Source organism: Agromyces sp. NPDC056965, assembly GCF_042673425.1.
GTDB lineage: Bacteria > Actinomycetota > Actinomycetes > Actinomycetales > Microbacteriaceae > Agromyces.
The window spans coordinates 1-55,976 of record NZ_JBHURI010000014.1 but is presented as its reverse complement, the minus strand read 5'-3'; the positions used below and the strand labels follow the sequence as shown (position 1 = coordinate 55,976).

55 protein-coding genes and 1 tRNA gene (1 of these 56 running past the window's edge) are annotated in these 55,976 nt (G+C 69.6%); 21 read left to right on the top strand and 35 right to left on the bottom strand.

The window, feature by feature from the left end; genetic code table 11:
- Positions 1-5,145, bottom strand: the 5' portion of a protein-coding gene (locus tag ACFTQE_RS05520; protein WP_376924117.1) for a GH92 family glycosyl hydrolase. 705 nt of this gene lie to the left of the window's left edge; only the first 5,145 of its 5,850 coding nucleotides appear in the window; its start codon is at positions 5,143-5,145; its stop codon lies beyond the left edge, outside the window.
- A gap of 249 nt (positions 5,146-5,394) precedes the next feature.
- Here ACFTQE_RS05520 and ACFTQE_RS05515 point away from each other — a divergent pair, with 249 nt between their 5' ends.
- Complete coding sequence (locus tag ACFTQE_RS05515; protein ID WP_376924116.1) at positions 5,395-6,438, top strand: LacI family DNA-binding transcriptional regulator; 1,044 nt, start codon at positions 5,395-5,397, stop codon at positions 6,436-6,438.
- Between the two features lie 15 nt (positions 6,439-6,453).
- Here the strand turns inward: ACFTQE_RS05515 and ACFTQE_RS05510 are convergent, their stop codons facing one another.
- From ACFTQE_RS05510 to ACFTQE_RS05500, 3 genes are all read right to left on the bottom strand, one after another.
- Positions 6,454-7,269, bottom strand: a complete 816-nt coding sequence (locus tag ACFTQE_RS05510) for a YidC/Oxa1 family membrane protein insertase (RefSeq protein WP_376924115.1) — start codon at positions 7,267-7,269, stop codon at positions 6,454-6,456.
- A 123-nt stretch (positions 7,270-7,392) separates the two neighbouring features.
- Positions 7,393-7,686, bottom strand: coding sequence for a DUF6412 domain-containing protein (locus ACFTQE_RS05505; protein ID WP_376924114.1), 294 nt, complete (start codon positions 7,684-7,686; stop codon positions 7,393-7,395).
- 104 nt (positions 7,687-7,790) lie between these two features.
- Positions 7,791-8,330, bottom strand: a complete 540-nt coding sequence (locus ACFTQE_RS05500) for a GNAT family N-acetyltransferase (protein ID WP_376924113.1) — start codon at positions 8,328-8,330, stop codon at positions 7,791-7,793.
- Between the two features lie 105 nt (positions 8,331-8,435).
- On the opposite strand from ACFTQE_RS05500, the gene ACFTQE_RS05495 reads away from it, so the two are divergent.
- The 7 genes from ACFTQE_RS05495 (at position 8,436) to ACFTQE_RS05465 (ending at position 12,531) form a co-directional block, all read left to right on the top strand.
- Positions 8,436-9,491 carry a DNA polymerase IV gene (locus ACFTQE_RS05495; RefSeq protein WP_376924127.1) on the top strand — a complete coding sequence of 352 codons (1,056 nt, stop codon included), beginning with the start codon at positions 8,436-8,438 and terminating at the stop codon, positions 9,489-9,491.
- A gap of 63 nt (positions 9,492-9,554) precedes the next feature.
- Positions 9,555-9,911 (top strand): three-helix bundle dimerization domain-containing protein, encoded by a 357-nt coding sequence (locus ACFTQE_RS05490; RefSeq protein WP_376924112.1) that lies wholly within the window; start codon positions 9,555-9,557, stop codon positions 9,909-9,911.
- Positions 9,912-9,942: 31 nt separating this feature from the next.
- Entirely contained in the window at positions 9,943-10,263 is a 321-nt protein-coding gene (locus ACFTQE_RS05485) for a DMT family transporter (protein WP_375835276.1), read from the top strand.
- A gap of 1 nt (position 10,264) precedes the next feature.
- A complete protein-coding gene (locus tag ACFTQE_RS05480) occupies positions 10,265-10,633 on the top strand; it encodes a DMT family transporter (protein WP_376924111.1) in 369 nt (122 codons plus the stop codon).
- 109 nt (positions 10,634-10,742) lie between these two features.
- Entirely contained in the window at positions 10,743-11,009 is a 267-nt protein-coding gene (locus ACFTQE_RS05475; RefSeq protein WP_376924110.1) for an SHOCT domain-containing protein, read from the top strand.
- A gap of 299 nt (positions 11,010-11,308) precedes the next feature.
- Entirely contained in the window at positions 11,309-12,079 is a 771-nt protein-coding gene (locus ACFTQE_RS05470; RefSeq protein WP_376924126.1) for an RNHCP domain-containing protein, read from the top strand.
- 71 nt (positions 12,080-12,150) lie between these two features.
- A complete protein-coding gene (locus tag ACFTQE_RS05465) occupies positions 12,151-12,531 on the top strand; it encodes an RNHCP domain-containing protein (protein WP_376924109.1) in 381 nt (126 codons plus the stop codon).
- 152 nt (positions 12,532-12,683) lie between these two features.
- Here the strand turns inward: ACFTQE_RS05465 and ACFTQE_RS05460 are convergent, their stop codons facing one another.
- The gene (locus ACFTQE_RS05460) at positions 12,684-13,301 is read right to left on the bottom strand and encodes a TetR/AcrR family transcriptional regulator (protein WP_376924108.1); all 618 of its coding nucleotides are present in this window, start codon (positions 13,299-13,301) and stop codon (positions 12,684-12,686) included.
- Positions 13,302-13,428: 127 nt separating this feature from the next.
- On the opposite strand from ACFTQE_RS05460, the gene ACFTQE_RS05455 reads away from it, so the two are divergent.
- The 4 genes from ACFTQE_RS05455 (at position 13,429) to ACFTQE_RS05440 (ending at position 17,614) form a co-directional block, all read left to right on the top strand.
- Positions 13,429-14,349, top strand: a complete 921-nt coding sequence (locus ACFTQE_RS05455) for an ABC transporter ATP-binding protein (RefSeq protein ID WP_376924107.1) — start codon at positions 13,429-13,431, stop codon at positions 14,347-14,349.
- Positions 14,349-15,089: an ABC transporter permease gene (locus ACFTQE_RS05450; RefSeq protein WP_376924106.1), complete on the top strand. Its 741-nt coding sequence runs from the start codon at positions 14,349-14,351 to the stop codon at positions 15,087-15,089. Before ACFTQE_RS05455 ends, ACFTQE_RS05450 begins: the two co-directional genes overlap by 1 nt.
- 139 nt (positions 15,090-15,228) lie before the next feature.
- A complete protein-coding gene (locus ACFTQE_RS05445; protein WP_376924105.1) occupies positions 15,229-16,725 on the top strand; it encodes a serine hydrolase domain-containing protein in 1,497 nt (498 codons plus the stop codon).
- A gap of 13 nt (positions 16,726-16,738) precedes the next feature.
- Positions 16,739-17,614 carry an NAD(P)H-binding protein gene (locus ACFTQE_RS05440; protein ID WP_376924104.1) on the top strand — a complete coding sequence of 292 codons (876 nt, stop codon included), beginning with the start codon at positions 16,739-16,741 and terminating at the stop codon, positions 17,612-17,614.
- Between the two features lie 200 nt (positions 17,615-17,814).
- Here the strand turns inward: ACFTQE_RS05440 and ACFTQE_RS05435 are convergent.
- A tRNA-Ser gene (locus tag ACFTQE_RS05435) sits at positions 17,815-17,904 on the bottom strand.
- Between the two features lie 109 nt (positions 17,905-18,013).
- Here ACFTQE_RS05435 and ACFTQE_RS05430 point away from each other — a divergent pair.
- The gene (locus ACFTQE_RS05430; RefSeq protein ID WP_376924103.1) at positions 18,014-18,835 is read left to right on the top strand and encodes an SGNH/GDSL hydrolase family protein; all 822 of its coding nucleotides are present in this window, start codon (positions 18,014-18,016) and stop codon (positions 18,833-18,835) included.
- On the opposite strand, the gene ACFTQE_RS05425 is transcribed toward ACFTQE_RS05430, so the two are convergent.
- Together ACFTQE_RS05425 and ACFTQE_RS05420 are read right to left on the bottom strand one after the other, a co-directional pair.
- Positions 18,813-20,021, bottom strand: coding sequence for an NAD(P)-binding domain-containing protein (locus ACFTQE_RS05425; protein WP_376924102.1), 1,209 nt, complete (start codon positions 20,019-20,021; stop codon positions 18,813-18,815). The genes ACFTQE_RS05430 and ACFTQE_RS05425 overlap by 23 nt on opposite strands.
- A gap of 108 nt (positions 20,022-20,129) precedes the next feature.
- Complete coding sequence (locus ACFTQE_RS05420; protein WP_376924101.1) at positions 20,130-20,561, bottom strand: hypothetical protein; 432 nt, start codon at positions 20,559-20,561, stop codon at positions 20,130-20,132.
- Positions 20,562-20,573: 12 nt separating this feature from the next.
- Between ACFTQE_RS05420 and ACFTQE_RS05415 the strand changes: the two genes are divergently transcribed.
- Together ACFTQE_RS05415 and radA are read left to right on the top strand one after the other, a co-directional pair.
- Positions 20,574-20,804 carry a hypothetical protein gene (locus tag ACFTQE_RS05415; protein ID WP_376924100.1) on the top strand — a complete coding sequence of 77 codons (231 nt, stop codon included), beginning with the start codon at positions 20,574-20,576 and terminating at the stop codon, positions 20,802-20,804.
- 55 nt (positions 20,805-20,859) lie between these two features.
- Positions 20,860-22,224 (top strand): DNA repair protein RadA, encoded by a 1,365-nt coding sequence (gene radA, locus ACFTQE_RS05410; protein WP_376924099.1) that lies wholly within the window; start codon positions 20,860-20,862, stop codon positions 22,222-22,224.
- An 80-nt stretch (positions 22,225-22,304) separates the two neighbouring features.
- Here radA and ACFTQE_RS05405 read toward each other — a convergent pair whose 3' ends face one another.
- The 3 genes from ACFTQE_RS05405 to ACFTQE_RS05395 form a co-directional block, all read right to left on the bottom strand.
- Entirely contained in the window at positions 22,305-22,730 is a 426-nt protein-coding gene (locus ACFTQE_RS05405; protein WP_376924098.1) for a heavy metal-responsive transcriptional regulator, read from the bottom strand.
- Positions 22,682-23,134: a hypothetical protein gene (locus ACFTQE_RS05400; protein ID WP_376924097.1), complete on the bottom strand. Its 453-nt coding sequence runs from the start codon at positions 23,132-23,134 to the stop codon at positions 22,682-22,684. The genes ACFTQE_RS05405 and ACFTQE_RS05400 overlap by 49 nt, the downstream gene beginning before the upstream one ends.
- Before the next feature lie 66 nt (positions 23,135-23,200).
- Complete coding sequence (locus ACFTQE_RS05395) at positions 23,201-23,611, bottom strand: dehydrogenase (RefSeq protein ID WP_376924096.1); 411 nt, start codon at positions 23,609-23,611, stop codon at positions 23,201-23,203.
- Between the two features lie 348 nt (positions 23,612-23,959).
- Between ACFTQE_RS05395 and ACFTQE_RS05390 the strand changes: the two genes are divergently transcribed.
- Complete coding sequence (locus ACFTQE_RS05390) at positions 23,960-24,259, top strand: hypothetical protein (RefSeq protein ID WP_376924095.1); 300 nt, start codon at positions 23,960-23,962, stop codon at positions 24,257-24,259.
- A gap of 542 nt (positions 24,260-24,801) precedes the next feature.
- Here ACFTQE_RS05390 and ACFTQE_RS05385 read toward each other — a convergent pair.
- The 3 genes from ACFTQE_RS05385 to ACFTQE_RS05375 all read right to left on the bottom strand — a co-directional run bounded on the left by ACFTQE_RS05385 (position 24,802) and on the right by ACFTQE_RS05375 (position 28,690).
- Positions 24,802-25,428, bottom strand: coding sequence for a hypothetical protein (locus ACFTQE_RS05385; RefSeq protein ID WP_376924094.1), 627 nt, complete (start codon positions 25,426-25,428; stop codon positions 24,802-24,804).
- Between the two features lie 132 nt (positions 25,429-25,560).
- The gene (locus ACFTQE_RS05380; protein ID WP_376924093.1) at positions 25,561-26,064 is read right to left on the bottom strand and encodes an amino-acid N-acetyltransferase; all 504 of its coding nucleotides are present in this window, start codon (positions 26,062-26,064) and stop codon (positions 25,561-25,563) included.
- A gap of 97 nt (positions 26,065-26,161) precedes the next feature.
- Positions 26,162-28,690 (bottom strand): ATP-dependent Clp protease ATP-binding subunit, encoded by a 2,529-nt coding sequence (locus ACFTQE_RS05375; protein WP_375835293.1) that lies wholly within the window; start codon positions 28,688-28,690, stop codon positions 26,162-26,164.
- Between the two features lie 173 nt (positions 28,691-28,863).
- Between ACFTQE_RS05375 and ACFTQE_RS05370 the strand changes: the two genes are divergently transcribed.
- Together ACFTQE_RS05370 and ACFTQE_RS05365 are read left to right on the top strand one after the other, a co-directional pair.
- Positions 28,864-29,481 carry a hypothetical protein gene (locus tag ACFTQE_RS05370; protein WP_376924092.1) on the top strand — a complete coding sequence of 206 codons (618 nt, stop codon included), beginning with the start codon at positions 28,864-28,866 and terminating at the stop codon, positions 29,479-29,481.
- Positions 29,481-29,726, top strand: coding sequence for a helix-turn-helix domain-containing protein (locus ACFTQE_RS05365; protein ID WP_375835297.1), 246 nt, complete (start codon positions 29,481-29,483; stop codon positions 29,724-29,726). The genes ACFTQE_RS05370 and ACFTQE_RS05365 overlap by 1 nt, the downstream gene beginning before the upstream one ends.
- Here the strand turns inward: ACFTQE_RS05365 and ACFTQE_RS05360 are convergent.
- Both ACFTQE_RS05360 and ACFTQE_RS05355 read right to left on the bottom strand, forming a co-directional pair.
- Positions 29,717-30,238: a DUF6609 family protein gene (locus ACFTQE_RS05360; protein WP_376924091.1), complete on the bottom strand. Its 522-nt coding sequence runs from the start codon at positions 30,236-30,238 to the stop codon at positions 29,717-29,719. The genes ACFTQE_RS05365 and ACFTQE_RS05360 overlap by 10 nt on opposite strands.
- Positions 30,239-30,280: 42 nt before the next feature.
- A complete protein-coding gene (locus tag ACFTQE_RS05355; RefSeq protein ID WP_376924090.1) occupies positions 30,281-30,763 on the bottom strand; it encodes a hypothetical protein in 483 nt (160 codons plus the stop codon).
- Positions 30,764-30,823: 60 nt separating this feature from the next.
- On the opposite strand from ACFTQE_RS05355, the gene ACFTQE_RS05350 reads away from it, so the two are divergent.
- Together ACFTQE_RS05350 and ACFTQE_RS05345 are read left to right on the top strand one after the other, a co-directional pair.
- The gene (locus tag ACFTQE_RS05350) at positions 30,824-31,873 is read left to right on the top strand and encodes a pirin family protein (RefSeq protein ID WP_376924089.1); all 1,050 of its coding nucleotides are present in this window, start codon (positions 30,824-30,826) and stop codon (positions 31,871-31,873) included.
- A 123-nt stretch (positions 31,874-31,996) separates the two neighbouring features.
- Positions 31,997-37,597, top strand: a complete 5,601-nt coding sequence (locus ACFTQE_RS05345; RefSeq protein ID WP_376924088.1) for an LPXTG cell wall anchor domain-containing protein — start codon at positions 31,997-31,999, stop codon at positions 37,595-37,597.
- Positions 37,598-37,602: 5 nt separating this feature from the next.
- Here ACFTQE_RS05345 and cls read toward each other — a convergent pair whose 3' ends face one another.
- The 19 genes from cls to tilS all read right to left on the bottom strand — a co-directional run bounded on the left by cls (position 37,603) and on the right by tilS (position 55,329).
- Positions 37,603-39,069 carry a cardiolipin synthase gene (gene cls / locus ACFTQE_RS05340; protein ID WP_376924087.1) on the bottom strand — a complete coding sequence of 489 codons (1,467 nt, stop codon included), beginning with the start codon at positions 39,067-39,069 and terminating at the stop codon, positions 37,603-37,605.
- Positions 39,070-39,073: 4 nt separating this feature from the next.
- On the bottom strand, positions 39,074-39,250 hold the full coding sequence (locus ACFTQE_RS05335) for a hypothetical protein (RefSeq protein WP_375835304.1): 177 nt from the start codon (positions 39,248-39,250) through the stop codon (positions 39,074-39,076).
- Between the two features lie 130 nt (positions 39,251-39,380).
- Positions 39,381-40,226 (bottom strand): endonuclease domain-containing protein, encoded by an 846-nt coding sequence (locus ACFTQE_RS05330; protein WP_376924086.1) that lies wholly within the window; start codon positions 40,224-40,226, stop codon positions 39,381-39,383.
- 197 nt (positions 40,227-40,423) lie between these two features.
- Complete coding sequence (locus ACFTQE_RS05325; RefSeq protein WP_376924085.1) at positions 40,424-40,582, bottom strand: hypothetical protein; 159 nt, start codon at positions 40,580-40,582, stop codon at positions 40,424-40,426.
- A 34-nt stretch (positions 40,583-40,616) separates the two neighbouring features.
- Complete coding sequence (lysS, locus tag ACFTQE_RS05320; RefSeq protein ID WP_375835316.1) at positions 40,617-42,134, bottom strand: lysine--tRNA ligase; 1,518 nt, start codon at positions 42,132-42,134, stop codon at positions 40,617-40,619.
- 79 nt (positions 42,135-42,213) lie between these two features.
- Positions 42,214-43,080, bottom strand: coding sequence for a pantoate--beta-alanine ligase (gene panC, locus ACFTQE_RS05315; RefSeq protein ID WP_376924084.1), 867 nt, complete (start codon positions 43,078-43,080; stop codon positions 42,214-42,216).
- Positions 43,077-43,835, bottom strand: coding sequence for a Rossmann-like and DUF2520 domain-containing protein (locus tag ACFTQE_RS05310; RefSeq protein WP_376924083.1), 759 nt, complete (start codon positions 43,833-43,835; stop codon positions 43,077-43,079). The genes panC and ACFTQE_RS05310 overlap by 4 nt, the downstream gene beginning before the upstream one ends.
- Positions 43,825-45,681, bottom strand: a complete 1,857-nt coding sequence (locus ACFTQE_RS05305) for a PH domain-containing protein (RefSeq protein ID WP_376924082.1) — start codon at positions 45,679-45,681, stop codon at positions 43,825-43,827. Before ACFTQE_RS05305 ends, ACFTQE_RS05310 begins: the two co-directional genes overlap by 11 nt.
- Positions 45,678-46,208 carry a PH domain-containing protein gene (locus tag ACFTQE_RS05300; RefSeq protein WP_376924081.1) on the bottom strand — a complete coding sequence of 177 codons (531 nt, stop codon included), beginning with the start codon at positions 46,206-46,208 and terminating at the stop codon, positions 45,678-45,680. Before ACFTQE_RS05300 ends, ACFTQE_RS05305 begins: the two co-directional genes overlap by 4 nt.
- Complete coding sequence (locus ACFTQE_RS05295; protein ID WP_376924080.1) at positions 46,201-46,674, bottom strand: DUF3180 domain-containing protein; 474 nt, start codon at positions 46,672-46,674, stop codon at positions 46,201-46,203. The genes ACFTQE_RS05300 and ACFTQE_RS05295 overlap by 8 nt, the downstream gene beginning before the upstream one ends.
- Positions 46,671-47,156, bottom strand: a complete 486-nt coding sequence (gene folK, locus ACFTQE_RS05290; protein ID WP_376924079.1) for a 2-amino-4-hydroxy-6-hydroxymethyldihydropteridine diphosphokinase — start codon at positions 47,154-47,156, stop codon at positions 46,671-46,673. Before folK ends, ACFTQE_RS05295 begins: the two co-directional genes overlap by 4 nt.
- The gene (folB, locus tag ACFTQE_RS05285; protein WP_376924078.1) at positions 47,153-47,539 is read right to left on the bottom strand and encodes a dihydroneopterin aldolase; all 387 of its coding nucleotides are present in this window, start codon (positions 47,537-47,539) and stop codon (positions 47,153-47,155) included. The genes folK and folB overlap by 4 nt, the downstream gene beginning before the upstream one ends.
- A complete protein-coding gene (folP, locus tag ACFTQE_RS05280; protein WP_376924077.1) occupies positions 47,532-48,344 on the bottom strand; it encodes a dihydropteroate synthase in 813 nt (270 codons plus the stop codon). Before folP ends, folB begins: the two co-directional genes overlap by 8 nt.
- Positions 48,337-48,933, bottom strand: coding sequence for a GTP cyclohydrolase I (folE, locus tag ACFTQE_RS05275; protein ID WP_375835329.1), 597 nt, complete (start codon positions 48,931-48,933; stop codon positions 48,337-48,339). The genes folP and folE overlap by 8 nt, the downstream gene beginning before the upstream one ends.
- Before the next feature lie 41 nt (positions 48,934-48,974).
- Complete coding sequence (gene ftsH / locus ACFTQE_RS05270) at positions 48,975-50,993, bottom strand: ATP-dependent zinc metalloprotease FtsH (protein ID WP_376924076.1); 2,019 nt, start codon at positions 50,991-50,993, stop codon at positions 48,975-48,977.
- A gap of 95 nt (positions 50,994-51,088) precedes the next feature.
- A complete protein-coding gene (locus ACFTQE_RS05265) occupies positions 51,089-51,805 on the bottom strand; it encodes a DUF2652 domain-containing protein (protein ID WP_376924075.1) in 717 nt (238 codons plus the stop codon).
- A 43-nt stretch (positions 51,806-51,848) separates the two neighbouring features.
- Positions 51,849-53,534, bottom strand: coding sequence for an MFS transporter (locus tag ACFTQE_RS05260; protein WP_376924074.1), 1,686 nt, complete (start codon positions 53,532-53,534; stop codon positions 51,849-51,851).
- 42 nt (positions 53,535-53,576) lie between these two features.
- Positions 53,577-54,128, bottom strand: a complete 552-nt coding sequence (gene hpt / locus ACFTQE_RS05255; RefSeq protein WP_376924073.1) for a hypoxanthine phosphoribosyltransferase — start codon at positions 54,126-54,128, stop codon at positions 53,577-53,579.
- A gap of 145 nt (positions 54,129-54,273) precedes the next feature.
- Entirely contained in the window at positions 54,274-55,329 is a 1,056-nt protein-coding gene (gene tilS, locus ACFTQE_RS05250; RefSeq protein ID WP_376924072.1) for a tRNA lysidine(34) synthetase TilS, read from the bottom strand.
- Between the two features lie 94 nt (positions 55,330-55,423).
- On the opposite strand from tilS, the gene ppa reads away from it, so the two are divergent.
- On the top strand, positions 55,424-55,909 hold the full coding sequence (ppa, locus tag ACFTQE_RS05245) for an inorganic diphosphatase (RefSeq protein WP_375835337.1): 486 nt from the start codon (positions 55,424-55,426) through the stop codon (positions 55,907-55,909).
- Positions 55,910-55,976: the final 67 nt, after the last annotated feature.

The following is a 55,976-nucleotide window of genomic DNA, read 5'->3' as shown; positions in this document are numbered from 1 at the left end:
GCCTTCGGGCGTCGCCGACAGGCGCGTCTCGTAGACGGGCTCGGGCTCGTCGACGGTCGCCGTGAGCTCGAGGTGCTCGGTGCGTGCACCGGTCGCGACCGTGACCGACACGGTGTACGTGCCCGCCGTCTCGTAGACGTGGCTGCCGGATGCCAGCACCTCGTCGCCGTCGCCGTCGGCGAGGGCCGCGTCCTCGGTCGTCGAGGCGTCACCCCACTGCACTCGCACGATCGGGGCGGCAGCGGCGGCATCGGCCGGGACGATCGAGGCGAGGTCGACCGCGAGCTCCTCGCCCGCGATGCCCGTCACGTCCGCTCCGACCGTCGCCTCGAAGTCGAGGCTCGGCGGGGTGGCGCCGTCGCTCGCGATCGCGAACACGTGCACGCGGCCCTCGACGCCGGGTTCACCGGGCTGCACGGGCATCGTGATGCTCTCGATCGACTTGCCCTCGGGGATCGTGTACGGCACGGTCGAGAAGAAGAACGACGCCGTGTTGCTCGGCGACGCGCCCACGAGCCGGTAGCTCGACTTCACGACCTCGATGTTGCCGTACAGCGGAGTGGCGTTCGCGTTGCCGCCCTTCGTCCAGTCCGAGAACTGCAGCGGCGTGGTCGCGGTGCTGCCGTCGGTGAAGTTCACGGTGACGCTCGTGTCCTGGTTCCGCTCGGTCGCGGCGCCGATGAACGAGAGCTGCGTGGCGTCGTCGCCGAGGTCGAGCGCGATCGTCTGGCCGCGGCCGGTGGCGTTGTCGGGCTGGCCCGCCGGGATCACCGGCAGCGTGAAGCGCAGCTCGGTGCCGGGCACGCCGTGCTCGACGCCGGCCTCGAGCCCGCCGGCCTTCAGGCCGGCGCGGGGGAACGAGATGCCCTTGGCATCGCAGTCGCCGCCGACGCCGTCGTCGGCGATGCAGGTGCTGTCGAAGGCGGCCCGGAGGCTCAGCGGCTCGATGTAGGCGACCGTGAAGACCACGGGCGCCGTCGAGATCGCGTCGCCGTCGGTGACGGTCACCGCACCGCGGTAGACACCGGGCTTCGCGAAGGCGTGCGTCGCCGAGACCGGGAAGTTCCCGACCTTCGGTGCGCCGATCGCGGCGGGGCCGGGCTCGCTGCCATCGCCCCAGTCGATCGTCGCCGCGTACGCTTCCGCCGATCCGCCCGACAGGATGCCGAGCGCGAAGTCGCGCTCGACGCCCGAGTCGGCGGCCAGGCCTGCGGCCGGGCTGAACGTGAGGTCGGATGCCTCGGCGCCCGTGCCGTCGGTGAGCAGCTCGAGCTCGCTCAGCGAGATCGTCGGAGCGCCCGCCGTGACCGAGAGCCGGAACTGCCGGTACGAGCCGGGGTTCGCCACCTTGAAGGGCGTCGTCTGGCCTCGGCCCGCGAACACGACATCTGTTCGGGTGTCGACGGTGGCCCAGGTCACTCCGTCGTCGCTGCCCTCGAGCGTCCACGCCGACGGGTCGCCCGCCGCGGCGCCCGTGGTGAGCGTGTAGAACGTCGGCCGCTGCGTGGCACCCGCGTACGAGAAGGTCAGCTGCGGTGTCGGCGTGGCGAAGGTGACGACGGAGGACGAGGTGTTGTCGACGAGCGCGGCGACGTTCTCTCCGCCCGAGCTCGAAGCGGCCGCGATCACCGGGTCGGTCGTGTCGACGAGCGGCTGCGCGATTCCGGTGCCGGTCGTGAGCGACGGCGGTGCGTCGTCCGCGTCCGTCCCCCAGGCGGAGGGCTCCGCCCCCATCACGAAGTCGAGGGTCGCGCCGTCGGTGAGCACGTTCGAGTCGATCGAGGTGCTCGTCCAGGGCTCGCCGTCGATCGTCAGCGACTGCACGTAGACGTTCTCGGAACTGTTGTTCTGCGCGTTGATCACGAGGTCGGCGCCGCCGTCGAGGTGCACGGTCGCCTTGTCGAAGAGGGGCGAGCCGATCACGAGATCGGTCGACCCGACCTGGAGCGGGTAGAGCCCGAGCGAGTTCAGGATGTACCAGGCGCTCATCTCGCCGTTGTCCTCATCGCCCGCGTATCCCTGACCGATCGAGGAGCCCGCGTACGAACGCTGCAGTGCCTCGCGCACGATCTGCTGCGCCTTCGCCGGGGCGCCCGCCGCGTTGTACATGAACGGGATGTGGTGGCTCACCTGGTTGCTGACGCCCCACTGGCCGTAGCGCCCGTCGCGCGCCTCGGCCTCCTCGTGGATCGAGCCGAGCGAGGTCTCGGGCGTCGCGAAGAACTCGTCGAGCTTCTGCTCGAGGCCGTCGGTGCCGCCGTAGAGGTTCGCGAGGCCGTTCGGGTCCTGCGGCGCGTGGAACGCGAAGTTCCAGCCGTTCGTCTCCGTGTAGGGGCCCCACCACGCCTTCGGGTTGTACTGGTCGGCCGGCGTCGCGAACGAGCCGTCGGTGTTGCGGGCCTGGAAGAAGCCGATCGCGGGGTCGAACATGTTGACGTAGTTCGTGGCCCGGTCGAGGTAGTACTCGGCCTCTTCACGGAGGGTGGCGCGGCGGGCCTCGGGGGTCTCCGGCGCCTCGGCGAGCGCGGCGGCCATGTTGCCGATGCCGTAGTCGTTGATGTATCCCTCGGTGGCCCAGGAGACGCTCTCGCCCTGCGTGGCCGGCGTGTAGCCGAGGAAGGTCGACGTCCGCAGGCTCTTGCGCCCGACGTTGTCGTTGCTCGACGGGGTCGACGCGTTCTTCACCGCGGCGTCGTAGGTCGCGAGCGCGTCGGTGAGGTCGACGTCTCGGAGGAACGCATCGGCGAACGAGACATCCGAACTCGTGCCGGTCATGATGTTGGCGTACCCGGGCGAGGACCAGCGTGCGATCCAGCCGCCCTCGCGGTACTGCTCCGTGAATCCGTCGATGAGCTCGGCGGCCACGTCGGGGTAGAGGAGCGAGTAGGCGGGCCACGTCGTGCGGTAGGTGTCCCAGAAGCCGTTGTTGACGTACATCTTGCCCGCGACGATCTTCGCGGCCGTCGTCGTCGGGGTGTCGGTTCCGGTCTCGGCGGAGACGGGGCTCGCGTACTTGTAGACGGGCGACTCGAGCGTGCCCGTGTTCTCGAACTGGGCGTTCGGGTACACGTTCAGGCGGTAGAGGTTGCTGTAGAGGGATCGGAGTTCGGTCTCCGACGCGCCCTCGACCTCGATGACGTCGAGACGGTCGTTCCAGAGGTCTCGCGCCTCGGCGCGGACGGCGTCGAACGATCGGTCTCCGACCTCCTGGTCGAAGTTCTTCCCGGCCTGGTCGAGGCTGATGAGCGACGTCGCGAGACGCAGGGTGACGGTCTTGTCGTCGCCGAGGGCGAAGCGCGCGTACTCGGTGAGCGAGCGTCCGCCCGCGGCGGTGCCCGTCGCGGCGGGGGTCTCATCGAAGCGACCCGACACGAACATCCGGCTCTGGCCGGCGAGGAAGCCCGACCCCTTGTCGATCCAGCCGGAGACCCGGCCCGTCGCGGCGTCGATCGTGAAGTCGCCGTCGCCCGTGGGCGAATCGAGCACCACGCTGCCCGCGGCATCCGAGTCGCGGAAGGTGAAGCGCATGACCATGCCGCGGTTCGTCGGGGTCATCTCGGCCCGCACCCCGCTGTCGGTCGTCACGCCGTAGTAGTCGGGCTGCGCGGTCTCGTTGTCGTGGCTGAAGGTCAGGGCACGCGTGTGCGGATTGCCGCTCGGAGCGCCGGACCCCGCGACCGGCATGGCCGAGAACTGGTTGCGGTCACCCATCCATGGGCTCGGCTGGTGCGAGATGCCGAGGCCTTCGAAGCGCGTGCGGTTCTGCGCGTCGTTGTCCTGCTGGTAGGAGTACTCGCGAGAGGTCGCGAGGGCGTTCGTCACCGGGACGAGGAAGTTGAAGCCGTTCGGCACGGAGGTGATGGCCTCGTTCGAGCCGCGCGAGAATGCGCTCGACGAGTTCGTGCCGCGTCGCGTGTCGACGAAGTTCGTGAGGCTGGAGTCGTCGATCCGCGCGGGCTGGGCGACCACGGAGACGTCGTCGAGCCAGCCCTGGAACGCCGTCGCGTCGGCGCCGCCGGGGTTGTCGTAGGAGACGAGGATGCCCTCGATCGTCTTGCCGGCGGCCACGGGGCCGAGGTCGATCTCGACGTGGTTCCACTGGTTCGGGTAGAGGATCTTGCCGGCGCCCTGGCCCTCGGCCGTCGCGGAGATGTCGTAGACGTCGCGCGGTGCCAGGTCGGAGAGGAAGCTGCCGTCGGTGAATCGGAGGTCGACGGCCGAATACGTCGACGGGTACTGCAGGTCGTTCGCCGTGAGCTCGGGGAAGAGCAGGTACGAGAGGCGCGTGTCGGCGCCGACCGGGATGTCGACGTCGAACAGTCGGTTGGTGGCGAAGGCCTCGCCGTCGGCGGAGTGCTCGCCGCCGAATCGGAGCGAGTGGGTTCCCGTGAACCCGACCCTGGCCTTCATGTTGTAGCCGCGGGAGGGGCCCGAGCCGACGAGCGAGGTCATCGGCGCGTCCCCGGCCTCGGGGTCGACCGCCTTCAGCAGGTCGAAGTCCGCGAGCTGGATGATGCCGCCGGAGTGGTTCGCCTGGATCTCGAGCCGGTAGCGCGAGTAGGAGGCCGCGCCGGCCAGCTCGAAGGTCTTCTTCGTGCCCCGCTCGGCCGCCGTCCAGTCCTGGTTCGAGCGCGTGTCGATCGTCGTCCACGTGGTGCCGTCGTTGGAGCCCTGCACGATCCAGTTCTTCGGGTCGCGCTCGGGGGCGTCGTCGCCCGAGCTGATGGTGTACGACGCGAGCTGCACCGACTGCGAGAGGTCGTAGCGGAGCCATGCCGTCGACGAGAAGACCAGCCACTTGGTGCCCGAGTCGCCGTCGGCGGCGCGGATGGCCGCTTCTCCGGGGGCGTTCTCGCCGCTCGCGGTCACGGTCGTGACCGAGGGGAGCACGCTGCCGCCCGACGGCCCTTCCACGTTCTGCTGGATGGCGGCGCCGTCGCGCTCCTCCACGAGGTCGGCGTAGGGCTTCACCGTCTCGTCGGACTCGAACGACGTCGTGAAGTCGGTCGCCTCGGCGGCGTTCGCGGCCGAGGCGATGCCGAGCGGCAGCAGGCTGCCGGCGACGAGCGCGACCCCGGCGAGCGCGGCGACCGGGCGGCTGCGTCGCGCAGTGCTGGAGGGACGGTGGGAGGGGTGCACGGACATGCGGGCCTTTCGACGGTGAACGGCGAGAGCGACACAGCTCTGCATCGGCGACGACCGATGCCGAACGCGACGCTACTGGGCTGCGTCGCGTATGTCAACGATGACATATCGCACTCCGACACACGATGGCCGGAATCACAGCGAATCAGACCCGAGCGCTGCCCCGCAGTGCCGCGAAGTGGGTGAGAATTCAGACAACGCTGACATACCGGCATCCCATGCCCTGATTCGCCCGCTATCGTGTGAGCCATGACCACCCGCACCGCGCACCGCGCCCGCCCGACGATGCACGACGTCGCCCTGGCGGCGGGCGTCAGCGTCAAGACGGTGTCACGCGTCGTCAACGGCGTCGACTACGTGAGCGCCGAGACGCTGCAGGTCGTGAACGCCGCGATCGACGAGCTCGGCTTCCGCCGCAACGAGTTCGCCCGCCAGTTGCGCCAGGGCACGACGGCGACGATCGGCCTGGTCATCGAGGACATCGGCGACCCGTTCTACTCGGTGCTCATCCGCGCGGTCGAAGACGTCGCCCTCGCCCGCGGGTACACGCTGCTCGCGGCCTCCTCCGCCGAGAGCGCCGAGCGGTCGCGCCGGCTCATCGAGTCGTTCACCTCGCGCGGCGTCGACGGCCTCATCGTCGTGCCGGCGAGCGGCACCGATGTCGGCCTGCTCCGCTCCGAGATCGAGACCGGGTGCACCATGGTGTTCGTCGACCGCCCGGCTCCCGGCCTGCCCGCCGACACCGTGCTCGTCGACAACCGCGGGGGCGCGATGCAGGGCGCCGCGCACCTCATCGCCCACGGCCATCACCGCATCGCCTACTTCGGCGACGACGCCGCCCTGTTCACCGCGGCCGAGCGTCGCGACGGGTTCCTCGACGCCTTCGCCGCTGCCGGTCTCGACGTCGATCCCGCGCTGACGATCATGACGAATCCGCACCCCGAGTCGTCGCAGGACGAGGTCGATCGCGTGCTCGACGCGGCCGAGCCGCCGACCGCCGTGATGACCGGCAACAACCGCTGGAGCGTGCGAGCCCTCCGTACGCTCCGCGCCCGCGGGCTCTCCGCCGACATGGCGTTCCTCGGATTCGACGACTTCGAGCTCGGCGACCTGCTGACGCCCGGCGCGACGGTCATCGCCCAGGACCCGGCCGCGATGGGCCGCACCGCCGCAGAGCTGCTGCTGCGCCGCATCGAGGGCCTCGACGACGGACCCCACCAGCACATCCGCTTGGCCACCTCGCTCATCGAGCGCGGGTCGGGCGAGCTGCCGGGTCCGTTCGCGACGCGCTGATCGCGTGCACCAGCGTCACGCGGTCAGGGGCGCCTGCAACGGGTACCGCCGTCGCAGCAGCATGCGCTGCACGAGCGTCCACGCGACCGTGACGAACAGGTAGAGCGCCGCGGCGAGCGGCACGAAGATCGCGATCACGGCGGTGATGAACTGCAGGGCACCGAGAGCGCGGGCCATGCCCGGCCCGGCGAGCAGTGCAGCGGATGCCGCGGCGGCATCGCCCGGCGCCGAGGCATCCGCTCGGCCCGTGGCGACGGCCCCGCCGGCGGGCGGCTTCGGCTGGAAGACGCGGCGCGTGAGCTCGCCGACGACGGCGATGCCCGCGATCACGACGCCGAAGACGGCGAGCGCGCTCGGGGTCAGCGTGCCGGTGGCGATCTGGCCGGCGAGGCTCGACCCGAGCGGCACACCGAAGAACGTCTGCTCGAGCAGGGCGTTCGGATGCCCGGCGATCGTCGGCAGGATGAAGAGCGCGTAGATCACGCCGACGATCGGAGCCTGCACGAGCATCGGCAGGCAGCCGGCGAAGGGCGTCGTCCCCTCGTCGCCGTAGAGCTTCATCGTCTCGCGCTGCAGGCGTTCGGGATTGTTCTTGTGCTGCTTCTGCAGCGCTGCGAGTTTCGGGGCGAGGCGGGAGCGGGTCTGCTCGGCCTTGGCCTGCGAGAAGCCGACGGGAATCAGCGCTGCGCGCACGAGCAGCGTCACGAGCACGACGGCCGCGGCGGCGCTCGCGATGCCGATGACGGGTTCGAGCAGGGCGGCGAGGGCCATGAGCACGGCATGCGCGCCGTCGAGGAGGCCCGCGATGGGCGGGAAGGCGTAGAGGTCCATGAGGTGTTCCTTGCGGTCGAGAGGGATGGCTGGATCCGTCTGGCCGCGAGGAGTCTCCGAAGGCGCGCCCCAGTGGGCGGTGCACGGGCCCGGATGGGCGCCGTGCGGATCGGTCGAGTGTCGCTACGCGGCCGCGAGGCCGCGTGTCGGCGCCCGGGGGCGCGCACGCCCGGGGGCGTCGGGGTCGCTCTGGGCGAGGAGCCGCCACGGGTCGGCCGTCTGCCGGAACCGGGTGGCGGCCCCGCTCGCGTCTGCGGCGACCATCGCGGGCAGCGACTGCCAGGCGACGACCACCACGGCGACGGCGGCAGCGCCCACGACGCCGACGAGCACGACCGACATCTGCGCGTTCGAGGCGAGGGCGATCTCGAGCGAGGCCTGCGCGACCCGGAAGAGCGCGACGAGGAGATCGATCATGTCGGCGGCTCCTCCCTGCGTCTCAGCCGTCGCGGCCCACGGCGTCTCGCGAGGTGCTCGTGCACCGCCGCGCCGTGTGCGTCAACGCTAACACCCGTGCTCGGCTACTCGTCGAGCAGCCGTTCGAAGAGCACGTGGTCCTGCCACTCCCCCGCGATGCGCAGGTAGCGACGGGCGAGGCCGAATCGTTCGAAGCCGTTGTGGGCCAGCACCGCCTGCGACGCGGCATTGTGCACGAGCGTGCCGGCCTGCACCCGGTGCAGGCCGATGCCCTTCGCGGCGTGCACGGCGAGGCCGACCGCCATCGTGGCGAGCCCGCGCCCGTTGTACCGTGCGTCGATCCAGTAGCCGAGGTGGGCGTTCTGGAACGCCCCGCGGACGATGTCCGAGAGGTTCATGCGCCCCACGATCTCGTCGCCGTCGACGATGACGAAGGGCACCGCGAGGCCCGCCTCGAAGCGGAGGATCGTGGCCTCGACATCGCGGCGGTGCGTCTCGACGTCGAAGAACTCCTCGCTGCGAGCCGGCTCCCACGGCGCCAGGTGCTCGCGATTGCGCGAGTACGCCGCGGCGAGCGCCGGACCGTCGCCGGGCGCGAGTTCCCGGAACACGAGGCCGTCGCCGAGTTCGACCGGTTGCTGCACGGGAGCTCGCTTTCGTTCCTGCCGGGCTCGGATGCCGCGGACCGGTCAACCACGCTAACACCGTGCCATCCGGTGCAGACTGGTGGGGTGACCCGCACGTCATGGGTGCTGCACGTCGACCTCGACCAGTTCGTCGCGGCCGTCGAGGTGCTGCGCCGTCCCGAGCTCGCGGGCAGGCCGGTCATCGTCGGCGGTCGCGGTGATCCGAGCGAACGGGCGGTGGTGTCGACCGCGTCCTACGAGGCGCGCGAGTTCGGCGTCGGCTCAGGGATGCCGCTGCGGATCGCCGCCCGCAAGGCGCCCGACGCCGTGATCCTGCCGGTCGACGCCGAGGCGTACACCGAGGCATCCGCCGCCGTGATGGCCACCCTGCGCCTGCAGCCGGGCGCGATCGTGCAGGTGCTCGGCTGGGACGAGGCGTTCGTCGGCGTGGAGACCGACGACCCCGAGGCGTACGCCCGGCGGATCCAACGGGCGGTGCTCGACCGCACCCGCCTGCACTGCAGCGTCGGCATCGGCGACACGCTCGTCCGCGCCAAGGTCGCGACGGGGTTCGGCAAGCCGCGCGGGATGTACCGGCTCACGGCGGGCAACTGGCTCGACGTGATGGGCGATCGTCCGACCATCGACCTCTGGGGCGTCGGCACGAAGATCTCCCGGCGGCTGGCGGGGCTCGGCATCACGACGGTCGCCGAACTCGCCGCGGCCGATCTCGATGCGCTGGCCGCCGAGTTCGGCCCGCGCATGGGCCCGTGGTACGCGGAGCTCGGCCGCGGCGACGGCTCCGACGTCGTCGACGACACACCGTGGGTCGCGCGTGGCCATAGCCGGGAGACGACCTACCAGCAGGACCTCACGGAGCCCGCCCAGGTCGAGGACGCCGTGCGCGAACTCGTCGCCCATGTGCTCGACGACGTCGCCGCCGAGGGCCGGCCGGTGATCGGCCTGACGCTCAAGGTGCGGTACGCGCCGTTCATCACCAAGGTGTTCACCAAGAAGATCCCGTCGACGAGCGACCGCGCGATGGTGCTCGCACGTGCGCTCGACCTCGTCGCCCGCATCGAACCCGACCGGCCGATCCGCCTGCTCGGGCTTCGCGCCGAGATGCGGATGCCCGATGACGCGCGCGACGGCCACACGCCGACCCGCAGCGGGTGGTGACTCGGCGCATCGGGTCCGCAACTGGGTCTTGCTGCACCGCGCTGCGGAAGTGAGACTTGCGACATGGACCACACGGAGGAAGCACGCGCCGTCGGCGAGGTGATCGATCGGCTCGCCGGGCGATTCCCCGACCTGCCCCGCGACCACGTCGCCGCGGTCGTCGAGGCCGCCCACCTCGAACTCGAGGGCAACCCCGTGCGCGACTTCGTGCCCGTGCTCGTCGAGCGCACCGCGAAGCAGCGCCTGAAGCAGGAGGCGACGGCCGTGCCGGTGCTCGCCGACGCGCCGTCGTCGGGGTCGGGGTCGACCGCCGGCGACGACGCCGACGTCGTCGAGCTCGACCCGATGGAGATCGAGCGCCGAGCGCGCGAGCGCGAGTCGGGGTTCCTCTTCGGCGACCTCGGCGGCGGGGCGAATTGACCTCGCCGGCGGAGCAGACGGGGGCGCCCGGATGGACTGGGTGATCCTCATCGCGTCGGGCGTGCTCGAAGCCGTGTGGGCGACGGCGCTCGGTGCGTCGAAGAACTTCCGGCGCCCCTGGCCGACGGCGCTCTTCGTCGTCGCACTCGTGCTCAGCATGGCCGGGCTCGCATTCGCGATGACGACCATCCCCGTCGGCACCGCCTACGCCGTCTGGGTCGGCATCGGCGCCGTGCTCACCGTCGCCTACGCGATGATCTTCGGCGGCGAGCGCGCGAGCGTCGTGAAGGTGCTGCTCCTGCTCGGCATCATCGGATGCGTCATCGGGCTGAAGCTCGTCGGGGAGGCCTGACATGTACTGGCCGATCCTCATCGTGAGCGCCGTGCTCGAAGCCGTCTGGGCGACCGCGCTCGGCTACTCCGACGGATTCTCGAAGCTCGTTCCGACCATCGTGTTCTTCATCGCCCTCGTCGGCAGCATGGCCGGGCTCGCCTTCGCGATGCGCGGCATCCCGATCGGCACGGCCTACGCCGTCTGGACCGGGCTCGGGGCGGCGCTCACCGTGACCTATGCGATCACCTTCGGCGGCGAGTCCGCGAGCGTGCTGAAGGTCCTCTTCCTCGCCGGCATCATCGCGTGCGTGATCGGGCTGAAGCTCGTGCACTCGCGTGAGGAGCGCGAGGTCGAGGAATCGGGTGCGCCGCCGGTTGCCGAGTCGTGACGCCGACGACGGCGATCGATCGAGTCGACTGACCTCACGGACAACCGAAACAGCCCGGCGCGCCATCGCGCGCCGCCCCTCCGCACCTCGTCGCGCTATGCTCGCGCCCATGTGGCAGGGATTCACGGGATGGCACGCACTCATCCTCCTCGTCGTCGCCGTGGTCATCCCGGTGGGCGTCGTCATCGTGATCGTGATGCTGGTGCGCAGGGGAACGGCGCCGCGGGTCGATGCGCCTCCGTTCGGCACGCCCAGCGTGACGGCGGTCACCGACGTCGGCGAACGCCTGGCGCAGCTCGACGCGCTGCGCGCCGCCAGCAGCATCACCGAGGGCGAATACGAAGCGAAACGAGCGCAGATCATCGGCGAGCTCTAGCTCCGGGCGATCCGCCGCATTCCGCATCACCCCGTCACTCGCCGATGGGGAACCGACGTACTGGCTCGAGTTCCGCGGCGAGCCCCTGGCCGTCAACGCAGAAAAATGCTCCCTCACCCCGCCAGAAGGGGTGAGGGAGCGTAGCCGAAGGCCGCCGGGCAGGCTTGGGTGGAGCCGGACAACGCCCGTCGCTCTCGGCCGAAGATGCGCGGCGACGAGGGGGCGTCGAGCGCATTCCTACGAACCTATTGGTGTCGCTTGCGCCTGCGCGTCCCCTCTTCGGGGGTCAACTTCTGCAGATGCGCGCATGCCCGAGTACGACACCGAAGGGTGTCAAGGTCGCTCATCGTGCGTGGTTCAGGTCAACCGTTCGCGAACAATGCGATACCGATGAACACGGCAGCGACACCAGCGACAACGAGCACGGGCTCCCCCCAATCGGCCTCCAAGCACCTCGATCAGGATCGCGTCGCCGCCGCTTTCGAGAACGCAAAACTCATCGCCGACACGAAGCCTGTCTGATAACGTTGGCGGTTGCTGTCGAGAATTCGTCTCGGCGGCCCACTTTTCCCAGAGGTTTTGATGTTCCGGATTGCGCCGAGTGCGCATCAAAGTGTGGCCTAGATAGGCCGGCCCCTCACCGTAGGGGCGTTTTGACGACGCTCGGCCTGCTCTCGTTGTTCATCTCCAACGACCCATTCGGGAGCAACACGGTGTCAAATATTCATGACCCAACTGGTTTTCTATTTTCATGCGCATGGTGCGGGCACACAGCCCCAGAAGCGACGGCCACAAGCCCCGTGCGAAATCATTGTCCGGCGTGCCTGTTGTCACGGCACACCGTAGACCAAGCCACGCAGACGGAGAGCGAGTGCTTGGGCAAGATGGTGCTCATCGCAATTGCGCCGTTCAGGCAGGGCGGATGGTCGCTGATACATCGCTGCATCAGGTGCGACGAGCTCAGCGCTCATCCCGTCGACCCTGAAGACAACCAGCTGGTACTCATCCAAGCGGCTGTTGGTCCAATCTCGAATCCTCCGTTCCCTCTCGCAATGCTGTCGGGCATCTAGGGGGGTGCTTCGTGTCTCGTAAGAACCAACAGAGGCGCTCGCGAGGCGTACCTCAGAGGAGGAGGCCGTCGATGAAGCTCATCGCTCTCCAGGAGGGGAGGGCGTTTCGGTGCTTGGGATGCAAGCTCGACATTTCGTGGGACGCTCCTGGCACGACAAACAGAAACCACTGCCCGACCTGTCTTACAAGCAAGCATGTTGACGACCGCATGCCTGGGGACCGGGCCTCAGCCTGCCTCGGGCGAATGGACGCGATTGCGATTGCTTCACGGGACGATGGTGAATGGCTTGTGGTGCACGAGTGTCGCGCCTGTTTGCACCTCAGTACGAATCGAGTAGCGGGTGACGACAACCCGCTGGCTCTGCTCCGAATCGCGGTTTCCGGGCTGCCGACGGCGAGTATTGCCGCTTCCCTTGTGGGAGGCGCGTACACAGAGAAAGACAAGCGGTAGTCGGCCCCACGGCATCGACAAGGAACCCTCGATCAATTCGGTCGGGGGTTCCCTTGTGAATGCCCGCAGGCCACCGTGTGAGTGCCGGCGATGAAACGAACACTGCGGCGCACTGGTGGATGAACGACTCCATGTTCATCCACGCTCACCATTCAGGCCTCGTCGGTCCCGGCGGAAGCCATGGCTTCGGGATTCGGTGATGCGCCGATGGTACGGAGGAGGAGCCCGACGCCCTCGTCGATGAACTGCTGATCATCCATTTCCGGATGATCAGGCCGGTAGTACGCAGCAGCGTCGATGAGAGCACGGATCGCGTGCGCCATGTAGTCGGCATCGAACCGCCCGAAGTTCCCGTCCTGCTGGCCAGCTTCGAGCATGGCCCGCAGTGGCGGGATGGCGCCATCCAACTCGATGGCTCCGGTGTTCTGAACAATTCGCTGCGTCGCGACGACGTGCTCGACATGCTCGACGATGAAGCGCAGGTTTGACTCGAAGTACGCCTCGATCCGGCTCCGAGGAGTGTCAGGTGCGGCGAGGATGCGCTCGGCCATGTACACCTGACCGGCCTCGAACAGGGAGTTCATGACGCTCTCATACAGCTCCTCCTTGTTGGCGAAGTGGTACAGAGCTGTGCCCTTGCTCGTTCCTGCTTCCGCCGCAATCCGCTCAAGCGACGCAGCTTGGATGCCGTCGCGGAAGATCACGCGGATCGTCGCCGCAATCAAATCGTCGCGACGGGCTTGTCGGGTGCGGGTCACGGGGTTGGGCATGTGAAGAGAATACCGGACTTGACCAACGGGTTTAGGTTTTGACCGCGCGGTCAAAGTAGTATCGAACGCGAGGATGACCGCTGAATCCGCGATTCGTAATTCCGGCTTCAAGAGAGGGGCAGCGTCCATGACGATCATCGAGGTGGAGAATCTCGTCAAGCAGTACGGCGATCGCGCTGCGGTCGACGGGGTGAGCTTCACCGTCGAACAGGGCGAGATCTTCGGCATCCTGGGCCGGAACGGGGCAGGCAAGACCACACTCGTCGAGTGCATCGAAGGATTGCGCACTCCCGACAGCGGCAAGGTCCGGGTGTGCGGACTCGACCCACGTCGCGACGAGGCCGAGTTGCGCCAACTTCTCGGCGCACAGTTGCAGGAGAGTCAGCTTCCCGGCAAGCTCACCGTCGGAGAAGCGATGCGCCTGTACAGCTCCTTCTACCGCGCCCCGTCGGGTTGGCGTGGACTCCTCGAAACGCTGAACCTGACTGAGAAGGTCGGCACTCAATACCGACGGCTCTCAGGAGGCCAGAAGCAGCGCTTGGCGATCGCGCTCGCACTGCTCGGCGACCCGCAGGTCGTTGTGCTCGACGAACTCACGACCGGACTCGATCCCCAGGCGCGCCGTGACACGTGGGGTCTGATTGAAGACGTCCGCGACCGCGGGGTGACGATCGTCCTGGTCACGCACTTCATGGAGGAAGCCGAGCGGCTGTGCGACCGGATCGCCGTCGTCGACGCTGGACGCATCGTCGCGAACGATTCCCCGAGCGGTCTCGTCACCGGCGTTGACGACACCCACCGGCTTCGTTTCCGCCCATCCGAACCACTCGACCGGACCTTGCTGTTGGAACTGCCGGAAGTGGTGTCGGCAGAACAGTCCGGGCGATATCTCGTGGTGACTGGAACAGGGAATCTGCTGCTGGCGGTCAACAGCTTGCTGGCACGCGAACAGGTCATCGCCGAGAACCTGCGGATCGAACAGTTCTCGCTCGAGGATGCGTTCCTCGAGCTCACCGGTCATCGCATCGACACGAAGGAGAATTCCTGATGTCAGCACTGCTTCGCCTCACGGCGTCGGAGGCCCGCCTGTTCTCCCGCGAGCCGATGGAGTGGGGCTTCGCGATCGTCCTGCCACCGCTCCTGTTCGTCGCCCTCGGGGTGATCCCCGCTTTCCGAGTGCACGAAGAGGGTCTCGGCGGTCTCAGGGTCATCGACCTGTATTCGCCGATCATCGTCGCGGTCGCGATCACGGTGCTGGCTTTGCTCACGCTGCCGCAGCGGTTCGCCGCCTACCGCGACAAGAAGGTGTTGCGGCGCATGCGCATCACCCCGGCCAGGCCGATGCTCCTGCTCTCAGCGCAGTTGATGCTCTGCCTGCTCGTGTCCTTCGTCACGATGGTCGCCATCCTCGCCATCGGGCGTCTTGCCTTCGCGGTGAGCCTCCCGCACAACCTCCTCGCGTACCTCGCCTCGTTCGCATTGACGGCGGTGACGATGCTCTCAATCGGGCTTCTCGTCGCCTCCGTCGCTCCAACCGGACCTGCTGCCGGCGCGATCGGGACCGTGCTGTTCTTCCCGCTGCTCTTCCTCGCGGGCCTGTGGATCCCACGAGCCTCGATGCCCGACATCCTCCTCACGATCAGCGACTTCTCACCCCTGGGCGCGGCCGCGCAGGCACTGCAAGATGCCTCAGCAGGCTCCTGGCCGCAGCCGTTGCATACCGCCGTACTCATCGGTTGGTCCATCGCCTGCGGGGCCTTGGCCGCACGATGCTTCCGGTGGGAGTAGCCATGACCACATTCGTTCCGGAGCGCCCGCCACCGCCTGCGAACGGCGAGATGCTTCTGCGCAGCGCCACTGAACCCCAATGATCGACCTGGCCCGGTGGAAGTGCTGATATACCGCACGCCGCGCTGAAGAAAGCAGGATGATGACAATACGCAGCAATTCAGCGAGGACGGGGCTCGCCGTCCTGGTCGCTTGCCTGATGTTCCCCGCACCTGTCTCGGCGACGGCAGAGACAGCACAGAACGGCTCCGCCATCGACGATTTCGTCGGGGACTACATCACCACCCATCGCCTTCCCGGCGCGACTGTCGCCCTGGTGCGCGACAGTGAGGTGGTCCACGAAGCGGGGTATGGGGAGACTTCCACCGGCGCGACTCTCTCCGAGCACAGCCCGATGCGGATCGAGTCGGTGTCCAAACCGTTCGCTGCCTTCGCGGTCCTGCAGCTCGTCGAGGCCGACCGAATAGACCTGGACGATCCGATCATCGAGCACCTGCCTGAATTTGCCATCGATGGTGAAGGCGCCGCCGATGTCACGGTTCGCCATCTGCTCAGCCACACCTCTGGCTTGGCGACTCCGACGATCATCCCTCCAGCGGACACTCTCGCCGACGGCGCAGCACGCACCCGCAACTGGTCGCTGTCGGCCGAGCCCGGCTCGACCTATCGATACAGCAACGCCAACTACTGGATCGCTGCCCGACTTGTGGAGGTCGTCTCTGGGCAGCCGTTCAACGACTACCTGACTGAGCACATCTTCACCCCGGCAGGCATGACAGACACCGTCAACGTCACGACCACTGACACCCCTGTCCGAGGGCTGGAACTCGGCCATGTGATGTCCTACGGCCTGGCGCTTCCCGCGCCAGAGGTGACCGCCATGACCAGTGGAGCCGGCGGCATCGTCAGCACGGCTCACGACATGGCCCGCTGGCTAGCAATCCAGCAGAGCGACGGACGCGCACCGAGCGGTGCGCAGCTCTTGTCGGCGGAGCTGATCGCAGAATCCCATCGTGTTCAACCGAGTACCGAACGGGCGGGACTCGGCTGGATGCGCAGCAGCCTGGGAGACGAACCGCTGGTCCAGGTCAGCGGTGTCGGCACCGCCTACAACGGTCAGGTGATGTTCGACCCCTCCACCGGCAACGGTGCAGTGGTGCTGCTCAACAGCTTCACCCCGACACAGGAACACGCCTACGAGATCGCCTCGGGGATCTTGGAGCTCCCCGCCGGCGGTCAACCCGAGGTCGGGTGGCCAGTCGCGACCTGGATCGACCTCGTGCTCGCTACCCTCACCCTGCTCGCGCTATTGGGAGGCGTTCGCGGCGTGCGCCGCGCAAGCCACTGGGCGGCACGTCGACGCCTCTGGAGTGGGTGGCGCTTCGGACTTCGACTCCTGCCTCAACTGGTCGCGCCCGCTGCCGCTGTCTTCTTGTTCCTCGTCGCCACCTCCTTGCAGGGAAACTCGTTCACCCCCATCAGCGTGTTCTGGCTTTATCCCGCGTTCATGGTGCTCCTCTTGGCGTTGTCCGTCGTCGGCCTCGTCGTGACCGCTGCGCGGGTGGGGTACCGGCTTCGCGAACGGCCTCCGTCTGCACAGTCTGCTGATCCCGCTGAGCTCCAGGCTCCCAAGTGAAAGGAAATCGACGATGACCATAGGAGTTGCGACACCAAGAGGTAACGTCGGGGCGCACGTGCTGCGGTTGCTCGTACAAGCCGGTGAACGTCCCCGGGCCCTCGTCCGGGACCCGAGCACCATCGATGCGGAAGTCGCCGAGCACGTCGAGGTCGCCGTCCTCGATGCGTGGCAGCGGGACTCCGTCATCGAGGCCACCCGAGGTCTGAGCACGCTGTACTGGGTCAGTCCGACTGCAACCGACCGCGATCCGCTCGAGGCTCACTCGATGGCCGCCAGGAACATCCGTGCTGCCGTGGAGGAAAACAGGATCGCCCGCGTGGTGTTCCAATCCAGTGGCGGCGCGGAAAAGCGACACGGTGTCGGAGAGATCGACGGACTGGCGGCGGTCGAGGTCGCGCTCGATGCCACCGATGCAGCGGTCACGCATCTGCGGTGCGGCTACTTCTTCACCAACCTTCTGATGGACATCGACCCCATCAGGGAAGGCGTGCTTGCCACGGCCATGGACCTCGACCGGCCATTGCCGTGGGTAGCGCCAGCAGACATCGCCGCCGTTGCAGTCGCCCGCTTGCTCTCACTGACGTGGGCGGGACGAAACGTCCAAGCCGTGCACGGCCCTGAGGACCTCACCTTCCGCCAGATCGCGCTCCAGTTGAGTACCGTCGTGGGCCGTCCCGTCGAAGCTCGGCGGCTCACTGACGACGATGTTCGGACGCAGCTCGCCGGGCTCGGCCTGTCAGCGAACCATGTCGAGGCGATTGTGATGATGACTGTCGGCATCAGAGACGATTACAGCCCCGAGAGCCCGAGGTCCTACATGACCACGACGCCCACCCATCTCCTCAGTTGGGCGGCCTCGGCCTTCTCCGACGGGGCATCTTCGTAAATCAACATGGAACACAGTGGACCGTCAACCGATCCGATACGACGCAGACATGTTTGACGAGGATCTGCACGCGGTCGCCGACTGTCTGGACGCGGCGTATCGCGAAGCCAATGTGTCCAGGATGCGGCCAGAGCCGATCCCGGATTGACGCAGAAACGCCCCGGACCCTTGCTGTTGCTCGGATCACGGGGCGTTTCTCGTGGCGGTACCGGTGGGATTTGAACCCACGGTGGGCTTTCACCCACACAACTTTTCGAGAGTTGCACCTTCGGCCGCTCGGACACGGTACCGAGAGCAATCGTAGACGACGAAGTCGCAAGAACAAAAACGAGCGGATGCCTCAGCCGACGCTCAGCCGGCATGCAGCTCACGTGAAGCGTTCAGGAATACGTTCTGCTCGTGACCGTCTCCCCCATCTCCCGTGCCGACGCCCCGCGTCAGAGCCTCACCGCCGGCGCCCGGCTCGCGGCGTCGACCGTGCTCGGCAGCTTCGGCGTGCGGCCGTTCCGTGAGCGGGTGCGCGAGAACCGGTCGACCCTGAACGAGACCCTGCCGATCCACTCGAAGTGGTGGCGCGACCACGCGAAGGCCGAGGGCGAGCTGCTCTACGTCGCGATCGGCGACAGCGCCGCCCAGGGCATCGGAGCATCTCGCCCCGACCGCAGCTACGTCGGCCAGATCGCCGACGAGCTGCGCGAGACGACGGGGCGGAGCGTGCGCGTCGTGAACCTCAGCGTGTCGGGCGCGACGACGTCGCTCGCGGTGCGCGACCAGCTGCCGCGGTTCCGCGACCTCCGCACCCTTCGGCCCGACGTCGTCACGGTCTCGATCGGCGCGAACGACATCGCCGACTGGGATCCGGCGCGATTCGACCGCAACATCCGCTCGATCTTCGCCGAGCTGCCGATGGATGCCGTCGTGGCCGACCTGCCGTGCTTCTACTTCCCGCAGAACGAGCGCAAGGTCGCCGAGGCGAACCGGATGCTGCGCGCCGCCGCCCGCGAGCACGGCCTCGTCGTGGCGCCGTTGCACGAGGCCACTCGGCGCCAGGGCCTCCGCGGCATCCTGACGCAGTTCGCGCGCGACATGTTCCACCCGAACGATCACGGCTACGCGGTGTGGGCCGAGGCCTTCCGCCCGGCACTCTCGGCGGTGCTGCGGTCGCGTCACCGCGCGGCGATGAGCTCGCTCAGCGGCATCACCGAGCAGCGAGCCGCCTGACGACGAGGTCGGCGTCCTCGCCGACGCCGAGCAGCAGGGGCGACCGGCGCGTCCGCATCCACGGCACGCCGACGAAGAACAGTCCCTGCGCGCGAGTGCTCTCTCCGTCCGCCTGCAGCGGAAATCCCATGTCGTCGACGATCCCCTGCATCGCGATCCAGCCGTAGTCGGGTCGGAACCCCACGGCGTTGACGACGACCCCGAGATCGTCGAGGAACGGCGGCGTCGCGGCGGCGATCTCGGTCGTCGGCAGCTCCGGCAGCTCGGGCACCGGCACGCCGCGCGAGTCGCACAGGCGCCCGATCGCCGCGCAGACCTCGGTGAACGCACCGTCGCCGACGGCGACCGATTCGGCGAGGTCGTCGGCCGCGCGCACGCGTGCGCCGTCGATGCCGATGACGTGGCCGATCAACCCGACCCCGATCGCAGCGAGCGCCCGGAGGTTGACCTCGTGCCCGCCGTTCGCCCCCGAGATGAGCGGGTTCGATGCCAGCCGCACCGCCGGCGACGGCATGTCCGCGAGCGTCTGCTCGAAGAAGCCGAGGTCGCCGAGCCAGTCGATGATGTCGCGGCCGTCGACGCGACGCGGCATCGCCGGTGCCCGGCTCCCGGCGAGCACGACCTCGCGACCGGACTGCGCGAGTTCGTGTGCAATCTGGCAGCCCGACTGACCGCCGCCGATGACGAGCACCGTTCCGCCGGGCAGCGAGTCGGGCGCGCGGTACTCGGTGGCCCCGACGACGGGCACCTCGCGCCCGATCTCCTCGATGAACCCCGGGCGATGCTCGCGCTGGTAGGCCCCGGTGCACACCACGACGCTCCGGGCCCGGATGCCGCCCGCCGACGTCTCGGCGACGAAGGCGCCGCCCTCGCCGCGAAGCGACGTGACGTCGGTCCCCTCGACGAGCGGGGCGGCGAACGAGCGCGCGTAGTCGCGAAGATGCACGCCGATCTCCTCACGATCGAGGTAACCGTCGAGGTCCCCTCCGCGGTACTCGCCCCCCGGCAGGCTGATGACGTGATTGGGTGTGACGAGGCGGAAGCTGTCCCACCGCGCGGCCCATGCTGCGCCGGCGCGCTCCCGCTCGAGCACGACGTGGTCGACGCCCGAGCCCGTGAGCCCGTGGCTGACCGCGAGCCCGGCCTGCCCGGCTCCGATGACGAGCACGTCGACATCCGCTCGCATGCCGCTCAGGCTACGCCGACGGCCATCGGGCGGCCAGCGCTTCGATCCCGGTCACCGCGCCGGGCGCCCGCTGTCGACGGCCTCGTCGCGGCGCCGCGGCACGAGGTCTCAGCCGCCCTCGACACGAACCTCGACATCGAGCACCGAGGTTGCTGCCGCCCCGCGCAGCACTTCGAGCGACACCTCGGTCGACGCCAGCAGATCGACGTCGGGCAGGAATTGCACCGTGGTTCCGGTCGCACCGTTGCCGGGTACCGGTTCAAGGTCGGTGACCGGAAGCCCGTGCTCGTACCGCTGGCTCCAGGAGCCGTTCACACGCCTGTTGGTGTGCACGAGCCAGGTGCTGAGTGCGGCGACGACGGACATCCCCCGACGGGGCTGTCCATCGCCGAGGGTCTCGGCATCGGGCGTGTCGAAGAAGCGCAGGTCTTTCGTGGCCATCACCGGCTTCTTGATGCGATTCCCGGCGGCATCGACCCGGGTGTCCGTACCGCGGCCCTCGTCAGCGATCGAGATCGAGCCATCGATGTGCAGCGTCACGACCGCACGACCGTGACCGGCGTCGGATGCCTCGTCGGCGGCGTACGCCAACACCTCGAGGACCAGGTGCTCGACACCGCCGGGAACGAGTACCGCAGCATCACGACGCACGTGATCGAGGTGCTCGACATCAACACCCTTCTGCCAGTCGTGGGTGGTGTTGGTCCAAGCTGCGGCATCGGTCATCCCGGTATTCTTCCGTCAGCCGACGACATCGAGTGCCCCGACGGACTCGACGCGTGAGCCCTGGTCGCCGCGTCGATCGCCCACTGTCGGCGGCCGCAGCTAGTCTCGGGGCATGGCCCGCTCCACCTCCACGTTCCGTTGCTCAGAATGCGGCTGGAGCACCCTCAAGTGGGCGGGGCGATGCGGCGAGTGCCAGCAGTGGGGCACCGTCGTCGACGTGGCCGAGGCCACCGGCATCGTGCGCGCCGTGCAGGCCGTGCAGCTCGGCGAAGCCCGCACCGCGAAGTCGATCGTCGACGTGCAGACCGAAGACGCCGCGCACCGCCCGAGCGGCATCGGCGAGTTCGACCGGGTGCTCGGCGGCGGCATCGTCGCCGGTGCGGCGATCCTGCTCTCGGGCGAGCCCGGCGTGGGCAAGTCGACGCTCCTCCTCGAAGTGGCGGCGCGCGTCGCCGGCACCGGTCGCCGCGTGCTCTACGTCACGGCCGAGGAGTCGGTCGCGCAGGTGCGACTCCGCGCCGGGCGCACCGGAGCACTGCACGACGAGCTCTACCTCGCCGCAGAGACCGACCTCGCGACGATCCTCGGCCAGGTCGACGCCGTCTCCCCCGCGCTCCTCATCGTCGACTCGGTGCAGACCGTCTCGTCGTCGCTCTCCGACGGCCTGCCCGGGCAGCCGAGCCAGGTGCGCGAGGTCGCATCGACGCTCATCCGGGTCGCGAAGGAGCGGCAGCTGCCCGTGCTGCTCGTCGGTCACGTCACGAAAGACGGCTCGATCGCGGGCCCTCGCCTGCTCGAGCACCTCGTCGACGTCGTATGCCAGTTCGAGGGCGACCGGCAGACGTCGCTGCGCTTCGTGCGGGCCCTCAAGAACCGGTTCGGCCCCACCGACGAGGTCGGCTGCTTCGAGATGACCGGTGACGGCATCGCCGAGGTGCCCGACCCATCGGGCCTCTTCCTCTCGAGCGGTCGCAGCGCCGTGAGCGGCACGTGCGTCACCGTCGCCCTCGAGGGGCGGCGGGCGCTCCCGGTCGAGGTGCAGGCGCTCGTGGTCTCGACGAAGGCCCCGCAGCCGCGCCGCGTCGTCAACGGGGTCGACCCCTCGCGCGTCGCCATGATCATCGCCGTGCTCGAGCGCCGTGCGGGGCTCAAGTCGCTCGGCGAACACGACGTCTACGTCTCGACCGTCGGCGGTGTGCGACTTGCAGAGCCCGGCGCCGACCTGGCCATCGCCGTGGCCATCGCCTCCGCCATGCGCGACCGCGCGGTGCCGCACGAGCTCGCGGCCTTCGGCGAGATCAGCCTGGCCGGCGAAGTGCGACCGGTCACCGCGGCCAAGCAGCGCGGCGCCGAGGCCAAGCGACTCGGGTACACGACGATCCTCGACGTCGAGGCGGGCAGCGTGCACGCGGCCGTGCAGCGGGCCATGATGGCCGCCACCGGCCCGCGGGAGCGCGAGCTCGACGCCGCCTTCTAGGCTGCGACCCGGCGCACCGGGCCGCACCAGCACACCGGCTCACGGGCTCACGGGCTCACGGGCTCGCCGAATCATCCCCCTCAGACGATGGCGTCGATCACCGGGCACGTCGGATGCACCGGCCCCGTCTCCACCAGCACTGCGAGCGCCGCCCGCACACCGCGCAGGTCGGCGATGCGCTGGTCGAGTTCTGCGAGCTTGTCGGCGACCTGTTCCGCGACGTCGTCCAGCACGATGCGCTCGGGCTCGTCCGAGAGCGCCAGCACCTCGCGCACCTCACGCAGGGTGAAGCCGAGCTCCTGGGCCCGCCGGATGAACCGCACCCGCCGTACCGAGTCCGGCGAGTACTGCCGGTAGCCGCCGCTGGAGCGCCCCTCGGGCGCGAGCAGCCCCTGCCGTTCGTAGAACCGCAGCGTGCTCACCGCGACGCCCGATGCACCGGCGAGCGGGCCGGTCGTCAGCGGCGACGCAGTCGGAGCAGTCCGCTGAGCTGCAGGATCAGCCATGTCACCTCCCCGATCAGGAACGCGACGACCGTCGCGCTCTGCCCATTCAACAGCGCCCAGATCATCCAGAGCGAGAACAGCACTCGCCCGGCCGTGTCGATCGCGATGAATCGCCACTCGGGGCGGAGGATCCGGGCGATCGCCCACATGGTCACCGCGGTGCCGAACATGCTCGTGAACATGAGCGCGGTGGGGTCGAGCTCGGGCAGCTGCGCACCCGGCAGGTGCAGGGCGTCGTGGAGCGATCGGGTCAGGGCGAGCAGGAGCGACGCGGTGAGGGGCGTGGCGAACCCGACGGTCACGATGAGGTCGTAGACGGCGCCGGCGCGCCCCCATCGAACGCGTGGGAAGGAGTCGTCGGAAGCCGAGCGGAGCCGAGCAGTGGACGTTGCGGTTGCAGTCATGCCGCCAGTGTCGACCGTGAACCACGGTGCAGGGTCAAGCGGAACGCGAGCCCGCTCGCCGCCGACTCAGGCTTCGAGGGCCTTCAGCAGCTCAGCGGGCGGCGCCTGCATCGGGTGCGGCCCCGCGATATCGAGGAACACCGTGGTGATCGTCGACTCGTGCCGCTTCAGGAAGGTGCGCAGCCACGCCGGGCTCTGCAGCCCCACCGCGGGCGGCAGGTTCTCGGGCTTGTTCGCGGCATCGCTGAAGAGCAGCAGCGCGACATCGCCGGTCTTCGGGTCGCGGTAGGTCCACACCTCGCCGCCGTCGAGCGGCTTGTCGCGCGGCCCCGGCTTCACGAGCGGCACCACGGTGTTGCCGTGGCGCAGCGCCAGTGCGACCGCCGCGACGTCTTGCCGTTCGAGTGCCTCTGCGAGCGCCTGCGAACGGAACTCCACGGGTTCAGCCGCCTGTTTCCGTCGTGCCTTTCCTGCCATTCCACAAGGGTACCGAGCGGATGCCGCGGGGCCCGCCTCCGTCCGCCGACGGCGCACTCCGAGGCATCCGATCGCCGGCTTCCGGGCATCGCCGGAATCGGATGTGGACTTCCGAGGAAAGCGACCTAAGATGTCTGTGCCGGACCGTGAGGGTCCGAGGTGTCGACGAAGACGACGGCGTTCTCGTAGACCCCACGGCGCCGGCGCATTCACCGATTCCTGCCCGCGACCTTGTCGCCGGGCGCTCGTACCATCGAAGCAACATCGCCCTGTGATCGTGTCGCGGGGCACTCGTACCATCGAAGCAACATCGCGCGGGCCGGCGCGCTCCTCTTCAGAAGGAGCCCAGTGCCCAGCAGCCTCCCGAAACCGATCCGATTCGACGGTGACACCTGGTTGTGCGTACGCAACGACCCGGCCCTGCCGAAGGCGATCATCCGTCGTTATCGCGACGTGAAGCGCGGCGACGTCTACCTCGTCGTCAAGTGGGCGCTCGACCCGGCCGAGCAGCGGCTCATGTCGTCGGCACCGTCACTCGAGGCGGCCAACGCCCTCGTGCACTTCGACCCTCCGGCGGGGTCCACCCCGGCGTTCGCGGGTTACCCGCACGGTACGCAGGGCCGAAGCCCGAAGAGCTCTGCTCGGTAGCGCTCACACCGCAAGGGCAGGGGTCGGTGTTTTCGACCCCGGCGAGGACTGACGCACCTACCGCTTTCTGCGCGACGGAGGCAACGGCACCGGCCACTGATGCCCGTTCATGCAAACGAACATCGGAGGTGCCGACAGATCACGAATGTTGTCGATGATCCTCACGTCAACGAGACCGCACTCGGGACATACGGGCATCCCCACACCATCCCACCAGACACCCCCCGCGGCTACCCCCCAACGGGGCTGCATCAGCTCGGCAGAGAGGCCTCCGCAGCCGACCCGATGAGCACCCAGACGCGATCGCATTCCAGGCATCGGGCACGCACCCTCGGTTCAGACAGTCGGTGATCGTTCGGCCCCCGCACATCTCGTGCGATATCGGTTGACCCGCAGTCGGGGCACGACGTCATTGCCACCCATCTACGGTCACACGTCCGGATGGCCGCCGAAAGCACCCAACCGGGGTACGAAACGGACCCCGCCCTCCACTCTCGACGCCGGCACACTGGCAAGAGGCGATCCCGTGGCTGCGGGTTCCGCTAGTAGAGCAGGAACTGCTTCTGCTCGGCCGATGCGAAGCCGTCGACCGTCACCGCGAGGTGGTACGACGCACCGCCCGCCGGCACCGTCTCGCGGGCGCCGGTGCAGGTCTCGGGCGTCGAGTACGTGCGGTCCCAGATGATCGGCACGCTCGAGCTGACCGGAGTGCCCGGGGTCAACGAGACCTCGGCGTCGATGGCGTCGACCTGGCAGTCGGTCGACGTCCAGTACTGCTCGGAGCCGCTCGTGACGGTGAAGACCTGCGCGTTCGTGCCGGCGTTCAGCACGCAGACGTTCTTGCCCGTGTTGGTGATCGTGACCGACAGCTGCGGCTGCTCCCCCGGCTCGTACGAGGACTTGTCGGTGACCGCCTCGACCAGGATCTTCTCGGGAGCGCACGGGTCCCCGTCGGCTGCCGTGGGCTCCGTCGGGATCGAGGTCGTCTCGGGCACCGCCGACGGCTCCGCGCTCGGCGAGGCGACGGGCTCCTCGCCCTGGCTCGCTCCCGGACGCACGATGACGAGCACGATCGCGATGATCACCGCGAGCAGGCCGATCAGCACGACGATGCGGCGACGACGGTACACCTGCGGTGACTGCCGCCCGGTCGGTGTGTTCGTCGACATGCACACAGGGTACGGCCGGGATGCGCGCGCCCGCGGCATCCGCTCGGCGTGCCGTTTCTCGTCTCAGCGAGGTCTCAGCGGCATCTCAGCGCCCGCGAGCGGCCGAGTACGCGCGTCAGGGGGCACTGAACGTCAGAGCAGCTTCAGCATGCGCGTGTTGCCGAGCGTGTTCTGCTTCACCCGCGCGAGGTCGAGGAACTCGGCGACGCCCTCGTCGTTCGAGCGCACGAGTTCGGCGTACACCGTGGGATCCACGGTCTCGGCCCCCATGTCGACGAAGCCGTGGCGGCCGAAGAACCCGGTCTCGAAGGTCAGGCAGAAGAGCCGCGAGAGACCGAGCTCGCGGGCCTCCTCCTCGAGCGCGGCGAGCAGCGCGTGGCCGACGCCGTGGCCGAGCCACGCGTCGTCGACGGCGAGGGTGCGGACCTCGCCGAGGTCCTCCCACATGACGTGCAGCGCGCCGGCGCCGACCAGGCTGCCTTCGTCGGTCTCGGCGACGCGGAACTCCTGCACCGCACCGTAGAGGTCGACGCGCTCCTTGCCGAGCAGGATGCGTCGCTGCACGAGTGGCTCCACCAGCTCGATGATCTTCGGCACATCGCTCGTGCGCGCCCGGCGCACGTGGAACTCGGTCATCCTGCCATCGTATTCCCGCACGACGTCGATCCCGTGCGACGGCATGAACGACGAAGGGGCGGATGCCGCAGCATCCGCCCCTTCGTGTCGTGCTCGGCTACTCGCCCGACGCTGCCGCCAGGTCGGGCGTCGCCGGACCGGTGCCGATCGCGGCGGCGGTGTTCACGCCGACCGCGACGGGCAGCTCACGCTGCGTCGTGGTGAAGAGGAACTCGCCGTCCTTGAAGTCGACGTGCACGTGGTCGCCCGCGTTGAGCTCGCCGTGCAGGATCTTCTCGGAGAGGCGATCCTCGACCTCGTGCTGCACCGCGCGGCGCAGCGGACGGGCGCCGAGCGACGGATCGAAGCCGACCTCGATGAGCCGCTCCTTGGCGGACTGCGTGAGCTCGATCGTCATGTCGCGGTCGAGCATGCGCTCGCTGAGGCGCTTGATGAACAGGTCGACGATCTGCAGCAGCTCGGGCTTGGAGAGCTGCGGGAAGACGATGATCTCGTCGACGCGGTTCAGGAACTCGGGCTTGAAGTGCTTCTTCAGCTCCTCCTTCACCTTGCCGCTCATGAGGTCGTAGCCCGTGCGCGAGTCGCCCTCGAGCTGGAAGCCGACGGGGCCGCCCGAGATGTCCTTCGTGCCGAGGTTGGTCGTCATGATGATGACCGTGTTCTTGAAGTCGACGACGCGACCCTGGCCATCGGTCAACCGGCCCTCTTCGAGGATCTGGAGGAGCGAGTTGAAGATGTCGGGGTGCGCCTTCTCGATCTCGTCGAAGAGCACGACGCTGAACGGCTTGCGGCGCACCTTCTCGGTGAGCTGGCCGCCCTCTTCGAAGCCGACGAATCCGGGAGGGGCGCCGAAGAGGCGCGAGACCGTGTGCTTCTCGCCGTACTCCGACATGTCGAGCGAGATCATCGCCGCCTCGTCGTCGAAGAGGAACTCGGCGAGGGCCTTGGCGAGCTCGGTCTTTCCGACGCCCGTGGGGCCGGCGAAGATGAACGAGCCCGACGGGCGCTTCGGGTCCTTGAGACCTGCGCGGGTGCGGCGGATGGTCTTGGCGAGGGCCGAGATGGCCTCCTCCTGGCCGATGACGCGCTCGTGCAGCGCCTTCTCCATGAAGACGAGTCGCGAGGACTCCTCTTCGGTGAGCTTGAAGACGGGGATGCCGGTGGCCTGCGCGAGCACCTCGGCGATCAGGCCCTCGTCGACGACCGCGGTGGTCTTGACGTCGCCCGACTTCCACTGCTTCTCGAGGCGCAGACGCTCGCCGAGGAGGTTCTTCTCCTCGTCGCGGAGCGAGGCGGCCTTCTCGAAGTCCTGCTCCTCGATCGCCGTCTCCTTCGCGGCGCGAACGACGGCGATCTTCTCGTCGAATTCGCGCAGCTCGGGCGGGCTCGAGAGGATCGAGAGGCGGAGGCGAGCGCCGGCCTCGTCGATCAGGTCGATCGCCTTGTCGGGGAGGAACCGGTCGGAGATGTAGCGGTCGGCGAGGTTCGCCGCGGCCACGATGGCACCGTCGGTGATCGAGACCTTGTGGTGGGCCTCGTAGCGGTCGCGCAGCCCCTTGAGGATGTTGATCGCGTGGGGCAGCGAGGGCTCGGCGACCTGGATCGGCTGGAAGCGGCGCTCGAGCGCGGCATCCTTCTCGAAGTGCTTGCGGTACTCGTCGAGCGTCGTCGCGCCGATGGTCTGCAGTTCACCGCGGGCGAGCAGCGGCTTCAGGATGGAAGCGGCGTCTATTGCGCCCTCGGCGGCACCGGCCCCGACGAGCGTGTGGATCTCGTCGATGAAGACGATGATGTCGCCGCGCGTGCGGATCTCCTTCGTGACCTTCTTCAGGCGCTCCTCGAAGTCACCGCGGTAGCGGGAACCGGCGATGAGCGAACCGAGGTCGAGCGAGTAGAGCTGCTTGTCCTTCAGCGTCTCGGGCACCTCGCCCTTGACGATGGCCTGCGCGAGGCCCTCGACGACGGCGGTCTTGCCGACGCCGGGCTCGCCGATGAGCACGGGGTTGTTCTTCGAGCGACGCGAGAGGATCTGCATGACCCGCTCGATCTCCTTCTCGCGACCGATCACGGGGTCGAGCTTCGACTCGCGAGCGGCCTGCGTGAGGTTGCGGCCGAACTGGTCGAGGATCTGCGAGCCGCCCTGCGGGGTCTGCTGCTCGTTCGCGCCGACCTGCACCTGCTCCTTGCCCTGGTAGCCCGAGAGCAGCTGGATGACCTGCTGGCGCACGCGGTTGAGGTCGGCGCCCAGCTTCACGAGGACCTGGGCGGCGACGCCCTCGCCCTCGCGGATGAGCCCGAGCAGGATGTGCTCGGTGCCGATGTAGTTGTGGCCGAGCTGCAGCGCCTCGCGGAGCGAGAGCTCGAGCACCTTCTTGGCGCGCGGCGTGAACGGGATGTGCCCCGTCGGCTGCTGCTGGCCCTGGCCGATGATGTCCTGGACCTGCTCGCGCACCGCGTCGAGCGAGATGCCGAGCGACTCGAGCGCCTTGGCTGCGACGCCCTCACCCTCGTGGATGAGGCCGAGCAGGATGTGCTCGGTGCCGATGTAGTTGTGGTTGAGCATCTTGGCCTCTTCTTGGGCCAGGACGACGACACGACGGGCTCGGTCGGTGAATCTCTCGAACATCTCTACTCCTCACGACCCCGCTGGGTAGGGGCGCCGATACAACGAGCGTAAACAAGGCGGATGCCCCGTGGGGCCCTGTTCGCCGTGGGCGCATCACGTTCGAGCATTGACGAGAGCGCGCGATCGCCCTACCATAACGTTTATCGTTAGTATCGATAAACGTTAGGAACACGATGCAATCAACTGCTGCCCCCTCGATCAGTCGCTCCGACACGGTCGCCCTCTGGCTGTTCATGGTCGCGGGCGCGGTCATCGCGGTGTGGGGTATCGCGGCAGCGGTGCTGCGCATCCTCGAGGTCGCGCCGAACCGAGACGTCGCAGTGGCCGCCGAGTTCGCTGGAACGACCGCCGAAGCGCCGATCGGGCCCGATGGCGCCCTGGTGACGGTCGAGCTCGACCGGGCGATCGTGACCGTGCCCGCGCTCCCCGGCGCATCGTGGGCATCGCTCATCATCCAGCAGGTGATCGCCGCGGCGACGATCGGGATCGTCGTCGCCTGCCTCCTGCTCCTCTGCTGGTCGGTCATGCGGAACCAGGTCTTCAGCCGCCGCAACACCGCGCTGGTGGCCGTGGCCGGCATCACCGGGACCATCGGCTTCGCCGCCGTGCCGTTCTTCGGCAACATGGCCGCCAACGGCGCCTTCGCCCGCCTCAGCGACGGCGACTTCGACAACGTCGTGATGTCGGTCGACGTGATGCCCCTCTTCTTCCTCGCCTTCGTCGCGGCCATGGCCGCGACCGTCTTCACCGTCGGCGATCGGCTGCGCCGCGATACCGAGGGGCTCGTCTGATGGCGCCGGCGGAGCCCGACGAGGCATCCGATGTGCACTGCCGGCTCGACGAGCTGCTCGCCGCCCGGGGCATGACGCTCGCTCGCCTCGCCGAACTCGTCGGCGTGAGCGTCGTGAACCTCAGCGTGCTGAAGAACGACCGCGCCCGAGCCATCCGCTTCTCGACGCTGCAGGCCGTCTGCGAGGTGCTCGACTGCGAGATCGGAGAACTGCTCGTGCTCCGGCGCTCGGTCGATCAGGCGTAGCTGACGGCGATCATCGCGGCCCCCGCCGCGATCTTCAGCACACCGTCGATCGCCCAGAAGACCCGGAAGTCGACCGAACGCATGCGCAGGCCGACGAGGGCGTTCGCCACGCAGACGAGCGCCAGCAGCGCGCAGATCGGCCCATGCGAGAAGCCGAGGATGAGGAAGTGGGCCCCGACGATGACGAGCATCCACATCCAGAACTCGCGGGAGTCGAGGTCGGGGAACCTGCGCACGACGACGCTGACGAGGTAGCCCTCGACGAGGAAGGCGATGCCGAGCACGACCCACTGCCAGATCGCGGGCGACGGGAGCCCGGCGAAGATGAGCTTCGTGGCCCCGCCGACGGCCATGATCACGACGCCGGTCGCGGCGCCCGCGATCAGCCAGACGATGCGCCATCGGCGCGAGCCGAATGCCCCGATCAGGATGCCGAGTCCGATCGCAGCCAGGAAGGCGCCGCCGCCTCGCATCAGCGGGAACGCCTCGGCCATGCCGTCGAGAAGGATCACGCCGACCGGCCCGTCAGCGGCCTGCGGTCGACGTCGCGGTCGTCACTTGACGGGAATCGTGATCTCGGTGTCGGCGACCTCGACGACGAGCGGCTCGGTCGTCGTGACGGTCACCGGGGTCCAGAAGAGCGTCGTGTGCGGCACGAAGTCCATCGTGCAGACCTCGTCTTCAGGCCGTTCGACGAGGTCGATCGCGACGCGGTTGCCCTCGCCGGCCTCCTCGAGCACGCGGATCTGCTCACCCACGACGGGGCACGTCGAACTCCCGGAGACGATGAGGGCGATCTGGCCGCCGTCGGCCCACCACACGGCCACGGGACCCTCTTCGGACGAGGGGATCTCGTGGGTGTCGCCCGCCGGGTCGGTGCCCGAATCGACGTCGACCGTGTCGGCGTCGGCCTCGGTCGGAACGCCGGGGAAGTTCTCGGCGGCTCCGGACGGCGGGTTGCACGCCGACAGCAGGAACACCGACGAGAGCGCCAGGGTGAGGAGACCAGCACGACGAAGACGCAGCGAAGGAGCCATACCGCCATGCTAACGGGCGGCCCCACCCCGCGCGCGGGTGCCCCGCGTAGTATTTTCGCCATGAGCAACCTCGAGCGGAACCCTGCTGAACTGCTCTGTCCGCCCGAGGCCGGAGCCGATCCCGCGATCGCCGTGCTGCAGCCGCGAGACGTGCCCCTCGGCGGCCCGCGGGCGATGAACGTGCGCCGCACGCTCCCCCAGCGCGGCCGCACGACGATCGGCGCGTGGTGCTTCGCCGACCACTACGGCCCCGACGACGTCGCGACCTCCGGCGGCATGGTCGTGCCGCCGCACCCGCACACGGGCCTCCAGACCGTCAGCTGGCTCTTCGAGGGCGAGATCGAGCACCGCGACAGCACCGGCAGCCATGAGATGGTGCGCCCCGGCGCGGTGAACCTGATGACCGCCGGTCGCGGGATCTCGCACTCCGAGGTCTCGACCCCGCAGACGACCCGGCTGCACGGAGTGCAGCTGTGGGTGGCGCTGCCCGACGACTCCCGCCATGTGGCGCCGTTCTTCGAGCATGCCGAGATCGACGAGGTGCCGGTCGACGACGCGGTCGTGCGCGTCTTCGCCGGGTCGCTGCCCGGCGTCGACGCCGAGGCATCCGTCTCGCTGTTCTCGCCGCTCGTCGGCGCCCAGATCGAGCTGCCGGCCGGCGGTGAGGCCTGGATCGAGCTCGACCCCTCGTTCGAGCACGGGCTGCTCGTCGACCTCGGCCCGGTCGGCGTGACGATCGCGGCGCTCGACGGCGAGGCCGACGACCCCGATCAGCTCGTGCCGCTCGCCGAGACCGGCCGCACCGCCACGCTCGCGCGGAGCGAACTCGGCTACCTGCCGGTCGGCCACGAGGGCGTACGACTGCGGGCAGCGGATGCCCCGGTGCGCGTGATCCTCCTCGGCGGCGTGCCGTTCGACGAAGCGCTCGTGATGTGGTGGAACTTCATCGGTCGCGATCACGACGAGATCGTGGAGTTCCGTCGGCAGTGGCAGGCCGACGTGGTCGGCCGCGACAACCCCGACGGACGGTTCGGCGACGTCACCGGCTACGACGGCGCCCCGCTGCCCGCCCCCGAGCTGCCGACCGTGCACCTGAAGCCGCGGCGCTGAAGCCGCGCCTCACCGGCCGAGGGGTCCCGGTTTTCGGAGGAACCGATCGCCGGCCGACATCGCCGATGCCGATGCCGAAAATGAAGCAGGATCATCGCGCAACCCTGCTGTTACGATGACCGGGTGACGGACGCGGGGGGTCGCGAACGAACGCGATCGGCCACGGTCGCGCTCGCCGTCCTGCTGCTCCTCGCATCGATCCTGGTCGTGGTCCTGCCGACCAGCGCCGCACCGATCGTGCCCTTCTCGGCGCGCTTCTCGGCCGATGACAACGGCACCGTGGCGATCTTCGGCAACAACCTGCTGTCGTGCCCGACCAGCGACAGCCGATGCGCCGGTGCGCGAGCGGGAACCACGTCGTTGAACAACAACGGCTTCGCGATGCAGCACCTCGATGTCGACGCCGATGCCTCGACCTTCAACTCCTCGAGCACGCAGGTGAGCGCTCCGCCGTCAGGCGAAGTGCTCTGGGCGGGGCTGTACTGGGGCGCACGCCTCAGCCGCGCCAACGGAGGCGTCGCAGGCGTGGGCGATCGCAAGGTCATGCAGCTTCGCGCCCCCGGGGCATCCTCGTACTCGCCCGTGACCTCGCAGGCCGGATTCGGGCCGACCGCCGGCGACCAGGCTTACCAGGAGTTCGCCGACGTCACGTCGCTCGTGCGCACCGCGGGAGCCGGCACGTACTGGGGTGCGAACGTCGTGGCCGGCACCGGCGAAGACCGCTACGCCGGCTGGTCGCTCGTCGTGGTGTACCGCGCACCCGGACTGCCGCTCCGCAACCTCACGGTCTTCGACGGGTTCGCCGACGTCGGTCGCGACGAGCCGCAGCAGGTGAACCTGTCGGGGTTCCGCACTCCGGTGACCGGCGCGGTCGCGACCCAGCTCGGGATGGTCGCGTACGAGGGCGACTTCTCTACATCAGGCGACTCCGCCCGGCTGGGCAGCACGCTGCTCTCCACGACGCCGCTCTCGCGCGGCAGCAACTTCTTCAACGGCACCAACGACGACAACGGCGCGAGCGTCGCCACGCGGAATCCCGCGCACCTGAACATGCTCGGGTACGACATCAAGAACCTCGCGGCCAGCGGGATCCCCAATGGCGCGACGAGCGCGACGATCTCGCTCGAGAGCACCGGCGACCGGTACTTCCCCGGCGTGGTGACGACGGCGATCGGCCTGTTCGCGCCCGATTTCTCGACGAGCACGAAGACCGTTGCGAACCTCGCCGGGCGTACGCCCGCGCTCCCGGGCGATGAGCTCGAGTACACCCTCACCTACCCGAACACCGGGCAGGATCCCGCGACCCTCGTCGAGTTGACCGACACCCTGCCGCCCGGCACGACCTTCGTCTCGGCCACGCCGTCGTCCGGCACCTGCACCGGGGCCGCGCGCGACGTGAGCTGCACGATCGGAACGATCGGCGTGGGCCAGACGTGGCAGGCGCGCGTTCGCGCGACCGTCGACCCCGACGCCGCGGGCACGACCCTCGTGAACGCCGCTGTGCTCGACTACCGCGCCGCGACCCTCGGACGCGACCTCACCTACGTCGTGGCCCCCGCCACGATCGCCGTCGACGCGGTCGCCGACCTGTCGCTCACCAAGTCGCTGAGCGTGGGGACGGGTGTCGCCGGCACCGAGGTCACCTCGACCCTCACGGTCGCCAACGCGGGTCCGAATGCGGCGACCGGCGTGGTCGTGACCGATCAGCTCCCGGCGGGGGTGACGTTCGTCTCGGCCACGACGCCGCAGGGAACGTGCGCGCCCTCCGCCGGAGTGGTCACGTGCGACCTGGGCACGGTGGCCGACGACGCCGTCGTCGACATCGAGGTCGTCGTCGCCATCCCGTCCGGATCGAACGCCGAATCGATCGTGAACGTCGCGTCGGTCACCGCCGCCACCGCGGACCCGACACCGGGTGACAATGCGGCGGGCGCGTCGGCCGCGGTCGTGCGCGACGCCGACCTGTCGGTGGTGAAGACGGCGACCGATGACGAGGTGGTGCCGGGTGCGACCACGACGTTCACGGTCACCGTCACCAACGACGGCCCATCGGATGCCGCATCGGTCGTCATCACCGACACCGTGCAGGATCCCGCGCTCGTGCTGACGTCGGCCGACGCTCCCGGCGCGACGTGCAGCTTCAGCGGATCCGCCGCGCGCTGCCAGATGCCGACGCTCGCGGCCGGTGCGCAAGCCGTGATGACCGTCGGTGCGCGGGTGTCGCCGGATGCCACGGAGGGCGTCGTCCTCGACAACGTCGCGACGACGGCCTCGAACACGCCAGACTCTGATCCGTCCGACAACACCGACACCGTCTCGATCGATGTCGCAGCGCCGCTCGCCGACGTCGAGACCGCCAAGACCGCGCGGGACGCGGTCGCCGGCGGACAGATCGCCTACACGGTCGTCGTGACGAACCGCGGGCCGTCGACCGCGAAGGCCGTGAACGTCGAAGACCTCCTGCCTGCGGGGCTGACGGCGGCGAGCGCGACGTCGTCGCGCGGCACGTGCACGACGGGATCGACCATCTCGTGCGAGCTCGGCGACCTGCCGGGCCCCGACGCCGCAGGAATCGCGACGTCGGCGACGATCACGATCGTCGCCGACGTGGCGCCCGATGCGCCGGTCGGCGCACTCTCGAACACCGCGACCGCCTCGACCACGACCACGGATCCCGATCCGGCCGACGATGCCGCCACGGCGACCTCGACGGTGAGCGCCCTCGCCGACGTCTCGGTCACGAAGACGGCGACGCCGACGCAGCCCGCCGCCGGCGAGAACGTGACCTTCACGATGGTGGTGACCAACGCCGGCCCATCGACCGCACGCGATGTCGAGCTCGTCGATCCGCTTCCGCCCGGGCTGATCCCGGTCGGAGCGACGAGCGAACCGGGGGTGTCGTGCGACGGCGCTGCGACGGTCACGTGCGATATCGGCGACCTTGCGCCCGGTGCGTCGACCACGGTGACCGTCACCATGACGATCCCGGCGGACTTCGACCTCGACGTCGGCGCGGTGAACACGGCGACCGTCACCGCTTCCACCCCCGACCCCGCTGCCGGCAACAACGCCGCGACGGCGACCGTGACGGCGCGGGCGCTCTCCGACCTCATCGCGTTCAAGTGGGACACCACCGACCTGCCGCCGGCACCGGGCACCCCCGGTCGGTCGTTCGCTGCGGGTGAGATCGTCACCTACAAGCTGGCGGTCGGCAACTTCGGGCCCTCGGATGCCTCGTCCGCACGTGTCGTCGACACGCTGCCGCCGGGAGTGACCTACCTCGACTCCGTGCCCGAGTGCCGGTTCGAGGAGCCGAACCGCGTGGTGTGCGACCTGCCGACCGTGCCGTCGCAGTACGCGGCGATCTTCCCCGTGCGGGTGCGGATCGATCCGGGGCTCGCCGACGGCACGCAGCTCACCAACGACGTGCAGATCACGCTGCTCGACCCCGACCGCGTGGATCCCGTGTCGTCGAACAACTTCGCGTCCGTCACGAACCCGGTCGTCACCTCCGCCGACCTCAACATCGCCAAGAGGACCTACTCGCTCGACCTGCCCGCCCAGACGTTCACGGTTCCGTCGTCGGCGCCCGCCGGAGCGCTCACCGGCTACTTCCTCGACATCCGCAACGACGGACCGAGCATCGCGCGTGACGTCGTGGTGGTCGATTCGTCGACGATGACCGACTTCTTCGTGAACCGGGTCGTGCTGATCCGGGCCGGCGCCGAACCGGTGGATCTGACCGCGGCATGCGCCTGGAGCGGCGGAGACCTGCAGTGCCCCATCGGCGACCTGCCCGTGTTCGCCGCGACCGACGCGAGCTGGCTCATCCAGGTCGACGGGGTCACGCTGTCGAACGCGGCGCCGGGAGACTACGTGAACACGGCGACGCTCGCTTCGGCCACCCCCGACGGGGATCCGGCCGACAACACCTCCCAGGCGCCGATCACCGTCACCGACCCGGTGGCGACGCTCACCATCGACAAGGCGGTGCTGGGTGGCAACGATGTCGACGGCGACGGCCAGGTCGACATCGTGCCAGGAACACCGTTCGGCTACCAGCTGACGGTGGAGAACGTCTTCGACCCCGCTCGCGAGGGCGCATCGGATGCCGCTGGGGTGGTCGTGATCGACACCCTGCCGCCGGGCCTGACACCCACCAGCGCGACGAGCACGCAGGGAACGTGCGAGATCACCCTGCCGAGCACCGTGACGTGCACGCTCGGGACCGTGCTCGGCCCCGGCCGGGTGCCTTCGCCGCCGCCGGTGCTGATCACCGTGTCGGGCACGGCCGCGACCGGTCTCTCCACCGGGACCACGCTCACGAACACGGCGACCGTCTCATCGCCGATCTCCGCCGATGCCTCGGATTCCGTCTCCCAGTCCGTCATCGCCGTCGCGGATCTCGCGATCACGAAGGTGCCCGACGCTGCCGAGGTGGCCGCGGGCTCCGTCGCGGGGTTCAGCCTCATCGTCACGAACGCCGGCCCGTCCGACGCCGAGGTCGTCGACATCGCCGATCTGCTTCCGCCGGAGCTGACCTTCGAGCCGGCCGCCTCCGACCCCGCCTGCAACCTCACGACTGAAGGTGACGTCACGTACGTGCAGTGCCTCATCGGGACGCTGGCGGTGGGCGAGAGCCGCACCGTGCGTGTGGGGGCGCGCATCGCGCCCGGTCAGGCGCCCACCACGGTCACCAATACGGCGGCGGCGGGCTCTCAGATCGTCGGCGGGGACTTCGACTTCTCCAACAACATCAGCGAGGCCGAGATCGCGATCGTCGCGAGCGCGGATCTGGTCGCCGGCAAGACCGCGGATTCGACCGGATACCGGGTCGGGTCGAACGTCACCTACACCGCCACGGTGACCAATGCCGGCCCGTCGACGGCGACCGACGTGGTGCTGGCGGATCCCGTGCCCGCCGGGCTGACGTTCGTCGGGGCATCCAGTGCCGACGGCCTGACGTGCGCCTTCGCCGACGGGAGCGTGTCCTGCACCGCGCCGACGCTCGCCGCCGGGGCGACCGCGTCGGCGACCATCGTGCTGGCGATTCCAGCGGGTCACGATCCCGGTCCCGTGACGAACACCGTCACGGTGTCCTCCGCGACCCCCGACCCCGTGCCCGGGAACGATGTCGCGACGGTGGTCGTCGAGGCGTTCATCCTCGCCGACGCCTCGGTGGTGAAATCGCTCCTGACCGCCGCGCCGCAGGCAGGCAGTCCGCTCGTCTTCGCCATCGACGTGTTCAACGCCGGGCCCCAGTCGGCGCCCGACATCGTGGTCAGCGACACGCTCGAGCCGGGATTCACCTTCGTGTCGGCATCGGGCGGCACGTGCGCGGTGACCAGTCCAGAGGGCCTCGACATCGTCACCTGCGAGGTCGAGTCGCTGGACGTCGGCGCGACCGCACGCGTGCTCGTGACCGTGCTCCCCGACGCCGACGTGCGTTCCGCCCGCAACGGCGCCCTCGTCGGGTCCGCGGCGCAGGATGGTCGCAGCGCCGACAACTACGACGAGATCGAGTTCACGCTGGCTGCGCCAGACGACCCGCCCACCCCGACGCCCACCCCCGGCGGGCCGACGGAACCGGCGCCGGGTTCGGGCAGTGCGACGCTGCCCGCCACCGGCTTCGGCATCCCGATCGCCCTGGTCATCGGGGCGCTGCTGGCCGTCTTCGCGGGTGCCGCGCTCACCTCGCGCCGCCGCCGCCGGCCGACCGACTGAGGCCGTTACTGCAGTGCCGAGGAGAGCCTGGCGAGGTTGTCGAGCACGGTCGAGCGGAGCGGCTGACGCATCCATTCGTCGAGGGTCAGTTCGCGGCTGTCGCGCCGGTAGCCGTCTTCGACGGCGCGCATCTCGCGCACGAACGATGCCCCGCGCACGAGGAGCGAGATCTCCATGTTGAGCTCGAACGAGCGGATGTCCATGTTGCTCGAGCCGATCACCGCGACGTCGTCGTCGATCGTGAAGTGCTTGGAGTGCAGGATGTACGGCGCCTTGTACATGTAGATCTTCACTCCGGCGCGGAGCAGGGCCTCGTAGTACGAGCGCTGCGCGTGGTAGACGAGCGCCTGGTCGCCGATCTCCGAGACGAAGAGCTCGACGTGGATGCCGCGCTGGGTCGCGCCGCTGATGGCACGCAGCATCGCCTCGTCGGGCACGAAGTACGGGCTCGTGAGGATGATCCGCTCTTCAGCCGCGTAGAGCAGCGCGAGGAAGAGCTTGAGGTTGTTCTCGTTCGGGTACCCGGGGCCGCTCGGCACCACCTGGCAGTCGAGGTCCTGGGCCTCGCCGGGCTGGTCGAGCGATTCTGCGAGGTCGCGCACGGGCTCCTCGCCGGTCTCGAGGTACCAGTCGGTCGCGAAGATGGCGTCGAGGCCGGCCACGATCGGCCCCTCGACGCGCGCCACGAGTTCCTTCCACTTCAGCCCGCGGCGGATGTTGCTGCTCTTGTTGTAGCTGCGGTCGATGATGTTCTGCGAGCCCATGAACCCGACCTCGCCGTCGACGACGAGGATCTTGCGGTGGTTGCGGAGGTCGGGGCGCTGGTACTTGCCCTTGAGCGGCTGCACGGGGAGCATGAGCTGCCAGCGCACGCCCATGGCGGTGAGTCGCTTCAGGGTCTTGCGGTAGCCCTTCACCCGGAGCGACGCGACGTGGTCGAGCATGAGGCGCACATCGACCCCGCGTGCGACCGCCTCACCGAGCGCGTCGAAGAACGGCGCCGTCGTGGCGTCGAGGGCGAGGATGTAGAACTCGACGTGCACGTAGCGCTTCGCATCGCGCACCGCGTCGGTCATCGCATCGAGTGAGCCCTGGTAGTCGCCGATCAGGCTCGCGCTGTTGGAGCCGATGAGCGGCATCGAGCCGAGGTTGCGGTTCAGGCGCACGACGCCCTCGAACCATCCGGGCCAATGGCCTGGGTCGCTGACCCGTTCGACACCGTGCGTCGACTCGCGGATGTACCGGTCGACCTCGGCCTGCTTCTCGCGCCGGTGCTTCGGCAGCTTCGGATTGCCGATGAGCAGGAAGAAGAACACGCCGATGAACGGGAGGAAGAAGATCGCGAGGAGCCACGCCATGCCCGCGGTGGGCCGGCGGTTGCGCGGAACCACGATGATCGCCGTGACACGGATGAACAGGTCGATCACGACGACGACGCCGGCGAAGAGGAGCGCCGTCTGCTCCGACGTCATGCCGTCAGGCTGCCGGTCGCTGTTTGGCGAGCTTGGCTCGTTCCTCCGCCTCGACCCGGGCGTACGCCTTTCGCTCGTTGCGATCGGCGTGGATGACGGCGCGCATCACGAACCAGAAGATGAGCCCGATGAGCACGGTCGGCGCGAGCGACCAGATCGCGTTCGCCCAGAATTCGTCCATAGGTCTACAAGGATACGTTCTTTCCCTGAATTCGCCGCTTTCTCCTGCACGAGAACAGGAAGACCCACCGTGGATGCAGCGAAAACAGGCCGAACCGGCCGCTTCTCGGCCGCCGTGCCTGCGTTCGTGCTCATCGAGTCGCGCCGACCAACGCACCCGACAGCAACGCGCGGATCACCGCGATGCACTGGTCGAGGTGCCGCATGATCTGAGCGTGCCCGAATCGGTGCCAACGGTAGCCGCGCAGCACGAGCGCGGCATTGCGCTCACGATCGCGCTCGGTGGCTTCGTGGCCGTCGTGCCACCTCGAGCCGTCGGCCTCGATGACGAGCCAGCCGTCGATCAGCAGGTCGACTCGGCCCACCCCGGCGATCACGACCTGCGACTCGACCCGCCAGCCCTCGTCACGGATCGCCGTCCGAAGCACCGACTCCAGCCCGGACTCCGCGGCGCCGTCGACTCGATTCCGCAGACGACGGATGCGCCGGGGCATCCGCTCCATCAGCCCGTCGAGCTGCGCCGAGGAGATCAGGCCGCGATGCAGCGCGCTGTCGATCGTCGCGATGGCGTCATGCCGGCCGGCGCGGGGAAGGAACTGCGCGAGCGCCTCGAGCACGTCGACGCGCCACACCCCTTGCCGTCGCGAGACGGCGCACCAGATCCGATACTCACTCTCGCGCAGTGGCGGCATCCGGCTCGCGGTGCGCGCCGTGGCAACGCACACCCCGTCGTTGCGGGAGACCCAGATGCCGTGGCTCCGCAGGGCGCTCTCACCGCCGAGGATGCCGCCGACCTCGATCGCACGGACGGCCTCGGGGTTGGCGTCATGCAGCGCGACCCACGACCGGCCGACCCGGAGGACGCGATGCCCGTCGACGGCCGCACGGATGTGCTGCGGCGAGTGCCCGCAGGCGCGGAGACGTGACCTCGTCGCGATGCCGCCGTGGCGACGGAGGTCGAAGATGAGGTCGGGCACGATCCGATCATCGCCGGTCGGCGGCGCTCATCGCGCGAGCGTGCCGACCGGTGAGCGTTCAGGGTGCGCAGCGCGATGGGGAGGACGGGTGCCGGCGTGCGCGAGAACAGGAACTCGGGCCGGAGGCCGACCCCGGCAGCCTGTTTTCAGCGCCCCGGCGGCGTGTCGGCCTGTTCTCGCACGCGAACGGGAGGCGGCTAGCCGCCGGTGACGAGACCCCAGACGCCGGAGACCACGAGGTAGAGGCCGATCGCGCCGACGACGAGCCAGATGCCGAGCCTCGTGTTCGACGGTCGCTTCGGATCCTTCTCGGGTTCGAGTTCGTCCTTCGGCAGGTAGTCGTTCATCTGCGGCATCCGCTCTCTCGATCGTTCACGCGACCACGCCGACTCACTTGACCAGCGGGAAGAGGATCGTCTCGCGGATGCCGAGGCCCGTCAGGGCCATCAGCAGGCGGTCGATGCCCATGCCCATGCCGCCCGACGGCGGCATGCCGAACTCGAGCGCCCGCAGGAACTCCTCGTCGAGGCGCATCGCCTCGGGGTCGCCGCCGGCGGCGAGCTTCGCCTGCTCGACGAAGCGCTCACGCTGCACGACGGGGTCGACGAGCTCGGAGTATCCGGTCGCGAGCTCGAAGCCGCGGATGTAGAGGTCCCACTTCTCGACGACGCCCGGGATCGAACGGTGCTCGCGCACGAGGGGCGAGGTGTCGAGCGGGAAGTCCATGACGAAGGTCGGCCGCACGAGGCCCGACTTCACGTGGTGCTCCCACAGCTCCTCGACGTACTTGCCGGGCAGCGGGTGGTCGACCTCGACGCCGGCGTCATCGGCGAGCTGCTTCAGGCGCTCGACCGGGGTAGACGAGGTGATCGTCTCGCCGATCGCCTCGGAGAGCGAGTCGTACATCGAGATGCGGGCCCAGTCGCCCCCGAGGTCGAAGTCGGTGCCGTCGGCCCAGGTCACGACGTGCGAACCCGACGTGGCGAGCGCGGCGTCTTGGATGAGCTGCTGCGTGAGGTCGGCGATCGTGTTGTAGTCGCCGTACGCCTCGTAGGCCTCGAGCATCGCGAACTCGGGCGAATGCGTCGAGTCGGCGCCCTCGTTGCGGAAGTTGCGGTTGATCTCGTAGACGCGCTCGATGCCGCCGACGACGGCGCGCTTGAGGTAGAGCTCGGGAGCGATGCGCAGGTAGAGCTCGGTGTCGAACGCGTTCGACTGCGTGACGAACGGGCGAGCCGAGGCGCCGCCGTGCATGACCTGCAGCATCGGCGTCTCGACCTCGATGAAGCCGAGCGAGTCGAAGGTGCGCCGCAGGCTCGCGTTGACCTTCGCGCGGTCGATGACGTTCTTGCGGGCCTGCTCGCGCGAGATCAGGTCGAGGTAGCGGCTGCGCACGCGCATCTCCTCGGAGAGCTCGTTGTGCAGGTTCGGCAGGGGCAGGATCGCCTTCGAGGCGATGCGCCACTCCTTCACCATGATCGAGAGCTCGCCGCGGCGGCTCGTGATGACCTCGCCGGCCACGAAGACGTGGTCGCCCAGGTCGACGAGCTCCTTCCACTCCGCGAGCGACTCCTCGCCGACCTCGGCGAGCGAGACCATGGCCTGGATGCGGCTGCCGTCGCCCGCCTGCAGCGTTGCGAAGCACAGCTTGCCGGTGTTGCGCGAGTGCACGACGCGACCGGCGACGCCGACCTGCTCGCCGCTCGCCTCGTCGACGCCGAGCCCGACGAAGCGGTCGCGCACCTCGGGGATCGTCGCCGTGATCGGCAGGCGCACGGGGTAGGCACCGAAGGCACGGTCGTCGGATGCCGCGTTCAGCCGTTCACGCTTGGCGAGCCGCACGGCCTTCTGCTCGGAGATCTCCTCGGCAGTGGGCTCGGGCGTGGCATCCGTCTGGTTCTCGGCCATCGTTCTCTCTCGTCGTGCGGCAGTACCGGTCTGTACTGCGTGGGTGCGTGCACCAGCCTACTTGGGCGCACCTGACGAGTCAGCCGAGCGTGATGGCCGCGTTGTCGATGAGGCGGGTCTCGCCGACGCGTGCAGCGACGAGCACGACGGCCGGTCCGCGCGCCTCGTCGGCGACGGGGAGGTACGTCTCGGGGTCGACGACCACGAGGTAGTCGAGGGTCACGTCGTCGTGGTCGCCGAAGGCGGCGGCCCCCTCGGCGAGCACCTCGGCGAGGCCGTCGGACGCCGCGGCATCCGCTGCCTTGAGGGCTTCGCTCAAGGTGAGCGCCGCCGCACGGTGGTCGGGGGCGAGGAATCGATTGCGACTCGAGAGCGCGAGCCCGTCGGCCTCGCGCACGGTCGGCACGACCTCGATCGAGGTCGGCACGTCGAGGTCGTCGACCATGCGGCGCACGAGGAAGACCTGCTGCGCGTCCTTCTGGCCGAAGACCGCGACGTCGGGGCGCACGATGTTGAGCAGCTTGCCGACAACGGTCAGCATGCCGTCGAAGTGTCCGGGCCGGGAGGCGCCCTCGTACAGGGAGCCGACCCGGCCGGCCGTGAGCGTCGTGCCGATGGCGCCGTGCGGGTACATCTCCGCGACGGGCGGGGCGAAGACGAACTCGACGCCGAGGCCGTCGAGCGCCTCGACGTCGGCGTCGAGGGTGCGCGGGTACCGGTCGAGGTCTTCGCCGGGGCCGAACTGCAGCGGGTTCACGAAGATCGACACGACGACGACGTCGGCGAGCTCGCGCGCGTGCGCGACGAGTGCCAGGTGGCCGGCGTGCAGGGCGCCCATGGTGGGCACGAGGGCGACGGATGCCCCGGCCGCGCGCCGCTCGGCGAGCCGCTCGCGCAGTTCGCCGATGGTGGGCACGACACGCACGCCCGATGCGGATCCGGTCACGCGCCACCCCCCAGCGGCCAGTCGGTATCGGCCTCGTCGATCGTATCGGCACCCTCGACGTACGCGCCGCGGTCGTGCCGCGCGAGCGCGTTCTCGACCGCGCTGCGCACCAGTGGTGCGAGCACCGCACCCGGCCGGGGCACCCCGATGCCGTCGAGGATGTCGCTGGCCTGGTCGACGATCGCGCTCGAGAACGAGACGGCGGTGTCGATCGCCTCGCCGTAGGCGGCGCGGTCGCGCTCCGCCACGATGACGGGCTCCCCGCCCATCTCGACGACGAGCGCCTGGCCGATCGGCAGCACGGGGCCGGGTGCGGTGACGGCGAACCACGTGCCCGGCAGTCGTGCGAGGTCGATGCTCGTGCCGGTGAAGCTCATCGCCGGATGCACCGCGAGCGGGATGGCTCCCGCGCGGCGCGCGGGCTCGAGGACGTCGGTGCCGAACCGGGCGACGGTGTGCAGCACGAGCTGGCCCGGCTGCCAGGCGCCGGCCTCGGCGAGCCCTGCGACGAGCGGGCCGAGTTCGGCCTCGGGCACGGCGAGCAGCACGAGCTCGCTGCGCTCGATGATCTCGGGGATCGGCAGCACCGGCACCGAGGGCAGCATCGTCGCCGCTCGCTCACGACTCGCGTCGGAGACCGCTGAGATGCCGGTGAGGGCGTGCCCGGCGCCGGCGAGGGCCGAGGCGAGCACGGCGCCGACGCGGCCGGCGCCGATGGTGCCGACGCCGAGCCGGCCCGGGCGATCAGTCGACATGTCGGGTCTCCGTCTCGGCGACCGGTGCGACCGGTGCTGCGGGCGATTCCGCAGGCGCCTCTGCGTCCGCCGCGAGCGGGGCGACGTGCGCTTCGGCCGCGACTCGGGTGGCGCCCCAGTGATGCGAGGTGTCGCTCGCCGCGCGTTCGATCGCCTCGTGGGCGATTCGTTCGAAGAGCGCTGTCGCGACCGGCCGGTCGGCGACGGGCAGGAGGGCGCTGACCGGGCCGGTCACGGTGTGCAGCCGGAGCGTCGCGAGGTCGAGTGCTCGCTCGATGGGGCCGACCGACACGGCGACCGACTGCATGCGCGCGAGCGGCACGAGGCTGAGGCTGCGAATGAGCGCGCCACGACGGATGACGGCGACCCCCGCCGTCTCGGCGAGGCCGATGCGTCGCCACGAGAACGGTCGCAGCCACGCCGCGCGCTTCGGGGTGACGGAGAAGCCGCCGGTGTCGCCCCGGCCCACGAGACCGGCATCGACGAGCGACTCGACCTCCGCCGCGGCATCGGGCAGCAGCAGGGCGAGCACCCGATGCACGTCGGCCGCGGTGCCGACCGGGAGCACGATGGTGCGCTGCGCGGCATCGCCCGAGGCGGAGACCGACTGGCCAGCGACGTTGATGCGCACCGACCACCAGCCGAACGGCCGCCAGAACACCCACTGGGTGGCCTCGACGGCGTGCACGCGCCCGGGCGGGATCGTCTGATTGCCCGTCGAGAGCAGGCCGTGCCCGATGCGCACGCCGTCGGGCGTGCCCGCGATCGAATAGCGCAGCGACTTCGTGATGCGCGACCACATGTAGCTGATGAGACCGATCGCCGCGGGCACGAAGCTGAAGAGCACCCACATCTGGCCGCTCGTGACGCCGACCACGATGATCGCGACGAGGATGATCGCCCAGATCGTCGACCCACCGAGCACGGTCGACCCGATCACCCGTCCGAGCGGCAGGTGCACGACCGACTCGGGTGGCGCGAGGTCGGGATCGAGCTCGGGGGCGAGGAACTCGTCGACGCGTTGCGTGACGAGCGCGCCGGCGCGGGCGGTCACCGGCGTGCGCTGTCCGGCGGAGACCGCGGCACCCGCCGCGGCACCCGCCGCTGTGCCGTCGACACCGGCGTCGGCGATCGCGGCGCCGGGTTCGGGCACGGTGCCGGGCGTCGCCACGGCTCCGGGAGCGACGATCGCCGAGGCATCCGCTCGCCCGTCGGTCGCAGCGGGAGCGGCCGCTCCCTGCGCCCGCTCGGCCCGCGCGCCCGACGCGAGGCGCAGCACGTCGGCGCGCAGCGCGTCGGCGAGGGTGGAGCCGAGGTAGGCGAGCTGCACGTTCGCCGACTGCCCGGCGACCGAGATCTCGAGCTTCGCGGTGCCGAAGAGGCGGGCGAAGAGCGGCCGGTTGACGTTGATGCCCTGGATGCGATCGAGCCTGGCGCTCCGATGCGATCGGAACAGGATGCCGCTGCGCACCTCGACCGCCTCGCGCGTCACGCGGAACGTGTGCATGCGCCACGACAGCCAGAATGCGATCACGACCGCGACGATGATCGCCGCGAGCGCGAGCAGGGCCCAGCCCACGAGGCCGTTCGACACGATGCCGCCGACCGGGTCGTTCGCCCAGTCCTGCTGCCACTCGCCGTACTCGGCGTCGATCGGCCCGTTCGACTCGGGCGCGAAGATCGCGAGGAAGATCTCGATGACCCGCTCGCGCAGGTTCGCGATGATGAACCCCAGCACGGCGATGAACACGAGGCCGCCGCGCAGCAGCGGGCTCGCCGGGTGGAGCCGGTGCCACTCGCCGTCGGCGAGGTTCACCACTCCCTGCGGGCGGGCGACTCCGCTCACAGCCCCGCCCGACGCGACTCGGCGAGGGCGACGAGCTCGTCGCGGAGCCGATCGGCCTCCGCCATGGGCAGCCCGGGCACGGTGACGGCGCTCGACGCCGCCGCGGTCACGAACTTGAGGTCGGCCAGGCCGAGGGCGCGCGCGACCGGGCCGCGCGTGATGTCGACGAGCTGCATGCGCCCGTAGGGCACCGCGACCTGCCGCTGGAACATGATGCCGCGGCGGAACAGCAGGTCGTCGGCGCGCAGACGGTACTGGATCGATCGCACACGGCGCGGCTCGAACGCGATGCCGACGAGCGACACCACGGCGATCGCACCCGCGACCCAGAGCGCCCACTGCCAGTCGAGCAGGTAGTAGGCTCCGAGCGCGACGCCCACGAAGATGATCATTCCGATGATCGAGCCGACGACCTCGACGAGCACGTACTTCGGCGAGACCCGCAACCAGCCGGTGTCGGATGCCTCGGGCTGCTGCGGCTCGTCGTGCACGCTCTCATCGGGGTGGAGGCCGGGCGCCTCAGGCATGCGCGTGCTCTTTCTTCTCGGTGTCGGTGTCGTCGGGCGGCAGCGTGCAGAAGAACTCCGCGACGAGGCCGCCGGCCATGAGGAGTGCGGCGCCGATCGCTGTTGCGACGGCGAGCCAGATGGTGGCCGGCGACGGCACGACGCTGCGGGTCACGAGGAACAGGGTGATGCCGACACCGAAGCCGAGCATGAGCGCCCCGCTCAGGCTGCACGCCTTCGCGAGCACCGCGGTGCGCATGGCCCGGAACGGGTCGAGGTGCTTGGTCGCCTTGCCCTTCACCGCACGCCGGATCGGCCAGGCGAACGCCACGACGAGCGCCGCCACCCCCGCGAGGGTGATCGGAAGCGAGAGCGGGGGCACGATCGCCTTGGATCCGTTCGAGACGATCGCGAGGTCGATGAGGTACCCGGCGACGATGCCCGCGAGCACGAAGGCGATGATGGTCGAGGGGTGCGTGCGCTTCATCGGCGAACCACCTCATCGGCGGCCGCGGCGCGCAGCGCGGCGATGGGGCCGTGCCCGGCGAGTTCGGCATCGGGCTCGAGGTCGAGCCACGGCGCCAGCACGAACGCCCGCTGCCAGGCACGCGGGTGCGGCAGCGTGAGCCGCTCGTCGTCGAGCACGAGGCCCTCGACGTCGATGAGGTCGAGGTCGAGCGTGCGGTCGCCCCAGTGCTCGGTGCGGACGCGGCCGTGCTCGAGCTCGATGCGCTGCAGCAGCTCGAGGATCGCGTGCGGCTCGAGCACCGTCTCGACGACGACGACGCCGTTCAGGTAGCGAGGAGCGTCGACGTCGACGCCGGAGTCCTTGACGGCCGCCGTCTCGTAGACCGGCGACACCGCGACGAGGTCGACACCGGATGCATCGGCGAGCTCGCGCACGGCCGCGGCGATCGTCGCCTCGCGGTCGCCGAGGTTCGCCCCGAACGCGATGACGGCGCGCGTCATGCCCGGCCCCGCACGATCGTGACGGCGACGTCGCCGAACGGCACGGTGATGGGCGCCTGGGGCTTGTGCACGGTGACCTCGACCTCGTCGACGGCGGCGAAGCCGAGCGCGACGGCGGCGACCCGCTCGGCGACGGTCTCGATGAGGTCGACCGGGTCGCGCTCGACGGCCGCGACGACGGCCTCGGCGAGTTCGCCGTAGTGCACGGTGCGGTCGAGTTCGTCGGACGCAGCTGCGGCCGCGAGGTCGACGGCGACCGACACGTCGATCACGAACTCCTGCCCCTCGGCGCGCTCGAAGTCGAACACGCCGTGGTGCGCGCGGACGCGAAGCCCCGTGAGGGTGATCCGGTCGCCTCGCCCACGACCCCGCAGTTCAGTCACGTCGTCCACTCTGCCATGCGTCGAGGACGTCGAGGGCGCGGCGCGTGCCCTGCACGTCGTGCACGCGCACCGCCCAGGCACCGGCCTGTGCGGCGAGCACGCTCACGACGGCCGTCGGCAGGTCGCGGTCGGTGACGGCGGCGTCCTCGGGGAGCATCGCGCCGAGGAACCGCTTGCGCGATGCACCGACGAGGATCGGCAGCCCGAGCCCTTCGAGCACGTCGAGGCGGCTGAGCAGCTGCCAGTTCTGGTCGCCGCGCTTCGCGAAGCCGAGACCGGGGTCGAGGATGAGCCGTTCGGGGGCGACACCCGCGGCGACGAGCGCGTCGACCCGCTGGGCGAGCTCGTCGCGCACCTCGACGGCGACGTCGGCGTAGTCGGCGAGCGAATCCATGCGGTCGGAGTGACCGCGCCAGTGCATGGCGACGTAGCGCGCACCGGTCTCGGCGGCGATCGGACCCATCGCGGCATCGGCGAGGCCGGCCGAGACGTCGTTGATGATCTCGGCCCCCGCTTCGACCGCCGCCTGTGCCGTGGCTGCGCGCATGGTGTCGACGCTCACCCGGATGCCGCGGCCGGCGAGTTCCCTGATGACGGGTACCACCCGGCGGAGCTCCTCGTCGGGCGCCACCCTGGCGGCCCCCGGCCGGGTGGACTCGCCCCCGACGTCGAGGATGTCGGCGCCGTCGGCGACGAGCTCGAGCCCGTGCGCGATCGCCGCCTCGGCGTCGAACCAACGGCCGCCGTCGCTGAACGAGTCGGGCGTGACGTTCACCACACCCATGACGAGCGTGCGATCAGGCATTCGTCTGAGCCCCGATGAGCGTGATGATCTCGCTCCGGGCTGCGGGCTCCGAGAGCGCGCCGCGGCTCGCGATCGTCACGGTGGAGCTCCGCTCCTGTCGTGAACCGCGCGTCGTCACGCAGCGGTGCTGGGCGTCGAGCACGACGAGCACCCCCTTGGGCGCGAGCCCGGCCACGAGGGCGTCGGCGATCTCCTCGGTGAGCCGCTCCTGCAGCTGCGGCCGGCGGGCGAGCGTGTCGACAACGGCCGGGATGCGGCCGAGCCCGACGACCCGGTCGCCCGGGAGGTAGGCCACGTGCGCGGTGCCGACGAACGGCAGCAGGTGGTGCTCGCAGACCGATCGGAACGCGAGGTCGCGGAGCACGACCGCGTCGGACGTCGCGGGCACACCGGCATCCGTCGCACCGATCGGAACCGTGTCGGCGAGGTGACTGAGCGGATCGACGTCGAGGCCGCCGAAGAAGTCGGCGTAGGCCTCGGCGACCCGTTGCGGCGTGCGCTCGAGGCCCGGTCGCGACGGGTCTTCACCGATCGCGAGCAGGATCTCGTGCACGGCGCGCTGGATGCGCTCGGCGTCCACTCCGGCCATGGCTCCCCCTCTTCGGGTCGACGGACTCGCTGCGACCGCGACTAGGCCGTCGCGGGCCGCGGGTTCGACTGCGGTGCGCGCGCCGGCGCCTCGTCTTCGACCGGCAGCTGACCGGAGTCGACACCGCCGTCGACGGCGCCCTGGTCGATCGGCATCTTCTCGGTCGGGAACGCGATCGGCGGACGGTCGGAGACCGGGCGCTTGTCGCTCGAGAGCCAGAGCGGGCGCTCGGGCAGCTTCTTCACGTCCTTGAAGATCTCGGCGATCTGCTTGTGGTCGAGCGTCTCCTGCTCGAGCAGTTCGGCGGCCAGCTTGTCGAGGATGTCGCGGTTGTCGTTGAGCACCTGCCAGGCCTCGTCGTGCGCCTGCTCGATGAGCGCGCGCACCTCGAGGTCGACGGTCTCGGCGACCTCTTCGGAGTAGTCGCGCTGGTGGCCCATGTCGCGGCCGAGGAAGACCTCGCCCTGCGACTGGCCGAGCTTGACTGCGCCGACGTTCGCACTCATGCCGTACTCGGTGACCATCTTGCGTGCCGTGGAGGTGGCCTTCTCGATGTCGTTCGAGGCTCCGGTCGACGGGTCGTGGAAGACGATCTCCTCCGCGACGCGGCCGCCCATCGCATAGGCGAGCTGGTCGAGCAGCTCGTTGCGGCTGACCGAGTACTTGTCTTCGAGCGGCATCACCATCGTGTAGCCGAGGGCGCGGCCGCGCGGCAGGATCGTGATCTTGGTGACCGGGTCGGTGTAGTTCATCGCCGCCGCAGCGAGGGCGTGGCCGCCCTCGTGGTAGGCCGTGATGAGCTTCTCCTTGTCCTTCATGACGCGGGAGCGGCGCTGCGGTCCGGCGATCACGCGGTCGACGGCCTCGTCGAGGGCGCGGTTGTCGATCAGCTGGGCGTTGGAGCGGGCCGTGAGCAGCGCGGCCTCGTTGAGCACGTTCGCGAGGTCGGCACCGGTGAAGCCCGGGGTCTTGCGTGCGAGCACCTCGAGGTCGACGCCGTTGGCGAGGGGCTTGCCCTTCGAGTGCACCTCGAGGATCTTCTGACGGCCCTTGAGGTCGGGCGCGTCGACGCCGATCTGGCGGTCGAAGCGACCGGGGCGCAGCAGTGCGGGGTCGAGGATGTCGGGGCGGTTCGTCGCCGCGATGAGGATGACGTTCGTCTTCGGGTCGAAGCCGTCCATCTCGACGAGCAACTGGTTGAGGGTCTGCTCGCGCTCGTCGTGCCCGCCGCCGAGGCCGGCGCCGCGGTGGCGGCCGACCGCGTCGATCTCGTCGACGAAGATGATGGCGGGTGCGTTCTGCTTCGCCTGGTCGAAGAGGTCGCGCACACGGGATGCGCCGACGCCCACGAACATCTCGACGAAGTCGGAGCCCGAGATCGAGTAGAAGGGCACGCCCGCCTCACCCGCGACCGCGCGGGCGAGCAGCGTCTTGCCGGTGCCGGGAGGGCCGTACAGCAGCACGCCCTTCGGGATGCGCGCGCCGACGGCCTGGAACTTCGCCGGCTCCTTCAGGAACTCCTTGATCTCGTGGAGCTCCTCGATCGCCTCCTCGGCGCCCGCGACGTCGTCGAAGGTGACCTTGGGGCTCTCCTTCGAGACGAGCTTCGCCTTGGACTTGCCGAACTGCATGACCTTGTTGCCGCCGCCCTGCATGCCCGAGAGCATGATCCAGAAGAACAGGCCGATGAGCACGAGCGGCAGCAGGATGCCGAGCATCGAGAGGAACCAGTTCGGCTGCGGAACCTCATCGTTGAAGCCGTCGGACGGGTCTGCCGCGTCGACCGCGGCGACGACGTCGGCGCCGCGCGGGGTGACGTAGTAGAACTGCACCTGCGTGCCGAGCTTCTCGTCTTCCTTCGCGAGCGTCAGATCGACGCGGTTCTCGCCGTCGACGATCTTGACCGCGGAGACCTTGCCGTCCTTCAACAGCTCGAGGCCCTCTTGCGTCGACACCTCTTTGAAACCCGACGCGGTGATGAGACTCGACCCGATCCATACGGCGACGATGGCGAGCAGAATGTAGATGATCGGCCCGCGCAGGATCTTCTTGATGTTCATGGTGCTCACAGGCTACATTGCAGTCGCCGAATGGCGGCCGAGTGTTCGCTGAGGGCGCGCGGAGCGTGCCCGAAGCGGAGCATCGACGGTCGGACTCACTGAGGGGATGCCGCGCGGCGGGTGTCGCGGATGCCGAGCATGTACGGCAGCCCCGGGCCCACCGCGGCGAACGTCTGTCCGATGCGCTTCGGCCACGACGGCGTCGGCAGCGGCTCGGGCGACGCCTCGAGGTCGCCCACGTCGACGAAGTACGCACGCACCCTGCCGAAGCCCTCGAGGTCGGGCGACACCTCGCGCACGGGAGCCGTCACGGCGTCGTCGCCGGTGCGGTAGAGCTCCTCGGAGAAGAGCACGTACTCGGGGATGTCGACGGGGTTCTTCAGCATGCGATGCACCTGGATGACGTCGATGCCCACGAGCTTGATGCGATCGCGGATCGTCTGGGTCGCCACCTCCCCCACGTGCGCCACGAACTTCAGCTTGAGGTCGGCCGCGCCCTTGCACCCCTTGCACGGGCACAGGTTCGCGGTGACGTACTGGCGTTCGAGATGGAAGGCGCGGTGCATCGCGACCGCCGCGTCGAGGATCTCGGGGATCGAGGCATCCGAATCGCCGTCGCCGACCTGGAGGGAGAGGAAGGCGGCGTCGCCCTCGATCTCGATGAGGTCGAATCCGGGAGCGGCGTCGATCATGCGTTCGAGCATGCGACCGGTGTTGACCTCGGCGTGCGCGAGGCTCATCCGGTGGGAGCTCATGTAGTCGGTGTATCCGCCGATGTCTGCGATCAGCAGCACGGCACGGCCGGAGTCCATGCCTCACGATCCCACTGACATGAGTTCTCCTCAACACCCCTGTTCAGGAGGGTGGGTCGTCCAACGGCTCGTTCGGCGAGTACCGCTCGAGCTGATCCTCGACGAGGATCGCCGCCTCCTGCGCGCTCGCGGTGTATCCGAGCACGACGGGCAGGAACCGCTCGGAGCCGAGCGACCGAAGCGCGAGGGCGCTCCTCGCGACGACCGAGGCCGTGCGGCGGGTGCGGCGGAGCAGCGCGATCTCACCGAACCCCTCCCCCGGGCCGAGCGTCGCGACGACCCGGCCGTCGCCGACCACGTCGGCCTCGCCCGCCTCGATCACGAAGTAGCGATCGCCGACGTCGCCCTGCGCGAACACGGCCGCGCCGGCGGGAACCGCGACCGGCTCGAGGCCTCGCGCGAGCTGCTCGATCGAGGGCAGCGGCAGGGCGCGGAACATGGGCACCCGCCGCAGCAGTCCGATGTCGTCGTCGAGCACGTCGACGGTGCGATCCATGCCGCGGAGCCGTCGCAGCGAGACGAGCGCGAGCACCGGGCATACGAGGCCGATCGCGATGAGCGCCGTCTGCACGCCGACCCACTCGACCAGCACCGAGGCGACGACCGCGCCGATGCCGATGAAGACGGCGACGAGGCTCTCGAGCACCCCGAAGACCCGGGCGAGCACCTCGTCGGGCGCCATCCGGGCGATGAGCGTGAACCCCGCGACATCGATCAGTGCGTTGCCGACGCCGACGAACGCGAGCAGCCCGAGCGCCGGCACCTCGGCGGGCGCGAGCCCGACGAGGGTGAACGGCAGCCCCCAGAGTCCCACCCCGACGGCGAACCAGATCCCCAGCCTGCCGGTGCCGACGAGCAGGGATGCCGCGAGCGAGCCGAGCACGGCGCCGACGCCGACGGCCGTCATCAGGGCGCCCACACCGGGCTCCCCGGTGCCGAGCAGCTCGATCGCGACGACGACCGAGAGCACCGTGAGCGCGCCCCGCGTCAGCGCCTGCGCGGCGGCGAGCCCGAGGATGAGCATCAGGTCGCGGTTCGCCGTGACTGCCCGCACGCCGTCGGCCGCCTCCTTCGCGAGGTTCGGGCGCCTCGGCGCCGACGGGCGCGGCGGCGCGTCGTACTTCAGTCGTGCGAGCAGCGCGGCAGCCCAGAACGAGGCGGCCGCGGCGACGGCGAACACGACGTCGACGCCGGTGAACTGCAGCAGCACGGCCGCGAGCAGCGGGCCGACGAGCGTGGCCGCCGAGTCGGGCAGGCCCCGCACGACGTTGGCGCTCGCGAGCTCGTGCCCCGTGCGGCAGAGCGACGGGAGCAGGGCCGAATGCGCCGGGCGGTAGAGCGTGGCGGCGATCGTCGACAGGATGGCGAGGGCGTAGATGACGGCCGGGGGCCCTGCCACGGCCGCGACCACGGCCGCTGCCGCCGTCGCGAGCCCGCGCACGATCGACACGAGGATGAGCACCCGCTCGCGTCGCCCCCGATCGGCGATGGGCGAGAGCAGCGGCGCGAGGATCGCCGACGGCACCATGCGGAGCAGCCCGACGAGGCCGAGCGCCGCGGCGCCGCCGTCACGGTAGGCGACGATGCCGAGCGCGACGGTGAAGGCCCACTCGGCCGTCCACGCGCCGAGGAAGCTCAGCTGGGCGCGGCGCAGGTTGGGATTGCGCCAGTTGCTCGCGAACGCTGCGGCAGCGTCGCGCACCCGGCCGCGGCGCCGACCATCGCACATGCGATGACTCTAGGGCTTCTCCCCGGTCACCGCGCGGAAAGCTCAGCTGTAGACGTGCGGTGCGAGGATCGCGACATCCCGCAGGTTCCGGTAGTTCTCCGCGAAGTCGAGGCCGTAGCCGACGACGAACTGGTTGGGGATGTCGAAGCCGAGGTACTTGACGTCGACCGCGACCTTCGCCGCGTCGGGCTTGCGGAGCAGCGCGCAGATCTCGACCGACTTCGCACCGCGCGATTCGAGGTTGCCGAGCAGCCAGCTGAGCGTGAGGCCCGAGTCGATGATGTCCTCGACGATCAGCACGTGACGGCCGGTGAGGTCGGTGTCGAGGTCCTTCACGATGCGCACGACGCCCGACGACTGCGTGCCGGCGCCGTAGGAGGAGACCGCCATCCAGTCCATGTTGATGTGCGGTCGCAGCTCGCGAGCGAGGTCGGCCATGACCATGACCGCGCCCTTCAGCACGCCGACGAGCAGCAGGTCCTCGCCGTCGTAGTCGGCTTCGATGCGGCGGGCGAGCTCGGCGAGCTTCGCGTGGATCTCGGCTTCGGTGACGAGCACCTCGGTCAGGTCGGCTTCGATCTCGTTCGCGTACATGGCTGCTCTCCTGTGGGGGGCGATCGGGGCGCGTCGCCGTGGGTGCGCGGCGAACGGATGCAACGAGCCTACGCCGCGCCGCTCGACGTTCGCGTTCGGCGGCGTCCGTGTTCGCGCTCGTGTTCGCGTCCGCGTCCGCGTTCGCTCAGTGGTCGTGGGGAAGGATCTCGGTCGACCCGGTCGTGCTCAGCACGACGTGCCGCCCGGCGCGCGTCGCGAGCACGCCGCCCGGCAGGTCGATCGGGCCCTGTCCGTGCCAGTCGGTCACGAGACGCGCGACCTCGAGCGTCTGCGCGCGTGAGAGGGAGACCCCGAACTCGCTGCCGACGACGTGCCGGATGACGCGCTGTCGCAGGGCAGCGGGGTTCGCCGCGAGCGCGCCGACCGAGATCGCGATGCCGGCCTCGGCCGGTTCGCAGATCTCCTCGATGAACTCCTCGATCTGCTCCGAGAACGCCGCCTCGTCTTCGCGGAGCTGCTCGGCCGTGCGTGCGAGCGCCTCGGCGACGCCCGGCCCGAGTTCGGCCTCGAGCACGGGCAGCACCCGCTCGCGCACGCGCACACGGGCGTACGCGGGGTCGAGGTTGTGCGGGTCGTCCCACGGGGTGAGCCCGGCGTCGAGGCACGCCTGCCGCGTCTCCGCCCGGCGGATGCCGAGGAGCGGACGGGCGTAGCGGCCGGCACGAGCGGGCATGCCCGAGAGGCTCGCGGCACCCGAACCGCGAGCGAGCCCGAGCAGCACGGTCTCGGCCTGGTCGTCGAGCGTGTGGCCGAGCAGCATGAGTGCTGCGCCGGTCTCGGCGGTGGCCGCGTCGAGCGCGGCGTAGCGAGCGTCGCGAGCGGATGCCTCGGGCCCGCCCTCGCCCGCCACCTCGACGCGCCGCACCAGCACGGGGTCGAGTCCGAGCTCGAGCGCGGTGGCTGCCGCGGTCGCCGCGACCTCCGCCGACCCCGGCTGCAGCCCGTGGTCGACGACGACGGCGCCGGCGCGAAGACCGACACGGGGTGCCTCGAACGCCGTGGCCGCGGCGAGCGCGAGCGAGTCGGCGCCGCCCGAGAGCGCGACGAGCACGAGTGCGGTGCCTGCGGTGTCGGAACCGGTCGGAAGCACCGCCCGCACGGCCCTGCGCACGTCGGCGATCGGCGGGGTCAGTCGCGGGCGGCGGGGAGCCGCGGCATCCGTCTGCTGGTCAGGAGGCATCAAGTAACCTTATTCCGCCGATCGCGCCCGACCCCGAACGGGTCGGCCGCGGGCCAAGCTTCGAGAAGCGCCTTCCAACACAAGGAGAACCAGCATGGGCGAGTACGCCGCCATCATCGAGATCCCCAAGGGGAGCCGCAACAAGTACGAGGTCGACCACGAGACCGGCCGGGTCTTCCTCGACCGCGTGCTCTACACGACGTTCGTCTACCCGACCGACTACGGCTTCTTCGAGAACACCCTCGGCGACGACGGCGACCCGCTGGACGTGCTCGTGCTCCTCGACTTCCCGCTCTTCCCCGGCGTGGGCGTGAAGGTGCGCCCCGTCGGCGTCTTCCACATGACCGACGACGGCGGCGGCGACGCCAAGGTCATCGCGGTGCCCGCCGGCGACCCGCGCTGGAACCACATCCAGGACGTGAACGACATCCCCGAGTTCACTCGCAAGGAGATCGAGCACTTCTTCGAGCACTACAAGGACCTCGAGCCCGGCAAGTGGGTCAAGACCGAGGGGTGGGCGAACGCGGCCGAGGCCGAGGCGCTCATCCAGAAGGCGATCGAGGCGTTCCCCGGCCACTGAGCCGGCATGAACCGATCGGATGCCGCGAGCTCGCGGCATCCACGCAGAAGGGGCGGGCCGTTCGGCC

Coding starts and splice junctions, on each gene's coding strand:
- ACFTQE_RS05450 (WP_376924106.1), top strand. CDS start 14,349: ATGTCAGCACTGCTTCGCCTCACGGCGTCGGAGGCCCGCCTGTTCTCC.
- ACFTQE_RS05300 (WP_376924081.1), bottom strand. CDS start 46,208: ATGCCTGAGGCGCCCGGCCTCCACCCCGATGAGAGCGTGCACGACGAG.
- ACFTQE_RS05395 (WP_376924096.1), bottom strand. CDS start 23,611: ATGGCAGGAAAGGCACGACGGAAACAGGCGGCTGAACCCGTGGAGTTC.
- ACFTQE_RS05505 (WP_376924114.1), bottom strand. CDS start 7,686: ATGATCGATCTCCTCGTCGCGCTCTTCCGGGTCGCGCAGGCCTCGCTC.
- ACFTQE_RS05370 (WP_376924092.1), top strand. CDS start 28,864: ATGCAATCAACTGCTGCCCCCTCGATCAGTCGCTCCGACACGGTCGCC.
- ACFTQE_RS05405 (WP_376924098.1), bottom strand. CDS start 22,730: ATGGCTGATCCTGCAGCTCAGCGGACTGCTCCGACTGCGTCGCCGCTG.
- ACFTQE_RS05325 (WP_376924085.1), bottom strand. CDS start 40,582: ATGCCGCAGATGAACGACTACCTGCCGAAGGACGAACTCGAACCCGAG.
- ACFTQE_RS05485 (WP_375835276.1), top strand. CDS start 9,943: ATGGACTGGGTGATCCTCATCGCGTCGGGCGTGCTCGAAGCCGTGTGG.
- ACFTQE_RS05375 (WP_375835293.1), bottom strand. CDS start 28,690: ATGTTCGAGAGATTCACCGACCGAGCCCGTCGTGTCGTCGTCCTGGCC.
- ACFTQE_RS05295 (WP_376924080.1), bottom strand. CDS start 46,674: ATGAAGCGCACGCACCCCTCGACCATCATCGCCTTCGTGCTCGCGGGC.
- lysS (WP_375835316.1), bottom strand. CDS start 42,134: ATGGCCGAGAACCAGACGGATGCCACGCCCGAGCCCACTGCCGAGGAG.
- ACFTQE_RS05440 (WP_376924104.1), top strand. CDS start 16,739: ATGACCATAGGAGTTGCGACACCAAGAGGTAACGTCGGGGCGCACGTG.
- ACFTQE_RS05380 (WP_376924093.1), bottom strand. CDS start 26,064: ATGACCGAGTTCCACGTGCGCCGGGCGCGCACGAGCGATGTGCCGAAG.
- folK (WP_376924079.1), bottom strand. CDS start 47,156: ATGACGCGCGCCGTCATCGCGTTCGGGGCGAACCTCGGCGACCGCGAG.
- ACFTQE_RS05265 (WP_376924075.1), bottom strand. CDS start 51,805: ATGGACTCCGGCCGTGCCGTGCTGCTGATCGCAGACATCGGCGGATAC.
- ACFTQE_RS05385 (WP_376924094.1), bottom strand. CDS start 25,428: ATGTCGACGAACACACCGACCGGGCGGCAGTCACCGCAGGTGTACCGT.
- ACFTQE_RS05260 (WP_376924074.1), bottom strand. CDS start 53,534: ATGTGCGATGGTCGGCGCCGCGGCCGGGTGCGCGACGCTGCCGCAGCG.
- ACFTQE_RS05465 (WP_376924109.1), top strand. CDS start 12,151: ATGAAGCTCATCGCTCTCCAGGAGGGGAGGGCGTTTCGGTGCTTGGGA.
- ACFTQE_RS05470 (WP_376924126.1), top strand. CDS start 11,309: ATGCGCGCATGCCCGAGTACGACACCGAAGGGTGTCAAGGTCGCTCAT.
- ACFTQE_RS05355 (WP_376924090.1), bottom strand. CDS start 30,763: ATGGCTCCTTCGCTGCGTCTTCGTCGTGCTGGTCTCCTCACCCTGGCG.
- ACFTQE_RS05455 (WP_376924107.1), top strand. CDS start 13,429: ATGACGATCATCGAGGTGGAGAATCTCGTCAAGCAGTACGGCGATCGC.
- ACFTQE_RS05510 (WP_376924115.1), bottom strand. CDS start 7,269: ATGGACCTCTACGCCTTCCCGCCCATCGCGGGCCTCCTCGACGGCGCG.
- ppa (WP_375835337.1), top strand. CDS start 55,424: ATGGGCGAGTACGCCGCCATCATCGAGATCCCCAAGGGGAGCCGCAAC.
- cls (WP_376924087.1), bottom strand. CDS start 39,069: ATGACGTCGGAGCAGACGGCGCTCCTCTTCGCCGGCGTCGTCGTCGTG.
- ACFTQE_RS05335 (WP_375835304.1), bottom strand. CDS start 39,250: ATGGACGAATTCTGGGCGAACGCGATCTGGTCGCTCGCGCCGACCGTG.
- ACFTQE_RS05490 (WP_376924112.1), top strand. CDS start 9,555: ATGGACCACACGGAGGAAGCACGCGCCGTCGGCGAGGTGATCGATCGG.
- hpt (WP_376924073.1), bottom strand. CDS start 54,128: ATGTACGCGAACGAGATCGAAGCCGACCTGACCGAGGTGCTCGTCACC.
- ACFTQE_RS05460 (WP_376924108.1), bottom strand. CDS start 13,301: ATGCCCAACCCCGTGACCCGCACCCGACAAGCCCGTCGCGACGATTTG.
- ACFTQE_RS05445 (WP_376924105.1), top strand. CDS start 15,229: ATGATGACAATACGCAGCAATTCAGCGAGGACGGGGCTCGCCGTCCTG.
- folE (WP_375835329.1), bottom strand. CDS start 48,933: ATGGCCGGAGTGGACGCCGAGCGCATCCAGCGCGCCGTGCACGAGATC.
- ACFTQE_RS05425 (WP_376924102.1), bottom strand. CDS start 20,021: ATGCGAGCGGATGTCGACGTGCTCGTCATCGGAGCCGGGCAGGCCGGG.
- ACFTQE_RS05475 (WP_376924110.1), top strand. CDS start 10,743: ATGTGGCAGGGATTCACGGGATGGCACGCACTCATCCTCCTCGTCGTC.
- ACFTQE_RS05480 (WP_376924111.1), top strand. CDS start 10,265: ATGTACTGGCCGATCCTCATCGTGAGCGCCGTGCTCGAAGCCGTCTGG.
- ACFTQE_RS05515 (WP_376924116.1), top strand. CDS start 5,395: ATGACCACCCGCACCGCGCACCGCGCCCGCCCGACGATGCACGACGTC.
- ACFTQE_RS05365 (WP_375835297.1), top strand. CDS start 29,481: ATGGCGCCGGCGGAGCCCGACGAGGCATCCGATGTGCACTGCCGGCTC.
- ACFTQE_RS05400 (WP_376924097.1), bottom strand. CDS start 23,134: ATGACTGCAACCGCAACGTCCACTGCTCGGCTCCGCTCGGCTTCCGAC.
- tilS (WP_376924072.1), bottom strand. CDS start 55,329: ATGCCTCCTGACCAGCAGACGGATGCCGCGGCTCCCCGCCGCCCGCGA.
- ftsH (WP_376924076.1), bottom strand. CDS start 50,993: ATGAACATCAAGAAGATCCTGCGCGGGCCGATCATCTACATTCTGCTC.
- folP (WP_376924077.1), bottom strand. CDS start 48,344: ATGCCTGATCGCACGCTCGTCATGGGTGTGGTGAACGTCACGCCCGAC.
- ACFTQE_RS05310 (WP_376924083.1), bottom strand. CDS start 43,835: ATGTCGACTGATCGCCCGGGCCGGCTCGGCGTCGGCACCATCGGCGCC.
- ACFTQE_RS05350 (WP_376924089.1), top strand. CDS start 30,824: ATGAGCAACCTCGAGCGGAACCCTGCTGAACTGCTCTGTCCGCCCGAG.
- radA (WP_376924099.1), top strand. CDS start 20,860: ATGGCCCGCTCCACCTCCACGTTCCGTTGCTCAGAATGCGGCTGGAGC.